At 34.3% G+C, this 55,915-nt stretch carries 71 protein-coding genes and 1 pseudogene (1 of these 72 cut by a window edge); 12 read left to right on the top strand and 60 right to left on the bottom strand.

All coding sequences use genetic code 11. From position 1 onward, the window contains the following. Positions 1–249 carry the start of an MFS transporter gene (locus tag HMPREF2580_RS03140; RefSeq protein ID WP_070830361.1) on the bottom strand. 933 nt of this gene lie to the left of the window's left edge, so 249 of the gene's 1,182 nt are visible here — the first part of the coding sequence; it begins with the start codon at positions 247–249; the stop codon falls past the left edge of the window. A 103-nt stretch (positions 250–352) separates the two neighbouring features. Between HMPREF2580_RS03140 and HMPREF2580_RS03135 the strand changes: the two genes are divergently transcribed. Further along, positions 353–2,299 carry an IucA/IucC family protein gene (locus tag HMPREF2580_RS03135; RefSeq protein WP_070830360.1) on the top strand — a complete coding sequence of 649 codons (1,947 nt, stop codon included), beginning with the start codon at positions 353–355 and terminating at the stop codon, positions 2,297–2,299. A 114-nt stretch (positions 2,300–2,413) separates the two neighbouring features. Here the strand turns inward: HMPREF2580_RS03135 and HMPREF2580_RS03130 are convergent, their stop codons facing one another. The 5 genes from HMPREF2580_RS03130 to HMPREF2580_RS03110 form a co-directional block, all read right to left on the bottom strand. Beyond that, the gene (locus HMPREF2580_RS03130; RefSeq protein ID WP_002443670.1) at positions 2,414–2,923 is read right to left on the bottom strand and encodes an Asp23/Gls24 family envelope stress response protein; all 510 of its coding nucleotides are present in this window, start codon (positions 2,921–2,923) and stop codon (positions 2,414–2,416) included. Positions 2,924–2,987: 64 nt separating this feature from the next. Next, complete coding sequence (locus HMPREF2580_RS03125; RefSeq protein ID WP_002443674.1) at positions 2,988–3,227, bottom strand: DUF2273 domain-containing protein; 240 nt, start codon at positions 3,225–3,227, stop codon at positions 2,988–2,990. Positions 3,228–3,239: 12 nt separating this feature from the next. After that, the gene (gene amaP / locus HMPREF2580_RS03120) at positions 3,240–3,776 is read right to left on the bottom strand and encodes an alkaline shock response membrane anchor protein AmaP (protein WP_002443676.1); all 537 of its coding nucleotides are present in this window, start codon (positions 3,774–3,776) and stop codon (positions 3,240–3,242) included. 454 nt (positions 3,777–4,230) lie between these two features. Beyond that, positions 4,231–5,247 carry a zinc-binding alcohol dehydrogenase family protein gene (locus tag HMPREF2580_RS03115; protein ID WP_070830359.1) on the bottom strand — a complete coding sequence of 339 codons (1,017 nt, stop codon included), beginning with the start codon at positions 5,245–5,247 and terminating at the stop codon, positions 4,231–4,233. Positions 5,248–5,334: 87 nt separating this feature from the next. Further along, positions 5,335–6,339, bottom strand: coding sequence for an NADP-dependent oxidoreductase (locus HMPREF2580_RS03110; RefSeq protein ID WP_070830358.1), 1,005 nt, complete (start codon positions 6,337–6,339; stop codon positions 5,335–5,337). 145 nt (positions 6,340–6,484) lie between these two features. On the opposite strand from HMPREF2580_RS03110, the gene HMPREF2580_RS03105 reads away from it, so the two are divergent. Continuing rightward, positions 6,485–7,627, top strand: a complete 1,143-nt coding sequence (locus tag HMPREF2580_RS03105; RefSeq protein ID WP_070830357.1) for an LLM class flavin-dependent oxidoreductase — start codon at positions 6,485–6,487, stop codon at positions 7,625–7,627. Positions 7,628–7,698: 71 nt separating this feature from the next. On the opposite strand, the gene HMPREF2580_RS03100 is transcribed toward HMPREF2580_RS03105, so the two are convergent. From HMPREF2580_RS03100 to HMPREF2580_RS03060, 9 genes are all read right to left on the bottom strand, one after another. Next, entirely contained in the window at positions 7,699–8,565 is an 867-nt protein-coding gene (locus HMPREF2580_RS03100; RefSeq protein ID WP_070830356.1) for an alpha/beta hydrolase, read from the bottom strand. 133 nt (positions 8,566–8,698) lie between these two features. Continuing rightward, positions 8,699–10,111 carry a 6-phospho-beta-galactosidase gene (gene lacG / locus HMPREF2580_RS03095; RefSeq protein ID WP_070830355.1) on the bottom strand — a complete coding sequence of 471 codons (1,413 nt, stop codon included), beginning with the start codon at positions 10,109–10,111 and terminating at the stop codon, positions 8,699–8,701. A gap of 15 nt (positions 10,112–10,126) precedes the next feature. Next, positions 10,127–11,872 (bottom strand): lactose-specific PTS transporter subunit EIIC, encoded by a 1,746-nt coding sequence (locus HMPREF2580_RS03090; RefSeq protein WP_070830354.1) that lies wholly within the window; start codon positions 11,870–11,872, stop codon positions 10,127–10,129. A gap of 5 nt (positions 11,873–11,877) precedes the next feature. Next, positions 11,878–12,192: a PTS lactose/cellobiose transporter subunit IIA gene (locus tag HMPREF2580_RS03085; RefSeq protein WP_002443690.1), complete on the bottom strand. Its 315-nt coding sequence runs from the start codon at positions 12,190–12,192 to the stop codon at positions 11,878–11,880. A 24-nt stretch (positions 12,193–12,216) separates the two neighbouring features. Continuing rightward, a complete protein-coding gene (gene lacD, locus HMPREF2580_RS03080) occupies positions 12,217–13,197 on the bottom strand; it encodes a tagatose-bisphosphate aldolase (protein WP_002443692.1) in 981 nt (326 codons plus the stop codon). A 3-nt stretch (positions 13,198–13,200) separates the two neighbouring features. Next, a complete protein-coding gene (lacC, locus tag HMPREF2580_RS03075; protein WP_070830353.1) occupies positions 13,201–14,133 on the bottom strand; it encodes a tagatose-6-phosphate kinase in 933 nt (310 codons plus the stop codon). A gap of 11 nt (positions 14,134–14,144) precedes the next feature. Continuing rightward, complete coding sequence (gene lacB, locus HMPREF2580_RS03070; RefSeq protein WP_037541583.1) at positions 14,145–14,660, bottom strand: galactose-6-phosphate isomerase subunit LacB; 516 nt, start codon at positions 14,658–14,660, stop codon at positions 14,145–14,147. Between the two features lie 14 nt (positions 14,661–14,674). Then, the gene (lacA, locus tag HMPREF2580_RS03065; protein ID WP_002443699.1) at positions 14,675–15,103 is read right to left on the bottom strand and encodes a galactose-6-phosphate isomerase subunit LacA; all 429 of its coding nucleotides are present in this window, start codon (positions 15,101–15,103) and stop codon (positions 14,675–14,677) included. A gap of 313 nt (positions 15,104–15,416) precedes the next feature. Continuing rightward, positions 15,417–16,172 carry a DeoR/GlpR family DNA-binding transcription regulator gene (locus HMPREF2580_RS03060; protein ID WP_070830352.1) on the bottom strand — a complete coding sequence of 252 codons (756 nt, stop codon included), beginning with the start codon at positions 16,170–16,172 and terminating at the stop codon, positions 15,417–15,419. A gap of 252 nt (positions 16,173–16,424) precedes the next feature. Between HMPREF2580_RS03060 and HMPREF2580_RS03055 the strand changes: the two genes are divergently transcribed. Next, entirely contained in the window at positions 16,425–17,159 is a 735-nt protein-coding gene (locus HMPREF2580_RS03055) for an NAD-dependent protein deacylase (RefSeq protein ID WP_070830351.1), read from the top strand. A gap of 103 nt (positions 17,160–17,262) precedes the next feature. Here HMPREF2580_RS03055 and rpsI read toward each other — a convergent pair whose 3' ends face one another. The 35 genes from rpsI to rpsJ all read right to left on the bottom strand — a co-directional run bounded on the left by rpsI (position 17,263) and on the right by rpsJ (position 35,929). Next, positions 17,263–17,655: a 30S ribosomal protein S9 gene (gene rpsI, locus HMPREF2580_RS03050; RefSeq protein ID WP_002443706.1), complete on the bottom strand. Its 393-nt coding sequence runs from the start codon at positions 17,653–17,655 to the stop codon at positions 17,263–17,265. A 19-nt stretch (positions 17,656–17,674) separates the two neighbouring features. Continuing rightward, positions 17,675–18,112: a 50S ribosomal protein L13 gene (gene rplM, locus HMPREF2580_RS03045; protein ID WP_002443708.1), complete on the bottom strand. Its 438-nt coding sequence runs from the start codon at positions 18,110–18,112 to the stop codon at positions 17,675–17,677. A gap of 259 nt (positions 18,113–18,371) precedes the next feature. Continuing rightward, complete coding sequence (truA, locus tag HMPREF2580_RS03040) at positions 18,372–19,175, bottom strand: tRNA pseudouridine(38-40) synthase TruA (RefSeq protein WP_070830350.1); 804 nt, start codon at positions 19,173–19,175, stop codon at positions 18,372–18,374. A 3-nt stretch (positions 19,176–19,178) separates the two neighbouring features. After that, positions 19,179–19,985, bottom strand: a complete 807-nt coding sequence (locus HMPREF2580_RS03035; RefSeq protein ID WP_070830349.1) for an energy-coupling factor transporter transmembrane component T family protein — start codon at positions 19,983–19,985, stop codon at positions 19,179–19,181. Beyond that, positions 19,975–20,835 (bottom strand): energy-coupling factor transporter ATPase, encoded by an 861-nt coding sequence (locus tag HMPREF2580_RS03030; RefSeq protein ID WP_070830348.1) that lies wholly within the window; start codon positions 20,833–20,835, stop codon positions 19,975–19,977. The genes HMPREF2580_RS03035 and HMPREF2580_RS03030 overlap by 11 nt, the downstream gene beginning before the upstream one ends. Beyond that, positions 20,832–21,641, bottom strand: a complete 810-nt coding sequence (locus HMPREF2580_RS03025) for an energy-coupling factor transporter ATPase (RefSeq protein ID WP_070830347.1) — start codon at positions 21,639–21,641, stop codon at positions 20,832–20,834. Before HMPREF2580_RS03025 ends, HMPREF2580_RS03030 begins: the two co-directional genes overlap by 4 nt. A 360-nt stretch (positions 21,642–22,001) precedes the next feature. Further along, a complete protein-coding gene (gene rplQ, locus HMPREF2580_RS03020) occupies positions 22,002–22,370 on the bottom strand; it encodes a 50S ribosomal protein L17 (protein WP_002432926.1) in 369 nt (122 codons plus the stop codon). A gap of 16 nt (positions 22,371–22,386) precedes the next feature. After that, positions 22,387–23,331 (bottom strand): DNA-directed RNA polymerase subunit alpha, encoded by a 945-nt coding sequence (locus HMPREF2580_RS03015; RefSeq protein ID WP_002443717.1) that lies wholly within the window; start codon positions 23,329–23,331, stop codon positions 22,387–22,389. Between the two features lie 76 nt (positions 23,332–23,407). Further along, positions 23,408–23,797, bottom strand: coding sequence for a 30S ribosomal protein S11 (rpsK, locus tag HMPREF2580_RS03010; protein WP_000101625.1), 390 nt, complete (start codon positions 23,795–23,797; stop codon positions 23,408–23,410). Positions 23,798–23,818: 21 nt separating this feature from the next. Then, positions 23,819–24,184 carry a 30S ribosomal protein S13 gene (gene rpsM / locus HMPREF2580_RS03005; protein WP_002432712.1) on the bottom strand — a complete coding sequence of 122 codons (366 nt, stop codon included), beginning with the start codon at positions 24,182–24,184 and terminating at the stop codon, positions 23,819–23,821. A gap of 22 nt (positions 24,185–24,206) precedes the next feature. Then, on the bottom strand, positions 24,207–24,320 hold the full coding sequence (rpmJ, locus tag HMPREF2580_RS03000; protein WP_001829709.1) for a 50S ribosomal protein L36: 114 nt from the start codon (positions 24,318–24,320) through the stop codon (positions 24,207–24,209). Between the two features lie 31 nt (positions 24,321–24,351). Further along, positions 24,352–24,570 carry a translation initiation factor IF-1 gene (gene infA, locus HMPREF2580_RS02995; RefSeq protein WP_001829792.1) on the bottom strand — a complete coding sequence of 73 codons (219 nt, stop codon included), beginning with the start codon at positions 24,568–24,570 and terminating at the stop codon, positions 24,352–24,354. A 190-nt stretch (positions 24,571–24,760) separates the two neighbouring features. Next, positions 24,761–25,408, bottom strand: coding sequence for an adenylate kinase (locus HMPREF2580_RS02990; protein ID WP_070830346.1), 648 nt, complete (start codon positions 25,406–25,408; stop codon positions 24,761–24,763). Between the two features lie 17 nt (positions 25,409–25,425). Then, complete coding sequence (secY, locus tag HMPREF2580_RS02985; RefSeq protein ID WP_002443722.1) at positions 25,426–26,718, bottom strand: preprotein translocase subunit SecY; 1,293 nt, start codon at positions 26,716–26,718, stop codon at positions 25,426–25,428. After that, positions 26,718–27,158, bottom strand: coding sequence for a 50S ribosomal protein L15 (gene rplO / locus HMPREF2580_RS02980; protein ID WP_001829796.1), 441 nt, complete (start codon positions 27,156–27,158; stop codon positions 26,718–26,720). The genes secY and rplO overlap by 1 nt, the downstream gene beginning before the upstream one ends. Before the next feature lie 16 nt (positions 27,159–27,174). Next, complete coding sequence (gene rpmD / locus HMPREF2580_RS02975) at positions 27,175–27,354, bottom strand: 50S ribosomal protein L30 (RefSeq protein ID WP_002432330.1); 180 nt, start codon at positions 27,352–27,354, stop codon at positions 27,175–27,177. Positions 27,355–27,370: 16 nt separating this feature from the next. Beyond that, a complete protein-coding gene (rpsE, locus tag HMPREF2580_RS02970) occupies positions 27,371–27,871 on the bottom strand; it encodes a 30S ribosomal protein S5 (protein WP_002443725.1) in 501 nt (166 codons plus the stop codon). Between the two features lie 20 nt (positions 27,872–27,891). Continuing rightward, complete coding sequence (gene rplR / locus HMPREF2580_RS02965; protein WP_002443727.1) at positions 27,892–28,254, bottom strand: 50S ribosomal protein L18; 363 nt, start codon at positions 28,252–28,254, stop codon at positions 27,892–27,894. Positions 28,255–28,285: 31 nt separating this feature from the next. Beyond that, entirely contained in the window at positions 28,286–28,822 is a 537-nt protein-coding gene (gene rplF / locus HMPREF2580_RS02960; RefSeq protein ID WP_002443729.1) for a 50S ribosomal protein L6, read from the bottom strand. Positions 28,823–28,846: 24 nt separating this feature from the next. Beyond that, entirely contained in the window at positions 28,847–29,245 is a 399-nt protein-coding gene (rpsH, locus tag HMPREF2580_RS02955; RefSeq protein ID WP_002432853.1) for a 30S ribosomal protein S8, read from the bottom strand. 31 nt (positions 29,246–29,276) lie between these two features. Continuing rightward, positions 29,277–29,462: a type Z 30S ribosomal protein S14 gene (locus tag HMPREF2580_RS02950; RefSeq protein WP_001829713.1), complete on the bottom strand. Its 186-nt coding sequence runs from the start codon at positions 29,460–29,462 to the stop codon at positions 29,277–29,279. Between the two features lie 23 nt (positions 29,463–29,485). Then, on the bottom strand, positions 29,486–30,025 hold the full coding sequence (rplE, locus tag HMPREF2580_RS02945; protein ID WP_037541587.1) for a 50S ribosomal protein L5: 540 nt from the start codon (positions 30,023–30,025) through the stop codon (positions 29,486–29,488). 25 nt (positions 30,026–30,050) lie between these two features. Further along, entirely contained in the window at positions 30,051–30,368 is a 318-nt protein-coding gene (gene rplX / locus HMPREF2580_RS02940) for a 50S ribosomal protein L24 (protein WP_002443733.1), read from the bottom strand. A gap of 40 nt (positions 30,369–30,408) precedes the next feature. Next, a complete protein-coding gene (gene rplN / locus HMPREF2580_RS02935; protein WP_002432661.1) occupies positions 30,409–30,777 on the bottom strand; it encodes a 50S ribosomal protein L14 in 369 nt (122 codons plus the stop codon). Between the two features lie 30 nt (positions 30,778–30,807). After that, a complete protein-coding gene (gene rpsQ, locus HMPREF2580_RS02930; protein ID WP_002432741.1) occupies positions 30,808–31,071 on the bottom strand; it encodes a 30S ribosomal protein S17 in 264 nt (87 codons plus the stop codon). Between the two features lie 24 nt (positions 31,072–31,095). Further along, positions 31,096–31,305: a 50S ribosomal protein L29 gene (rpmC, locus tag HMPREF2580_RS02925; protein ID WP_000644737.1), complete on the bottom strand. Its 210-nt coding sequence runs from the start codon at positions 31,303–31,305 to the stop codon at positions 31,096–31,098. Beyond that, on the bottom strand, positions 31,295–31,729 hold the full coding sequence (rplP, locus tag HMPREF2580_RS02920) for a 50S ribosomal protein L16 (protein WP_002432945.1): 435 nt from the start codon (positions 31,727–31,729) through the stop codon (positions 31,295–31,297). The genes rpmC and rplP overlap by 11 nt, the downstream gene beginning before the upstream one ends. Positions 31,730–31,731: 2 nt before the next feature. After that, positions 31,732–32,385, bottom strand: a complete 654-nt coding sequence (gene rpsC / locus HMPREF2580_RS02915) for a 30S ribosomal protein S3 (protein WP_002443735.1) — start codon at positions 32,383–32,385, stop codon at positions 31,732–31,734. 24 nt (positions 32,386–32,409) lie between these two features. Beyond that, on the bottom strand, positions 32,410–32,763 hold the full coding sequence (rplV, locus tag HMPREF2580_RS02910) for a 50S ribosomal protein L22 (RefSeq protein WP_000387527.1): 354 nt from the start codon (positions 32,761–32,763) through the stop codon (positions 32,410–32,412). Between the two features lie 28 nt (positions 32,764–32,791). After that, complete coding sequence (rpsS, locus tag HMPREF2580_RS02905) at positions 32,792–33,070, bottom strand: 30S ribosomal protein S19 (protein ID WP_001829710.1); 279 nt, start codon at positions 33,068–33,070, stop codon at positions 32,792–32,794. Between the two features lie 67 nt (positions 33,071–33,137). Further along, positions 33,138–33,971 (bottom strand): 50S ribosomal protein L2, encoded by an 834-nt coding sequence (rplB, locus tag HMPREF2580_RS02900; protein ID WP_002443747.1) that lies wholly within the window; start codon positions 33,969–33,971, stop codon positions 33,138–33,140. 31 nt (positions 33,972–34,002) lie between these two features. Continuing rightward, complete coding sequence (gene rplW, locus HMPREF2580_RS02895) at positions 34,003–34,278, bottom strand: 50S ribosomal protein L23 (RefSeq protein WP_002443749.1); 276 nt, start codon at positions 34,276–34,278, stop codon at positions 34,003–34,005. Continuing rightward, the gene (rplD, locus tag HMPREF2580_RS02890) at positions 34,278–34,901 is read right to left on the bottom strand and encodes a 50S ribosomal protein L4 (protein ID WP_002443752.1); all 624 of its coding nucleotides are present in this window, start codon (positions 34,899–34,901) and stop codon (positions 34,278–34,280) included. The genes rplW and rplD overlap by 1 nt, the downstream gene beginning before the upstream one ends. 29 nt (positions 34,902–34,930) lie before the next feature. Then, positions 34,931–35,593: a 50S ribosomal protein L3 gene (gene rplC / locus HMPREF2580_RS02885; RefSeq protein WP_002443755.1), complete on the bottom strand. Its 663-nt coding sequence runs from the start codon at positions 35,591–35,593 to the stop codon at positions 34,931–34,933. Between the two features lie 27 nt (positions 35,594–35,620). Further along, positions 35,621–35,929 (bottom strand): 30S ribosomal protein S10, encoded by a 309-nt coding sequence (rpsJ, locus tag HMPREF2580_RS02880; protein WP_001118667.1) that lies wholly within the window; start codon positions 35,927–35,929, stop codon positions 35,621–35,623. A gap of 354 nt (positions 35,930–36,283) precedes the next feature. On the opposite strand from rpsJ, the gene HMPREF2580_RS02875 reads away from it, so the two are divergent. Continuing rightward, positions 36,284–36,688: a hypothetical protein gene (locus HMPREF2580_RS02875; protein ID WP_070830345.1), complete on the top strand. Its 405-nt coding sequence runs from the start codon at positions 36,284–36,286 to the stop codon at positions 36,686–36,688. Positions 36,689–36,747: 59 nt separating this feature from the next. Here HMPREF2580_RS02875 and HMPREF2580_RS02870 read toward each other — a convergent pair whose 3' ends face one another. Both HMPREF2580_RS02870 and HMPREF2580_RS02865 read right to left on the bottom strand, forming a co-directional pair. Continuing rightward, positions 36,748–38,082: an NCS2 family permease gene (locus HMPREF2580_RS02870; protein ID WP_002443759.1), complete on the bottom strand. Its 1,335-nt coding sequence runs from the start codon at positions 38,080–38,082 to the stop codon at positions 36,748–36,750. A gap of 112 nt (positions 38,083–38,194) precedes the next feature. Next, complete coding sequence (locus HMPREF2580_RS02865) at positions 38,195–40,330, bottom strand: DNA topoisomerase III (protein ID WP_070830344.1); 2,136 nt, start codon at positions 40,328–40,330, stop codon at positions 38,195–38,197. A gap of 250 nt (positions 40,331–40,580) precedes the next feature. Between HMPREF2580_RS02865 and HMPREF2580_RS02860 the strand changes: the two genes are divergently transcribed. The 3 genes from HMPREF2580_RS02860 (at position 40,581) to HMPREF2580_RS02850 (ending at position 43,467) form a co-directional block, all read left to right on the top strand. Continuing rightward, the gene (locus HMPREF2580_RS02860) at positions 40,581–41,465 is read left to right on the top strand and encodes a GNAT family N-acetyltransferase (RefSeq protein WP_070830343.1); all 885 of its coding nucleotides are present in this window, start codon (positions 40,581–40,583) and stop codon (positions 41,463–41,465) included. A gap of 327 nt (positions 41,466–41,792) precedes the next feature. Next, complete coding sequence (locus HMPREF2580_RS02855) at positions 41,793–42,656, top strand: GRP family sugar transporter (RefSeq protein WP_002443767.1); 864 nt, start codon at positions 41,793–41,795, stop codon at positions 42,654–42,656. Between the two features lie 19 nt (positions 42,657–42,675). Further along, positions 42,676–43,467, top strand: a complete 792-nt coding sequence (locus HMPREF2580_RS02850; RefSeq protein ID WP_070830342.1) for a glucose 1-dehydrogenase — start codon at positions 42,676–42,678, stop codon at positions 43,465–43,467. Positions 43,468–43,782: 315 nt separating this feature from the next. Here the strand turns inward: HMPREF2580_RS02850 and HMPREF2580_RS02845 are convergent, their stop codons facing one another. Beyond that, the gene (locus HMPREF2580_RS02845; RefSeq protein ID WP_037541590.1) at positions 43,783–44,691 is read right to left on the bottom strand and encodes an AEC family transporter; all 909 of its coding nucleotides are present in this window, start codon (positions 44,689–44,691) and stop codon (positions 43,783–43,785) included. Between the two features lie 150 nt (positions 44,692–44,841). On the opposite strand from HMPREF2580_RS02845, the gene HMPREF2580_RS12305 reads away from it, so the two are divergent. Together HMPREF2580_RS12305 and mspA are read left to right on the top strand one after the other, a co-directional pair. Next, the gene (locus HMPREF2580_RS12305) at positions 44,842–45,006 is read left to right on the top strand and encodes an SE1832 family protein (RefSeq protein ID WP_002443773.1); all 165 of its coding nucleotides are present in this window, start codon (positions 44,842–44,844) and stop codon (positions 45,004–45,006) included. Positions 45,007–45,256: 250 nt separating this feature from the next. After that, positions 45,257–45,574 (top strand): membrane stabilizing protein MspA, encoded by a 318-nt coding sequence (gene mspA / locus HMPREF2580_RS02840; protein ID WP_037541591.1) that lies wholly within the window; start codon positions 45,257–45,259, stop codon positions 45,572–45,574. Between the two features lie 64 nt (positions 45,575–45,638). Here the strand turns inward: mspA and HMPREF2580_RS02835 are convergent, their stop codons facing one another. Both HMPREF2580_RS02835 and HMPREF2580_RS02830 read right to left on the bottom strand, forming a co-directional pair. Then, the gene (locus HMPREF2580_RS02835) at positions 45,639–48,806 is read right to left on the bottom strand and encodes an efflux RND transporter permease subunit (RefSeq protein WP_070830341.1); all 3,168 of its coding nucleotides are present in this window, start codon (positions 48,804–48,806) and stop codon (positions 45,639–45,641) included. A gap of 94 nt (positions 48,807–48,900) precedes the next feature. Further along, a complete protein-coding gene (locus tag HMPREF2580_RS02830; RefSeq protein WP_070830340.1) occupies positions 48,901–50,151 on the bottom strand; it encodes a lipid II:glycine glycyltransferase FemX in 1,251 nt (416 codons plus the stop codon). Between the two features lie 154 nt (positions 50,152–50,305). Between HMPREF2580_RS02830 and HMPREF2580_RS11955 the strand changes: the two genes are divergently transcribed. Further along, entirely contained in the window at positions 50,306–50,557 is a 252-nt protein-coding gene (locus HMPREF2580_RS11955; RefSeq protein ID WP_080981450.1) for a hypothetical protein, read from the top strand. Here the strand turns inward: HMPREF2580_RS11955 and HMPREF2580_RS02825 are convergent. Next, a complete protein-coding gene (locus HMPREF2580_RS02825; protein WP_070830339.1) occupies positions 50,554–51,315 on the bottom strand; it encodes a VOC family protein in 762 nt (253 codons plus the stop codon). The genes HMPREF2580_RS11955 and HMPREF2580_RS02825 overlap by 4 nt on opposite strands. A 175-nt stretch (positions 51,316–51,490) precedes the next feature. Here HMPREF2580_RS02825 and HMPREF2580_RS02820 point away from each other — a divergent pair, with 175 nt between their 5' ends. Together HMPREF2580_RS02820 and HMPREF2580_RS02815 are read left to right on the top strand one after the other, a co-directional pair. Then, a complete protein-coding gene (locus HMPREF2580_RS02820) occupies positions 51,491–51,922 on the top strand; it encodes a MarR family winged helix-turn-helix transcriptional regulator (protein WP_002443780.1) in 432 nt (143 codons plus the stop codon). Further along, entirely contained in the window at positions 51,922–53,121 is a 1,200-nt protein-coding gene (locus HMPREF2580_RS02815) for an MFS transporter (protein WP_070830338.1), read from the top strand. The genes HMPREF2580_RS02820 and HMPREF2580_RS02815 overlap by 1 nt, the downstream gene beginning before the upstream one ends. Before the next feature lie 143 nt (positions 53,122–53,264). On the opposite strand, the gene HMPREF2580_RS02810 is transcribed toward HMPREF2580_RS02815, so the two are convergent. From HMPREF2580_RS02810 to moaD, 4 genes and pseudogenes are all read right to left on the bottom strand, one after another. Then, a complete protein-coding gene (locus tag HMPREF2580_RS02810; protein ID WP_002432752.1) occupies positions 53,265–53,615 on the bottom strand; it encodes a SarA family transcriptional regulator in 351 nt (116 codons plus the stop codon). A gap of 383 nt (positions 53,616–53,998) precedes the next feature. After that, complete coding sequence (gene moaA / locus HMPREF2580_RS02805; protein WP_070830337.1) at positions 53,999–55,021, bottom strand: GTP 3',8-cyclase MoaA; 1,023 nt, start codon at positions 55,019–55,021, stop codon at positions 53,999–54,001. A 12-nt stretch (positions 55,022–55,033) separates the two neighbouring features. Beyond that, positions 55,034–55,638, bottom strand: a pseudogene (gene mobA / locus HMPREF2580_RS02800) (molybdenum cofactor guanylyltransferase MobA). Positions 55,639–55,643: 5 nt separating this feature from the next. After that, positions 55,644–55,877: a molybdopterin converting factor subunit 1 gene (gene moaD, locus HMPREF2580_RS02795; RefSeq protein ID WP_070830336.1), complete on the bottom strand. Its 234-nt coding sequence runs from the start codon at positions 55,875–55,877 to the stop codon at positions 55,644–55,646. Positions 55,878–55,915: the final 38 nt, after the last annotated feature.

The following is a 55,915-nucleotide window of genomic DNA, read 5'->3' as shown; positions in this document are numbered from 1 at the left end:
ACATAATATTGCAGTCACGACAAACGATGATGAAATTGTTATTCTGAGTAAATTTCCTTTATCATATTTGTCAGCGATTGAACCGGCCCATACACTTAATAACAAAATTGGTACGAGTCGGCAAAAATTAACCAATCCTAAATAAACTGCGTTATGATATGTGGTAAGCACAAACCAGTTTAACCCTATTTGCCCAATCCAATTCCCCAAAAACAGAAGAAATGAACTGGAAAAGAAAAATTTTGCCATTTAATTTCCACCTGTCTTTTTAATTGATAATAATTATCATTATCATTAATATGGATTATACAAATCTTATTTATTTTTGTAAAATATTTTTTAGAGGTGAATTATGAATTTCAATCAATTTATTAATAAACAAGACATCGAGATGACCAAAGATGAGCAAAATGTTTTTCAGTTTTTACAACAATATGATGAACAATGGGCATCTATTTTCCAAGATAAATTATTAAAAGGACGAGATAAAGTAACTCAACGTCTCGTAACTTCTATACATAGGGAAAATCTAGTCAATGGGACTGACAATAGTCAATTATTAAATCGCCATAAATTTGCTGGTTATGACGTGAATGTAACTGCTATCTTAGAAATTCACTTTCCTAAGTCAGATGTTTATTTATATGCACCGGTCACTGGACAGCATGCATTTAATCGTGTTGACGTGCAAGGTCCTTTCTATTACAAGCAAGGGAAACATAATGATGACTTCAACCGTATTCTACACCCGAATGTGGTCTTAGATTGGATCCTTACTGAAGCACCTGAATTAGATAATGAAGCAAGCCAGCAATTTAGAGACGACCAAACAAATAGTGCTGCGAACATGACATTCGCGTTGAGCTATCAATATTTCAAAATGTGCGATGATAGAGCGCCACTTTATGACATTATTAAAAATCATCAAGACAGTTATCTTCGATCAGAACAAGCTGTCGTTGAAGGCCACCCATTACATCCAGGTGCCAAACTTCGTAAAGGTATGGATGCATTCGAAACATTTAAATATTCTTCTGAATTTGCACAACCTATAGAATTAAAAGTCGTTCTACTCCACCATTCTGTAAGCCGTGTTCAAGCTTTAAATGCAAATTACAATGATACGATGAAACATATGTTTTCAGATATTTATTCACATTTGGAAAAGGAATTCGACAACACAATCAATTTAGATGATTACAATCTGATGATTATGCATCCATGGCAATACGATCATGTCTTACACCAAGATTATATGGGAGAACTGAATCAACAACTTGTGATAATAAGTGAATATTCCATTCCGTATTATGCCGGCTTATCATTCAGAACGTTAGTACCAGAGTTACCAAATGAAGCCCCTCACATCAAGTTATCTACCAATGTGCATATTACTGGTGAGATTCGTACATTATCTGAACAAACAACGCATAATGGCCCGTTAGTAACTCAAATTTTAAATGACATTCTGACAAAGGATACAACATTTAATCAATATGCCTCAAATGTCATTGACGAAGTTGCGGGTATCCACTTCTATAATCAAAACGATAATCCGTCAATACAAACTGATCGAAGTGAGCAATTAGGTACTTTATTTAGAAATAATTTTTATCGCTTTATCCCTGACAATGTTGTACCTGTCATTCCTTCAAGTTTAGTAGCAACCTATCCTTTCAATGATGAAAAGCCGATTGAAACGTTAATTAAAACGTATCAAGATGCTCGAGGTTACGAAACATTTGAAGATGCAGCGCAATCATGGATGCGTGAGTATAGTAAAGCGATTTTAGGATTAGTCATGCCTCTATATTCTAAATATGGTATTGCTTTAGAAGCACATTTACAAAATTCTGTCGCAACATTTAATCATGATGGCTCATTAAATACCATGTATATTAGAGATTTTGAAGGCTTACGTATTGATGCTGAACAATTGAACCAAGCAGGCTACGCAACTGATCATTTCCATGAGAAATCTCGAATTTTAACAAATTCTAAGACTTCTGTATTTAATAAAGCTTTCTATTCTACTGTACAGAATCATTTAGGTGAACTTGTACTAACGATTGCTAAGTCTTCTAATTCTACTACCCTTGAAAATGAAATCTGGCAAGAGATGGCTACAACATTAAAAGAGATATTCAATGACATCACTGACTTATCTGAAGAACGTCGCACGGCGATTGAAGATATCATCTTCGCGCCAACTATTGATTATAAATGCGTTACAACGATGCGTTTAGAAGATGAAGCACATGAGTATACGTACATTAAAGTAAATAACCCGCTTCATTAAGTAGTGATTAAATATAAAACATTAAAATAGTTTGTGCATTCACACAACAACTTCATTTATATCAAAAAAAGCACTAGAGCGATTGCCCTAGTGCTTTTTACGTTTAAAGGTTAATTATTGTAAACCTTGTCTGTCGTGGTTGTTTTCTTTGTTGTCTTTTTCATTTTTTTGTTGCCATTCTTTTTTAGTCATAACATCGTCAACTTGCATATTGACTTCTACGACTTCTAAACCAGTGATATATTTCACTTGTTCTTTAACTAAGTCAGTAACTTTACGGAAGATTTTAGGTGCTGATTCACCATATTCTAAGATTACTTTTAAGTCTACAGCAGCTTGTTTTTCGCCAACTTCTACTGATACACCAGTAGTTACATTGTTTCCGCTTGAGAAAGCGTTAGTGACACTGTCAGCGAAACCGCCTTTCATGTCTAAGATACCTTTAACTTCGCGAGCTGCGATACCAGCAATTTTTTCAACTACTTCATCTGAGAAAGTTAATTTATTTTCGAATTGTGGTTCTTGGTTTTCTTGAGCATGTTTTTGTTGTTCTTCTCTTTCTTTTTCGTTTACTCCAGTTTGATTATCATATGCTTGTTTTGCTTTATTGTTATCTACTGCCATAATTCATTCTCCTTTATTTTAAATATTTAAAATGAGTTAATTGAAAATTTCTTAATTTTTAATGCTAACTCCATCTATTCAAGAAATTCATAAAGTCTTGTGTACGGTCTTTCATATACCCGATTCCAATTCCAATTAAACACAAGACAATAATTAAAATTGTTTTCCAAAATCCAAGAGTTAGGAATAATATAGCTATAATTAAGAATGCTAGAAATCCAATAATACGCCATTTGAACGCTTTAAAGATATTAATCAATTGTTGCGTAGAGTCTTGTCCGTTTTGATTGTTATTATCAGCCATGATATCCCTCCCTTACAACACTCGTGGGCCAGATGTTTTCTGGTCACGTACATTAACTTCTAATTTTCGTACTGGAATTTCTGTAAAATGTTCAACATTATTTTTAATGTCAGAACGAATGCTTTCTGTTAACGATTTAACTTGTACATTATTTGGTACAAAGAAATCTGCTTTAATGTCGATAAATGATTTGTTTTTCTTGTTGTAAAGCTTACTTACAACATTAGGTTGTCTTACTTGATCATATTTAGTGATTGTATCGTATGCAGATTTTTCAACTGCTTTTCGTGATACATAAATATGACCATCGTCAAAGTCTTTATAAAGTCCAGGTTTGCGATACGTAGGTTTGAATATGCTTAGTACTAATATGAGACCAATCAATATTAGTAATCCAGCAAGCCCTATTAATAATGGTTGGAACCAATTGAATTGAAGGAAATAGTCTTGGTAACTTTTAATACGACTATCCTTTATGTACATAAACAATAGGAATCCAACGATTGCGACTATTAATAGGCCGAGGATGAAATTCTTAAGTCTTTTCACCTCGCATGGCACCTCCTTTAGTCATTGTTGAATTTTGTTGTCATGTGAACTAAGTACCCTATAAATATTTTTTTAAAACATAAATAAAACATTTTTATATCTAATTTAAAAAATATTCAAAGAAGTACCACTTACATTGATTTATTCCCACTTTGTTTAAGTGAAAAACGTATATTTAGAAAAATTTGATAATTTTTTTCGTTTTTAGAATATAAAAAGAAATATTGTTATCAGCACATCCGAAGGAAAACGAAGTATTAAAGTAGAGATGGCTTATGGAAAACGGATTATAGAAATAGAGATAAAAAAGACTCTAAGATGGTTTTTATAATAATACAACCGCATAAAGTTAGATCTTGTGTCCTACTTTAGTGCTTCTGTACATCATTAATAACCATCTTAGAGCTATTGATTTGGAGATTGTTATTCAGGTTTAGCTAGTTTCATTGTCATATTATTGATTGTCTACATTAATGACTAATTTACCTATCATCGTACTAGATTCTAAAATTTGATGTGCTTGGTAAAGTGTCTCAGTAGTTAAACCGTTGATAACCTTCGTAGTGGTATGACGATATTGTCCTTGTTCAACTTTTTCAGCAATATCTTTCAAATACTCATGATGTTTAATCATATCTGGCGTACGATTGACTGGTCGCGCAAACATAAATTCATGTGTAAATTTGACACTCTTTGGTTTGAGCAGATTTAAATCTTGCTTGTCATTAAATGCTACAATCGTTGCGATATGACCTAGTGGTTTGATTAATTCAATCATCTTTTCATAATATAAATCTGTATTGAATGTACAGAAAATGTAATCTACCTCATTGATGTCATGTTGTTCAAATTGAGCCTTTAAATCTTCTTTATGGTTTAACACAATATCTGCGCCCATGGACTTAGTCCATTCAATTGTTTCCGTTCTGGAAGCCGTGGTAATCACTTTCAAGCCATATTGCTTTGCGATTTGAGTCGCTATACTTCCTACGCCACCAGCCCCGTTAATGATGAGAAGAGATTTACCTTTATTCTCTTCAGGGTTATGTGAAATTTGAAAGACGTCAAATAGCGTTTCTGAAGCTGTGAGGCCTGTGAGTGGCAAACTTGCCGCTTGTTCAGGCGTAAGATTAGCTGGTGCTTTCGCTACTAATTCTTCCTCAATTAATTGATACGCTTCATTAGACCCATGTGGTGTGGGTGATCCGGAATAAAAGACATTATCTCCCGGTTCAAACATTGTGACATCTTCTCCAACTTGTTCGACGATACCTGCTGCATCAAATCCTAATATACGTGGCGGATGCTCGACTGGTAAGATACGTTGTTTCGTATCCACAGGATTGACACTCATACTTTGAATCTTGACGAGTAACTGCTTCCCTTTTGGCTCAGGAATATTAAGTTCTATTTCTTGAAATTGATTTCCATCTTCTAATTTAAATGGTGCGTTAAATCCAATTGCTTTCATGATTCCACCTCGATGTTCGTTCTATTAAATTAATTATAGCATTTTATTTAATTCACACTTTTGATTCTTTTTTTGAAAATGAAGCGCTTAAACGTCAGCAACTTTAATTACTTGTTTACCGAAATTATCGCCAGTGAGTAGATTTCTAAATGCTTGTGGTACTTTATCGAAACCTTCTTCTACAGACACTTGTGTTTTAATCTTGTCTTCTTGGACCCATTGTGCGAGTTGTTCGCTAGCATTTTTAAAGTCATCAGCGAATTCTGCAACTAAGAACCCTCTCATCATTGCTTGTTTCTTAATGAGGGTACTTTGAATACGAGGGCCAATATCGTCTTCTGGATGGTTGTATGAAGAAATGGCACCACAAACAGGAATTCTTGCATGTGTATTTAAATGTTTGAATACTTCATCGCTAATTTTGCCGCCTACATTTTCATAATAGACATCAATACCGTCTGGAACTGCGTCTCTCAATGCTTGAGAGAAGTCATCTTTCTTATAATCTACGGCTGCGTCATAATTTAATTCATCTGTAAGATAGTTCACTTTCTTATCTCCGCCAGCGATGCCGACAACTTTACAGCCCTTGATCTTAGCAATTTGACCTACAACTGAGCCTACCGCACCAGATGCGGCTGAAACAACAACGGTTTCACCTTCTTTAGGCTGACCAATGTCTAATAAACCGTGATATGCAGTTTGGCCTGGCATGCCGAGTACGCTTAAATATAAATCAAGTGGCACGTCTGTTGAAGGGACTTTGTCTATATTTTCTGTAGATACGGTGTTGATTTTCTTCCAAGGAAGCATACCTACTACAATGGCACCTTCACTGTAACCTTCAGCATTGGATTTAAGCACTTTGGATACGATGTGACCATTGAAAGGTTCACCTTTTTTGAATGGCTCTACGTATGAGTCTGCGTTTGTCATACGACCTCTCATATAAGGATCCACGGATATATATAATGTTTCTAATTGGACTTCATTATTTTCGGGTTCTGTCACATCAGTTTCTTCATATTTGAAGGTATCATCTTGTGGCATTCCATCTGGAACTTTGTTAAATACGATTTGTTCATTTTTCATGGTATCACCCTTTTATTAAAATTAATTCTGTATGTATCATACCTCGAACATGGTCATCGCAATCATAGAAAATCACTTGTATAATGAGAGCAAACGTTGAGAAATGACGTAATTCGTGAGGTAAGGGAGGTTTAATTTTCCTAAAATGAGATTGAGCATATTAGACTATGTACCGATATTTGAAGATAGAAGCGCGCACGAAGCATTTCAGCACAGTGTAGAATTGGCACAACGCGCTGAACAACTAGGTTATATGAGATATTGGGTAGCTGAACATCATCAAGTACGTTCTGTGGCATCAAGTGCGCCAGAAATGGTCATGATGTCCCTATTAGAACAGACAAAGAAGATAAGAATCGGCAGTGGTGGTGTCATGTTGCCTCATTATAGTCCTTACAAAGTGGCTGAACAATTTAAAATTATGGAGGCACGACATCCTAGACGCGTCGATATGGCAATCGGTCGTTCACCTAGTTTCAAAAATGTCAATGCAGCGTTAAATGAGAATAAAGAAGAAAAGCTAGACTTTGAGACACAATTAGATGATTTGAATAAATACTTTAGTGATAATATTGATGACGCGCACCGCTTCAAGTCGTTATTAGCTACGCCGTTAATCCCTACTGCACCTGAGAAGTATATCTTAGGTATGAGTGAACGTAGTGCTAAGTTAGCTGGCAGACGAGGTTTACCATTCGTTATTGCTCAAATGGGTCAATCCTCAAAGTCTATTGATGAAGTGATAAAAGTATATAGGGATGAATTTGAACGATGGCATGGAAGATATGGTGGAAAGTCAGATGAGGACGTTAGTGATAGTTTTGTTGGGAAGATTGGCGAAATTTTAGAGCCAGACGTTAGTGAAAGATTTGATGCGGATTCTGAAGGCCGTTCAAATGATGGAGGGGCTGAGGAAAATTTTGGTGGTGCGAAACCATATGTGATATTGGCTACGTTTGTTGTAACTGCTGGAAACGATGAGAAAGTAGAACGTCTTTTAAGTGCTTTACAACTATGGTTATTACGTATTCACTATTTGGATCAACCTCATTTTTATCCATCTATTGAAACCGCTGAAAATCGAGTTTATAGCGAACGAGAAAGTGAAAAACTTGAGAAGAACAAACGTCGAATCATATACGGAACACCTCGTGAAGTCTCACGCGAGCTATTAGAGTTGAAACATCGCTATGGTGTGGATGAACTCATGATTTTACCTCATGTATATGGAGAAGACGCACGATTAGAGTTGATTGAGTTATTAGCTCATGAATTGAATTTGGGATGATGATTTAAAATAAGCGCACTTATGTTTTAAAATTTGCGGCGGAAAACATAAGTGCGCTTCAATTGTGGGGGTTATCGGTTCCACAAGAACTGTATGATTTTGTTAGCAACGTCTTTATTTTCATGTAATTGACTATGTTGCGCCTTTTTGCCAATATATTTAACTTCTTTATAAGATTTAGGGCTATCTCCTAATAAATATTTTAATGACTTGGATGAACTATTTGATACACGTTCATCTGAATGTGTGCCATCTTGAACATCTCCGTATATATTGAGAACATCTATTCCTTTGTTTTTGTATATATCTTTCAGTGATAGTAAATTTTTGAAGTCTTCGTTCATTTTACTTGGTTTGCCATTTTGATCTACACTAATTTCGTTTACTTTTTCATTTAAATGTAATACACCATTAAATGTCCCGGCAATATTGACTTGCTTTTGAAGTCGAGGTAATTGTTTATCATCGCCATAATTCTTCATATAATAGGCAAATGACATGTTTCCCATTGAATGTGCTACAAAATTAAACTGTTTAATACCATACTGTGATTTTAGTTGAGTTAAAACATTTTTAATCCATCTCGCATTTTCATTAAAATCACCATTCTGATTATTCTCAAATTCAACTTTTACGATAGGATTTTTACTATTTTTATCTAAGTGTCCATCAAATGTAACCTCTCCATTTTGTGCTACCTTTGCAGTTATCACATCTTTAGTAACACCTTTTTTAACTGCTTGATTAACCATAAATTTTTCAGAGTTCTCACTACCTCCGTATCCATGCATAAATAAAGTTACGACCTGATTTTGAGTATATTGGCTTACTTTAGAATGATTGTTTTGCTTTGTTTCACGATTGTTTAATGCCATCACTAATATTAATGTCATTACGGCAATCATTAAAAATACTATTGCTGTTAATTTTGACTTCATCATCATCCCTCATTTTTATCTAGTTCATATATTATATATCATTCAAGTATGATTTGCTCATAATTAAAGACCCACCACTTATTAGTGATGAGCCTTTTTGATAAATTTTTGATGATTGATTCGTTTATGTTAGTTATTTAATTTCTTTTGTTTTAGCTAATTCTTTGTACCAATAAGCACTTTTCTTAGGATATCTTTCTTGTGTATCAAAATCGACGTAGAAAAGACCATATCGTTTTTCGTAACCGTTTGACCAAGAGAATACATCCATAAGTGACCAAATGAAGTAACCTTTCACATTAGCACCATCTGCAATTGCATCAGCAATTACGTTTAAATGTTGCTTCACATAATCAATACGCGCATCATCATGTACAGTTTTTTCTTTTTCGTCAAATTCATCTTTGTATCCTAAACCATTTTCAGTGACATAAATTTTATGATAGTTTGGATAATCTTTAACCACTCTCATAATTTGATCGTATAATCCTTTAGGATAGATCATCCAGTCCCAATCTGTTCTTGGTACATCTACATCAAATTCTCTTTGACCGACGCCTTTAAGTTGATATTTAGAACCGCCTTTATCACCAGTCGCATTATGTGTGATTTCAGATTCACCTTCATAACCTCTCATCCAATCACTCATATAGTAATTGATGCCTAAGAAGTCATTTAAATCTTTAGCAGCATCTAAAATTTGATAATCTTCTTCTGGAATATTTAACTTACCACCGTTCACAGATAAGATGTGTTGTACACCTTCCATTGTTTCACGAGAATATTTACCTAAGTATGTGGCATCTAAAATAAATTTATTATGAATGATATCCTCTAATTCGGCAGCTTTAACATCTTCTGGATTAGAAGGGTCGTAAGGATATTTAGTTGGTAAGGCATGTACAACGCCTATTTCACCTGAATATTGGCCATCTTTAAATAGTTTCACTGCACGTGCGTGTGCAACCATCATATTGTGATGAGATTGAAATACCTTTTCAAAGTCATATTTAATGCCTGGAGGGAATTTACCTACTAAGTATTGACCATCTCCTATTGGACCAATTTCATTAAATGTTGTCCAATAGTTAACTTCTGTGAATTCTTTAAAACAGAATTCCGCATATTCAACGAAATAATCAATCGTTTTGCGATTTAAGAAATCTCCATCTTTATGAAGTACTTCTGGTGTATCAAAATGATGCAAAGTGACAAACGGTTCTACGTGACGTTTATGACATTCTTTGAATAAGTTATGGTAGTATTCCACGCCTTTAGCGTTTACCTCGCCATAACCTTTAGGGAAAATACGTGACCAAGCAATTGAAATTCTAATACCATTAACTCCAAATTTTTCACTTAATTCTAAATCCACTGGATATTTATTATAGAAATCACTCGCTGGTTCTGCTGTGTACCAGTAATTTTCCTCTAAATACGTATCCCAAGCGACACGTCCTTTACCATCAGTTTGAGTCGCTCCTTCTGCTTGATAAGCTGCTGTTGCTCCACCAAAAATAAAATCTTCAGGTAATTTCTTAGTCATGTATAAAACTCCTATCTAATTTTCAAATTGTTTTTTTACAAACTCAAGAGCTGCTTCTCCATCTCTTGTCAATTTGATGTATTCAGCGCCTTGTGTTTTAGCTAATTTTATACCTAATCTGTCAGTGTCTTGTTTAATATCTTCATAGTTTGATGCGACTTGTGGTGCTAATATAATTAATTGATACTCTTTCATAATATCCATATGTGAACCATAACCGCCAGCTGCTGCTTTAAGTGGTACATTATAATCTTCAGCGGCTTTATTAAGTGCGTTTGCGAGAAGACCACTTGTACCTCCACCTGCGCATAATACTAAAACGTTCGTTTGTTCAGTAATCTGATGGTTAGATTGTTCTTTTGAAATTGCTGGTTGATCAACTTGAGTTTGTGTAGCTTCACCAGCTCCAGCTGTAGCTAAAATTGCGTCAGCTTTTTTTGTATCGAAGTTAGCTGAAACTTTTTCTTTTAATTCATTGTTTGCTTCTTTATTGCCTAACTCTTCTTCTAAAATTTGTTCATCATAAACTTTAACGAATGGATAGTAAATAATGACATCGACAACGATTAAGACGATGGCTAATACAAATGACCAGAATGCAAAACCAGTACCCATCACGATACCGAGAGGACCTGGTGTAGTCCAAGGTAAGAAGATACTGAAACTATTCATATTCAGTACATCTACAAAGAATTTAAATATCCAAACGTTGACGATAGGCGCTAATATAAATGGAATAAAGAACACTGGGTTTAATACTAATGGTGCTCCGAACAAGATAGGTTCATTTACACCAAAGAATGTTGGAACTACTGATGCTCGTCCAATTGCTTTATTACGTTTAGATTTAGTCAGCCACATAAACATAAAAGGTACGACCAATGTTGCACCGGTACCACCCATTGTTACTACGAACATTTGAGTACCAGGTGTAATGACTTTATCTGCATGCTCTCCTGCTTGAATCAAATGTAAGTTTGTTTCAAGGTTAGCGTAAGTAATCGCTGCAATCGCTGGTTCAACGATTGATGGTCCATGAATACCAACAAACCAGAAGAATGCAAATGCACCAAAGATTATCGTTACTCCAACCCAACCATCAGCTGCTGTAAACAATGGTTCAAATACTTTTAATACTGCATTTGCCACATTTGTATGAACAAAAGCTCTAGCAAGTAAATCTAATGCATATAGAATGATGATTACTGCTGATAAAGGGAATATATCTTTAAATACTTGTGAGATATTTGGAGGAACTTCTTTAGGCATTTTTATTGTGATATTGTGTTTAATAAAGAAACTATAAACAATCACAGTTACAAATGCTGAGATGAACGCTGTTAATAATCCTTTAGTACCCATGAAAGCACTTAGGAATCCTCCATCTTTAACAGGATCAGCGGCTAAGAATAAGAAACCACACATCGCAGCCATCATTGTCGAAATAAAGTTAATTTGATTCGTACTGTCCAACTTTCTATTGAATGAATCGGTCAGTGACTTGGCTGTTGTTCCTGCTACAATGAACCCAACAATACCCATTGTATAGTTATAAGGTTTCATCAAGATGCCTTCCATAGTTTTACTCCAAGTAAATCCAAATACGTTTGGCACATAAGCTACTAAAATAAATATACTTGAGAACAAGATAATTGGAATTGCTGCAATAAATCCATCACGAATCGCTCTTAGATAAATATTACGAGATATTTTTTCGAAGAACGGTTTTCCTTTTTCTATCCATGCTATTAACTTATTCATAAAGGTCAACTCTTTCTTTTATATAATTCGATTAAGTGCTTCATTAAATCTTTTAATAGAATTGTTGTCATTAAGTGATCTTGGCCATGCATCATTGTTACGCTATAGGCAATATCATCACCTTGTGCTTCCTTTTGAAGTAGGCTTGTTTGAGCCCGATGTGCTTCAGCGATGCATTGATTTCCTTCTTCAATTAGTGATTCTGCCTTATCATAATCTCCCTCTTGTGCAGCTGTTAGTGCTTCTAAGAATTTAGACCGCGCATCCCCAGCGAATGCAACAATCTCGAATCCTAATAATTGTACTTCTTCTCTATTCATGATGTATTCGTCCCCTTTCGAGAATTAAACTCTCTCTTTCCATGACGTTGCAGTTGTTTCCAAAACTTTGTTTAACTCATCAATATTTTTAAATCCTGTTGAACGTAACCATTCTCGAGCCGCTTCTTCACCTTGTTCGATATAAACTTGAACAGCTCCAGCCCATGTCGCTCTACCACAAAGCACACCATTAAATTTAGCTCCCGCTTCATGCGCAAATTTTAGAGTCTCTTGGAAAAGTTCAGCTGAAACGCCAGCACTTAAGTAAATATATGGTAAGTTTGTTGAAGCGTCTTGATCTTTAAAATGTTGAGCTGCTTCTTCTTTTGAATAAACAACTTCTCCTTCAGCGAACCCTTCAACATATTTCATGTTGACTGGAACTTCTACTTTTAAGACATCAACATTAAAGCGCGCTTCTGAGAATAATTTCATTGCTTCGTTTACTTTTCTTGGTTTCACTTTTGCAAATTCAACACTACTATTATCTGGAATATTATCGTCGTAAGTGAGTACCTCTAAGAAGAATGGAATGTCTTCAGCTACACATTCAGAGCCAATTCTTTCAATGTAAGCCTTCTTCTGAATATTAATTTCTTCTGCATCATCTACATCGTAGTAAAGTAAGAACTTAACTGCATTAGCACCTTGTTCTTTAAGTCTTTTAGCTGACCATTCAACTAAACAGTCAGGTAAACGACCTTTAGCGTTAACGTCGTATCCTGTTTTTTCATAAGCAAGTAGTAATCCACAATCTTTATTGCGGGCTTCAGATGCAGGTAGTCCGTATTCAGGGTCTAGGAGAATTGATGACGCGTATTGTGTTAATTCTTCTGATACCAAAACTTTTAATCGTTCAATTTGCTCAATTGTAGGTTCATCTGTTTGATGTTTTGCCATCATACGTTTTAATGCACCGCGTTGGTCAAAAGCTAATGCTGAGATGACACCTTTATCATTACTTAGATGTTCAATTGATGCCGTTTTTTGAGTTGTTTTTACCATTTTTTACACCTCTATAATTTCAATTTGGTCAAAGAGCTGAGTATAATTAGACATGTTTACATAACCAGTTTGTGCCTCTAGCGCATTTAACATCCCTAAGGTGTTTGCCTTCTTAAGGAGATGCTCATCACTTTCATGATGAACAATTGCTGAAGCTATACCTGCTACTGTTGAATCTCCGGAACCCACAGGATTAAGTACTTTAATCGAAGGTATGTTTACTTTGTAAAATCGTTGGTTATGTTTAGCGAAAGCGCCATTTGCGCCCAAAGAAACAATAATCCATTCAATTTTTGAAAATAACTGATGATTTAAAGCATTTTTCAGTTCTTCAGTAGATTCATTAAGTTCCAATGAAATCAACTGTGATAATTCTTCAATATTTGGCTTAATGACTGTCGGTTTGTGAGTGTTTTGTAGCGCTAATTTAAGTGTTTCGCCAGCACAATCCAATACGACTGGTTTAGCATTTTCGTGACATATATCAATAATTTTTGAATAGTAATTTGAATCTAGACCTTTTGGAAGGCTACCAGAAATAACTACCGCTTCAGCTTTCGGTATTAAATCATTCAAATGTTTCAAAAATCCTTTTGATTCATCCGTCGCAATGGTTGGTCCTTGTTCCAAAATCTCTGTTTGGTTGCCATTATGCAAAATAGCAATACAATTTCGTGTTTCACCTTTAATTTTGAAAAATGAATGTTCCACTTGATTGTGATTTAACTTTTCTGCAATAAATTCACCTATTTTACCACCTAAAAAGCCTGTCGCAACAACATATTCATTGAGTTGTGATAGCACCCTAGTTACATTGAGTCCCTTTCCGCCAGCCGTCTTGCTAACGTCTTGAACTCTATTCACTGTGTTAATGTGTAATTCATCTAATGGATAAGATATATCTACCGAAGGATTTAAAGTTAAAGTTAAAATCATGTTGATCTTCCTTAATCGTGATATTCGCCTTTATCCCACTTTTCTAAAAATTCATCAAAGAAATGTGGATCTTCTTGTTTAGCATTATGAGTTTCAAGATGATTTATTTTTGCGATTAATTTTTTATTTTCTTCTGTAGGTTTATACTCAGCATTGATAAATGCATCAATAATATCGCACATTAGAAGTTCGCCGATGATTTTCCCACCGAAACCAATAACATTTGCATTTAACTCTTCTTTCGCATATAAAGCTGAAGTCATATCACGTACAAGTGCGGAACGAACGCCAGCAACTTTGTTAACCGCATTATTAATACCAACACCTGTACCACAAATACATACACCTAAGTCAGCATTACCGCTTACAACTTCTTCTCCAACTTTCTTACCAAAAATTGGATAATGTGTACGTGTGAAGTCATAAGTCCCAACATCAATAACTTCATGTCCTTTTGATTTTAAAAACTGTGATACTTCCATCTTTGTATCAGTGACAATATGGTCACAACCTATAGCAATTTTCATTTGTTCTCCTCCTATTAGCACATTTTATTCAGCATATCTACACGAATTTGATGACGTCCGCCGTCATAATGTCCGTTAACAAATCCCTTAACTACATTTTTAGCTAAAGTATCTCCAACAATTTCAGAACCTAAAGTAATCATTTTGGAATTATTATGTCCTCTAGTCATGTATGCTGAACGCTCATCTGAAACTTCAGCTGCAATCATTCCTTTAATTTTTGTAGCAACAATAAAACTACCTGCACCATAGGCATCGATGGCAATTCCCAAATTGTCATCGGATTTTTGAACTTCACGTGCAACAGATACTGTCGAATCTACAAAATCTAACTCTTTACCTTCTGTTACATCTAGAACTTCGAAATCGTTCTCTTTTAAATAAACTTTAATTAAATCTTTTAGACGTTTACCGTCTACATCTGAACCGATAATAATTGTCATTTTAAGTCTCCTTTTAAAATGATTTTGAAAGCACTAAATAGATGAATGAGAGAAAAGCGCTTTCAATTAACTATGTTTAAATTATAAACACTACACAACAATAAATCAACAAATACTGTTTGTATTTTGTTTGTTTGATGTTTGATTTCAAACATTTAGTGAACTTATTGTTTAAACTACTCCTTTAAATCAACAGAAAAGGAGCGGAGAGTGAAATCTCATTCTTGTAGAATGATTTCACTTTCCGCTCCATAGAAGTTGACGAGGTATAAGAGCACTTTCTCTTAAACTATATTTTATTAAGTTTTAAGTGTTAGTCTATGACTTCAACATATTTTTCAACTTGTTCTGTCTTTTCCAAATCATTTTTATCCATTAATACTGCATTTAATTCTTTCAATTCACAGAAAGAAGAGAAATCATCTTTCCCTATTTTCGAAGAATCAATAAGTAAATATTTCTCAATTGAATGATCTAATGCTAGATGTTGGGTATAAGCTTCATCCATTGATGAAGTCATCGCAACGCCATCTTTAACTCCATTACTACTAAAAAACATCTTACTAAATCGCAAGTTATTTAATAATTGATTCGTCATCTCTCCCACAAATGCTTCAGTTAAATCTCTCATTTCTCCACCCAACAAATACACTCTAAAATGTAGACTCTGTTTTTTCATTAGAATTTTAAAAACTGGCAAACAATTTGTGATAACTGTGAGCGTATGATGATTAATTTCTTCAGCTAACTTTTGAACAGTCGTACCAGGACCTAAAAATATAGTATCTCCATCCTCAATCAACTCAACAGCTTTTTTAGCTATATATCTCTTTTCCTCAATATAGTGCGTATGTTTTTCCTGATGGGACATCTCTTTATATTGAAATGCAGAATTACTACGTGCGCCACCATGAATCTTAGTAAGCACACCTTTCTCTTCCAACTCTGCTAAATCACGACGAACTGTCATATCTGATACATTTAAATCTTCTACAATTTCATTTGTTCTAACAGTCCCTCTTTTATTAACAAGTTTTGTAATTTCGTCTAGCCTATCATATTTGTTCATATCTATATCCACTTCCTACGATAACGTCATTTACATACTTAATTTGTTTTAACTTTAATTTACTTTTCTAATGTCTTAATATAATTTTATAACACACTTTAAATACTTTAAAATGATAAAGTAATCAATTATGTAAATATGTTGCTACAAAAATCATAACATGGAAACTTGATATTCACTTATAAATTATTTGTGGTGAAAACGAACAGTTTTCGATTAGTTAAAAAGAAATTTAAAAACTGAGGTGATTCTATGGATACGGCAATTCAACGATTAAGGAAAATGATAGAAGAATCCGAAAAAATTGTATTTTTCACTGGTGCAGGCGTTTCTGTAGCAAGTGGTATTCCTGATTTCCGCTCAATGGGCGGTCTATTTGATGAGATTTCAAAAGATGGACAATCTCCAGAATATTTACTAAGTGTAGATCATTTAAATGATGACAAAGAAAGTTTTATTGATTTTTATCATAAAAGATTATTAATTGCTGATAAAAAACCAAATATTGTACACCAATGGATTGCAGAATTAGAACATGAAGGTCAATCTTTAGGTGTTATTACTCAAAATATTGATGGCTTACATACAGATGCAGGTAGTCAACATGTTGATGAATTACATGGCACTTTAAATCGTTTTTACTGTATCAATTGCTACAATGAATACTCAAAATCTCAAGTGATGGACAACCACATTCGATATTGTGAAAAGTGTGGTCAGATTATACGACCTGATATTGTATTATACGGTGAAATGTTGAATCAAAACACAGTATTCAAAGCTTTAGAAAAAATACAAAATGCTGACACGCTAGTTGTCCTTGGTTCATCGCTTGTAGTACAACCAGCAGCAGGCTTTGTTTCAGAATTTAAAGGTGACAATTTAGTAATTATCAATAGAGATCGCACACCGTATGATCAAAGTGCTGACTTAGTCATACATGATGATATGACAGAAGTTGTCGAAAACGTCATGAAAAATAGATAATATTTTGAGGTTGGGAACTTTATAGTTAGTCTCATCATCATTGTAATAACATAAAAAAAACACTTCCCAAATAATGGGAAGTGTTGATGTGTGTTCGCCAAAATTAACGTTTTGAGAATTGAGGAGAACGACGAGCTTTTTTAAGACCTGGTTTTTTACGTTCTTTCATACGTGGGTCACGAGTAAGTAATCCAGCGCGTTTTAAAGAACCTCTGTATTCAGGGTCAGCTTCTAATAATGCACGAGCAATTCCGTGACGGATAGCTTGAGCTTGTCCTGTGAAACCACCACCGTGAACGTTTACTAAAACGTCATAGTTACCTTTAGTTTCAGTAACATCGAATGGTTGGTTTAAGTCTAAGATTAATGATTCAAATGGTAAGTAGTCACGTACGTCACGGTTGTTAACTGTAATGTTACCTTCACCTGGTACTAAACGTACACGTGCTACTGAGTTTTTACGACGGCCTGTACCTTTATATTCAACTTGTGCCAATGTAATTTCCTCCTTCTAATTAACCACGTAACTCGTAGTTTTCTGGTTGTTGTGCAGCGTGTGGATGTTCAGCGCCACCATATACAAATAATTTTTTACCTTGTTTTTCACCTAAACGTGAACTTGGTAACATACCTTTAATAGAAGTTTCTAATAAACGTTCTGGGTTAGTTCTTCTTAATTCACCAGCTGTGATTGATTTTAAACCACCTGGATGATTTGAGTGGCGATAGTACATTTTATCTTGTTCTTTATTACCAGTGAATTCGATTTTAGATGCATTGATGATGATTACGTAATCACCAGTGTCAACGTGTGGTGTATAAGTTACTTTATTTTTACCGCGTAAGATAGCAGCTACTTCAGATGATAAACGACCTAATGTTTGGCCTTCAGCATCAATAACATACCATTTGCGCTCAATGTTTGATTCATTTGCCATAAATGTTTGACGCATAATAATTGTCCTCCTAAAAATAAATGCTTCATTCTTAATTGTTTTGTCAATTGATCACATTCGAACCTATGATCATTCAACGCACAATTTTAATTATTGTTACGATTTAAAAGCGTAAGTTTTCATTTATTTTGTTAACTGTTGTTCTGCTTTGCTTATATATCTAGTAACACAATAAGTTTCCGGGGCTTATCGTGGGGTGATATAAAACAATACCGTTAATAATCTTATAATTTCACAATGCTTTTGTCAATGACATTCAATCATTTTCCAACGATTTTTTAAGATGTATTTTAATATCATTTCCAAACTCTTCCTTAAGTGATTCTGGTGATAGGTAAACCTTTTCTAAATAGAGTCCTTCTGAGGATGCAGTGAAAGGTACATTGTTTCTATTTTTTTCTTCAAGTAGTTGTGGAACCTCGTCAGGTTGTCGCTTCCCTTTTCCCACCTCTATTAAAAATGCCACAAGAACACGAACCATGTTATAGAGAAATCCTGAACCAGTAACCACATAATCAAAACCTGCTTCAGTTTGAGCCACTTCACTTTGATATAGGGTTCTCACTTTGCTTTCCACTTCAGTTTTCTGAGAACAAAAACCTGTAAAATCATGGGTTCCAATAAAATGATGAGCCGCTTCATTCATTTTAGCTAAATCTAAATCATTATCTATAAATGTTTCGAGACCACTTTTAAACGGATCACGATGTGCGCCTTGATAGACTTTATAACGATATCTTTTACCTACACAGTCATATCTACAATGAAAGTTTTCATCTACTGTTTGAACGCTTTTAACGTAAATATCATTAGGTAAGAAACGATTCATCGCATATTGCCATTGTTGATTATCAATATTTAACTCAGTGTCAAAATGAAAGAATTGTTGATACGCATGCACGCCTCTGTCCGTACGACTTGTAGGATGTATTCGTACATGGCGCTTGTGCATACGTTTAAGAATCTTTTCAAATTGTTGTTGTACTGTTCTCCCCTGCTGTTGAATTTGAAAGCCAAGGAATTGATTACCCTGATATGCAATTTCTACTAAAATTCGCAATGTTTACACTCCTGAGTATTTAATAATAAATAAGATAAGTCCAATTGGTATTAATAGAATTAACGTTATCGTGTCTTTTAATCGCCATTGTAGTAATCTGTAACTAGTTCGTTTAACATTCATATCATAGCCTCTTACTTCCATAGCTATTGCTAATTCTTCCGCTCTTTGAAAGGCAGAAATAAACAATGGAACCATAAGAGGGATAAAAGCTTTAATGCGTGTCACAATACTTCCTGAACTTATTTCAGACCCTCTTGATTTTTGAGCTAAAATAATTTTTTCCAATTCATCCATTAAAGTAGGTATAAACCTTAACGCGATAGACATCATCATACTCAATTGGTGAACGGGAATCTTAACCCATTTCAATGGTGCTAATAACTTTTCAAAGGCATCAGTTAAATCTATAGGACTTGTCGAAAGCGTCATAATTGTCGCAATCATCACTATAAAGATAAGACGTAATGAAATGTAAATTCCTTCTATCACCCCATTAGACTCTATTGTAAAGAAGCCCCAATGTAAAAGTGTCTTTCCTCCATTAGTAAATAAGATATGCATTAAAAAAGTAAATATTAAGAAGAAAAAAATAGGCGTGAGCCCTTTCATTAGAAATCCGAATGGGATTTTAGCCAATTTCATAGATATAATGATAAGTAAAAATATCCAAGCGTATGTGCCAAACGAATGACAAAAGAAAATAAATATTATAAACACAAAGACAAATATGAGCTTTGCTCTAGGATCAAGATGATGTACAGTCGAATGATTTGGGAGATAGCGTCCAATGATTAATTTATTTTTCATTTTGCCACTCCTTATACATCTCAATAAACTCCTCTTCATTTAAAGCTAGTTTAGGTAAGGATATTTGATACTTGTGCTCAAAATCTATTTGTAATCTAATAATGTTTGGTAGCTTAATATGCCACTCAGCTAACTTATCAGTATTTTTAAATAGTTCTCTAGGTTCTGATTGTTCAGCTACCTTACCATTACTTAATACAACAACTTCATCAGCATATCGCGAAACATCATTCATATCATGTGAGACTAGAATAATCGTCTTATTTTCTTCCACTTGAATTCGCTTAATAAGAGTCATAATCTGTTCTTTACTTTGAGGGTCCAAGCCAGCTGTTGGTTCATCCAATATAATTACTTCTGGATCCATAGCCAAAATAGATACAATTGCAATTTTCCTCATTTGTCCACCTGACATTTGAAAAGGAGAAAGTGACATGATATCTCTTGAAAATCCTAAATCAAGTAATAATTGATAAGCCTTTTCTTTAGCTTTTTCTAAGTCCATATTAAAGTTTTTCGGTCCAAATTCTATTTCTTTTTCTACACTATCTTCGAATAGTTGAGATTCTGGGAATTGAAATACAATGCCTACTTTTTTACGGATGGGTCGTAAATATTTATCCTTAGTTTTATGCGATATTTCAATATCCTCGAATTCAATTGACCCTTTTGTTGGTTTTAATAGCGCATTAAGATGCTGTATCAAGGTAGATTTTCCACTACCTGTTTGTCCTATAATTGCGTAATACTTTCCTTTTTCCAAAATCAAAGATATATCTTCTATAGCATTATATTCATATGGCGTCCCTTTTTGATAAGTATAGCTAACATGATTTAACTGAATACTCATAATCGTTTGACCAACCCTTCGTATGTCACAAATGATGAATCAAATCCTAGTAGTTGATTCATTTTCATAGAGAAAGGTAAATCTAATCCAATAGAAGTTAGTTCATCAGTATATTTAAATATTTCTTCAGGTGAATCCTGTTTAAAAACAGTTCCTTTATTCATAACAATAACATGATCAGCTTCCATCGCTTCGTCTAAATCATGAGTTATAGAAATAATTGTTACTTCATTATCTTCTTTTACTTCTCGTACGAGCTTTAAGAGTGATACTTTCGCATCAGGATCTAACATAGTTGTTGCTTCATCTAAAATAATAACAGATGGATTTAGTGCTAATACACCAGCTATCGCAACACGTTGTTTCTGACCTCCAGAAAGTGAATGTGGCTCGTAATCAGCTTTATTAAGCATATCTACTTCTGATAAAGCTTTATCTACTTTAATATGCATCTCATCATGAGGAACTGCATGATTTTCAAGACCGAAAGCGACATCAAATTTTACAATTGAGCCGACAAATTGATTATCTGGATTTTGAAACACAATACCTATTTGTTTTCTAATTTTATGTATATTTGAATTGTCTATTTTTTCATTTTTAAATAATATTTGACCTTCGTTAGCTTCTTCTATGCCTACCATTAATTTAGCTATAGTAGACTTCCCAGAACCATTATGACCTACAATCGACGTCCATTTTCCAATAGGAACAGAAAAAGATACGTTATTTAGTGCAAACTCAGAATCACTTTGATATTGAAAAGATACATTTTTAAATTCAATGATATTCATTGGCTCATTCACACTAAACAACTCCTTCTGTTAAATATTGTCGTTACTTTAAATATTTTACAATAATTCAATTTATCTGTATATCACATACGTTCTTTTCACACAGATAATCTTATATTTTAACTATGTTAGACAAGAAAACAAAAAAGCTATAGCAATCTCTGACTATAGCTTAAATAAAAAAGCGCGCACCCCATCGTATTGTTGAGTTCACGCTTATAAGAAATATTTAGTTAGATGGGGCACTCTGAGCTAGACAATATTTGTATGTGGCAAACATTATCGTTGCACTCATTTGCTTTATATATAAGTAGTAAGTGTATTTATTAAGGTAAAGTGACTGAGACATAATTTAATGTCTCAATCCCTAAATTAAACTAATTCGATAATTACTGATTCAGCACCGTCACCACGACGAGGGCCTACTTTAAGGATACGAGTGTAACCACCTTGACGTTCATTATAACGTTCAGCGATTTCACCGAATAATTTTTGAAGAGCAGTTTGTGTTGATTCATCTTCATTTAAGATTTCAACGTTACGTAAAGTTTTAGCTGCATTACGACGAGAAGCTAAATCTCCTTTTTTACCTAAAGTGATTAATTTCTCTACTACGCTGCGTACTTCTTTAGCACGAGCTTCTGTAGTTTCAATACGTTCACTTACGATAAGAGAAGTCGCTAAGTCACGTAACATTGCTTTACGTTGATCAGAAGTACGACCTAATTTTCTGTAACCCATGAGTTAACCTCCTTTATCAATCTTCTTTTCTTAATCCTAATCCTAAATCTTCTAATTTGTATTTAACTTCTTCTAGAGATTTACGACCTAAATTACGCACTTTCATCATGTCAGCTTCAGATTTATCAGCTAACTCTTGTACAGAATTGATTCCTGCGCGTTTTAAGCAGTTGTAAGAACGTACAGATAAGTCTAATTCTTCGATAGACATTTCAAGTACTTTTTCTTTTTGATCTTCTTCTTTTTCGATCATGATTTCAGCATTTTGAGCTTCATCAGTTAGACCTACAAAGATGTTCAAGTGTTCAGTCATTATTTTAGCTGCTAATGAAACTGATTCTTGTGGAGTGATTGAACCGTTAGTCCAAACATCTAAAGTTAATTTATCGTAATCACTACTTTGACCTACACGTGTGTTTTCTACTGTGTAGTTAACACGTTCTACAGGTGAGTATAGTGAATCAACAGGAATTACACCAATTGGTAAATCACTAGTATTATTTTGTTCAGCTAATGCGTAACCTCTACCCTTATTAGCAACAAGACGCACTTTAAGATGTCCACCTTTAGACACAGTTGCGATTTTAAGTTCTGGGTTTAAAATCTCAACATCGCTGTCGTGAGTAATGTCACTTGCAGTTACTTCGCCTTCATCTTTAACATCAATTTCAAGAGTTTTATCTTCTTCAGAGTAAATTTTTAATGCTAATTTTTTAATGTTCATAATAATTGTTGAAACATCTTCTACAACATTGTCTACTGCTGAAAATTCGTGTAGAACTCCTTCGATTTCGATGTACTTAACGGCTGCACCTGGTAACGAAGATAGTAGGATACGACGTAAGGAGTTTCCTAGTGTAGTACCGTAGCCACGTTCAAGTGGTTCAACAACGAACTTACCGAATTTAGCATCTTCACTAATTTCAATTGTCTCAATTCTAGGTTTTTCAATTTCTATCATTTACAAATATCCTCCTTAAATACGTCGACTAGATTTAAACTGTTTGCTCAGTGACCTGTAACAATACAATCCTAAATTAGACGCGACGACGTTTTGGTGGACGACAACCGTTGTGAGGTACTGGAGTAACGTCTCTAATTGCAGTTACTTCTAATCCTGCAGATTGTAATGCACGGATAGCTGATTCACGGCCTGGTCCAGGTCCTTTAACTGTTACTTCTACAGTTTTTAAACCATGTTCCATAGCTGATTTAGAAGCTGTTTCTGAAGCCATTTGTGCTGCGAATGGTGTTGATTTTTTAGATCCTTTGAATCCTAATGCACCAGCTGATGACCAAGATAATGCATTACCGAATTCATCAGTGATAGTTACGATAGTATTATTGAATGTTGAACGGATATGTGCTACACCGTTTTCAATATTCTTTTTCACTCTACGTTTACGAGATACTTGTTTACGTGCCATTATTTTTGCCTCCTTTACCTATTATTTTTTCTTATTAGCTACTGTTTTAACCGGGCCTTTACGAGTACGTGCGTTGTTTTTAGTTTTTTGACCACGAACTGGTAAGCCACGACGGTGACGAATACCACGGTATGATGAAATTTCCATTAAACGTTTAATGTTTAAGTTTTGTTCACGACGTAAGTCACCTTCTACTTTGTAGCTATCTACAACTTCACGGATACGACCTAATTCGTCATCAGTTAAATCTTTAACGCGAGTATCTGCTGATACGTTTGCTTCTTCAACGATTTTGTTAGCAGTTGAAGTACCGATACCATAAACGTATGTTAATGAGATAACAATGCGCTTTTCACGTGGAATATCCACTCCTGCAATACGTGCCATATTAATTTACACCTCTCTTTTATTAACCTTGTCTTTGTTTGTGCTTAGGATTATCACAAATTACCATTACTTTACCTTTACGTTTAATGACTTTGCATTTTTCGCAAATTGGTTTTACTGATGGTCTTACTTTCATTTTTATACCTCCCTATATTATGGAGTGACGATTATTTATAACGATAAGTAATTCTACCGCGTGATAAATCATACGGAGACATCTCAACAGTTACTTTGTCGCCAGGTAGAATACGAATGTAATTCATTCTGATTTTACCACTAACATGCGCTAAAATCTCATGACCATTTTCTAATTCTACTTTAAACATTGCATTTGGTAAAGTATCTAATACAGTACCTTCTAATTCAATTACATCTTGTTTAGCCATTGATTAACTTCCCCCTTTTTGCAATAGTAAGGTAATCGTCAATAGACAACTTAACAATACGAATCTATTCGTGACTAGTTATTATAAGTTTAACAAAAATACGGGAATTACAAATCATTATTTGTCACTCACTCTATTAAATTTCACTCAAATATTCACTTAGCAAATAGATCGTAAATCGTTGATCTATCTATAAATGATCTAAAATATCAATGACATCGTTCGTTACTTCATCAATCTCTTTTGAACCATCAATGTTTTTCAAAATACCTTTTTCATCGTAATACTCTAAAATAGGTTTTGATTGTTTAACATTAACGCTCAAACGATTTGATACTGTTTCTGGATTGTCATCTTCACGTTGATATAACTTTCCACCATCGATATCACAAATACCTTCAACCTTTGGAGGATTAAATACAAGATGATAAGTTGTACCACATTTCTCACAGATACGACGACCTGTAAGACGATTCATTAACTCTTCCTCAGGAACTTCAATATTGATGACAGCATCAATTTCTCTATCAAGCTCAGACATAATGTTATTTAATGCCTCAGCTTGTTCGATTGTTCTTGGGAATCCATCTAATAAGAATCCTTTTTTCGCATCGTTTTCAGAAATACGTTCTTTAACGATACCTACAGTAACTTCATCAGGAACTAATTCTCCACGATCCATGTATGATTTAGCTTCTTTACCTAAATCAGTTTCATCTTTAATCGCTTTTCTGAACATGTCACCAGTAGAAATATGTGGTATTGGGAATTTCTTAACAATTTCACTCGCTTGAGTACCTTTACCTGCGCCAGGTAAACCCATTAAAATGATATTCATAAATGCCCTCCTACAAATTATCTACCACCAAAGCCTTTGTATTCTTTTTGACTTACTTGAGCTTCTAATGTCTTCATAGTTTCTATAGCTACACCGATAACGATTAATAAACTTGTACCACCAATTTGAATTGATTGTGGTAAGCCCATAAATTTAGTTGCTATAATCGGCAAAATTGCTATAGCTGCTAAGAATATAGAACCAACAAATGTCAATCTGTAAAGAACTTTAGTAATATATTTTTTTGTTTGTTCACCAGGTCTGATGCCTGGGACATAACTACCTTGTTTTTTAAGGTTATCAGCCATTTTTTCCGGATTAACTTGTACAAATGCATAGAAATACGCAAATGCAATAATTAATACGATATATACAATCATTCCAATATTACTTGAAGGATTGGCAGTATCAGCAATATTCTGTGCCCATTCAGCTTTAGGGAAGAATAATGTTAACGTTCTTGGTAATAAGAAAAATGCCATCGCAAAGATTACTGGAATAACACCTGCTGAGTTAACTTTTAAAGGTAGATAAGTTGCTTGTGAACCTAATCGTTGAGCAGATTGTTTCTTCGCATATTGAATAGGGATCTTACGTTTAGCTTCAAGTACAAAAATAGCACCAACTGTTAATAAAATTAATGCTACAACTAAACCTACAATTTTTAACCATGCTAATGAAGTATCATCTTGACCAACAAATAGAGATTGGCCAAATTGTTCAATACTTGATGGTAAAGTTGATAAAATCCCAGCAAAGATGATAAGAGAAATACCATTACCAACACCAAACTGAGTGATTTGGTCACCAAGCCAAATTAAGAAAGCTGTTCCTGCTGTTAAAACAACTGCAATCAATAAATAACTCATAACTGATTTATCAATAATCAGTTGTCCTTTGAGATAATTATTGAACTGAAAAGCCATACCTATTGATTGGATAAAAGCTAAAATAATAGCGAAATAACGTGTTACATTATTAATTTTTCTTCTACCCATTTCACCTTGTTTAGCCCATTCTGTAAACTTAGGCACTATATCCATTTGCAATAATTGCATAACAATGGATGCGGTGATATAGGGCATAATACCCATCGCAAATATTGAGAAACGTTTCAAGGCACCGCCACCAAAAGTATTTAATAACTCAGTGGCACCTTGAGAACCTTGTGGATGGTTAAATGCTTCAGGATTAACTCCTGGAGCAGGAATATACGTTCCTATTTTAAAAATAACTAACATTGCTAGAGTGAAGAAAATCTTGTTACGCACTTCCTTAGTTGTAAAGAAACGCACAAGCGTTTGAAACATTAGATCACCTCGTGTGCTCCACCTTTAGCATCAATAGCTTCTGCTGCTGAAGCTGAGAATTTATGAGCTTTCACTGTTAATTTTTTATCAAGTGAACCATTACCTAGTACTTTGATACCAGATTTTTCATTCTTAACAACACCAGATTCTACTAGTAAAGCTGGAGTTACTTCAGTACCATCTTCAAATTTATTAAGTTGGTCTAAGTTAACAATAGCATATTCTTTACGGTTAATGTTAGTGAAACCACGTTTTGGTAAACGACGGAATAAAGGTAATTGTCCACCTTCAAATCCTGGTCTTACTTTACCACCTGAACGTGCTTTTTGACCTTTTTGACCACGGCCACTAGTTTTACCGTTACCAGTTGCAGCACCACGACCTACACGATTACGTACACGGCGTGATCCTTCTGCTGCTTTTAACTCATGTAATTTCATTTCGGCACCTCCTTAATTATTTTTCTTCAATTGTTAATAAATGTTTAACTTTGTTGATTTGCCCACGAATAGCAGGGTTATCTTCAACAACTACTGAACTATTAGTTTTTTTAAGACCTAATGCTTCAACAGTTTTACGTTGTGTTTCAGGACGACCAATAACACTACGAGTGAGGGTAATTTGTAATTTAGCCATAACTTATTTTCCCTCCTTAATTGTATAATTCTTCTACAGATTTGCCACGTAATTTAGCAACATCTTCTGCATTTTTTAAGTTTTGTAAACCATTGATAGTTGCACGAACCATGTTAATAGGAGTGTTAGATCCTAATGATTTACTTAAGATATCAGTAATTCCTGCTAACTCTAATACGGCACGAACTGGTCCACCAGCGATTACCCCAGTACCAGGTGCAGCTGGTTTCATGAATACGCTACCTGAACCGTAGCGACCAGTGATAGTGTGAGGAGTTGTACCTTCAACACGTGGAACAACTACTAAATCTTTTTTCGCTGCTTCTACAGCTTTTTTGATTGCTTCAGGTACCTCTTGTGCTTTACCAGTACCGAAACCTACACGACCTTTTTTATCACCTACAACTACTAATGCAGTGAAACGGAAACGACGACCACCTTTTACTACTTTAGCAACACGGTTAATCGTAACAACGCGTTCTTCAAATTCTTTAGTTTCTTCTTCTCTACGAGCCATGAATGTGTCCCTCCTTTAAATTAAAATTCTAATCCGCTTTCTCTAGCTGCTTCTGCTAAAGCTTTTACACGTCCGTGATATAAATAACCTCCACGGTCGAACACGATTTCTTTAATACCTTTATCGCTTGCTTTTTTAGCAATTGCTTGACCTACTTTAGTTGATAAATCAACTTTTGATGTAGATTCACTAGCGATATCTTTATCTTGAGATGAAGCTTGAGCTAAAGTTTCGCCTTTAACGTCATCAATAATTTGAGCATAGATGTGTTTGTTTGAACGATACACATTTAAACGTGGCTTTTCAGCTGTACCTGATAATTTAGTACGAACACGAGCATGTCTTTTCAAACGTACTTTGTTTTTATCAATTTTACTGATCATTTCAATACTCCTTTCTTTAGAGTGTTATCTATTATTTACCAGTTTTACCTTCTTTACGGCGAACATATTCACCTTGGTAACGAATACCTTTACCTTTATAAGGTTCTGGAGGTCTTACTGAACGGATGTTAGATGCGATAGCACCAACTTGTTCTTTAGAAACACCAGATACTTTAACAGTTGTGTTTTTCTCAACAGCAAAAGTAATACCGTCTTCAGCTTTAATTTCTACTGGGTGAGAATAACCAACATTTAGTACTAAGTCATTACCTTGCATTTGAGCACGGTAACCAACACCAACAAGTTCAAGTGTTTTTTCGAAACCTTGAGAAACACCTAGTACCATATTATTTAATAAAGCACGAGTTGTACCATGGTCTGTTCTGTCTTCTTTAGAATCAGATGGTCTTACAACTTCAACTGTGTTTTCTTCTTGTTTGAATGTCATTCTTTCATTTAAAGTTCTTGCTAATTCACCTTTAGGACCTTTAACAGTTACATGATTACCATCAAAAGTTACTGTTACGTCACTAGGGATGTCAATAATTTTCTTACCAACACGACTCATGTTATGGCACCTCCTTATTAATTATTACCAAACGTATGCGATAATTTCTCCGCCAACGTTACGTTTTCTTGCTTCTTTATCAGTGATAACACCTTCAGAAGTTGAAACTAATGCGATACCTAAACCGTTTAATACTTTAGGTACTTCATTTGCTTTAGCATAAACACGTAAACCAGGTTTTGAGATACGTTTTAATCCTGTGATAACACGTTCATTGTTTTGACCATATTTTAAGAATAAACGAATAACACCTTGTTTATCATCTTCTACGTATTCAACGTTTTTAATGAAACCTTCGTTTTTTAAGATTTCAGCAATTTCTTTTTTAATATTAGATGCAGGTAATTCTAACTTCTCGTGACGAACCATGTTTGCATTTCTAACACGAGTAAGCATATCTGCGATTGGATCTGTCATTGTCATTGATTGTTGCCTCCTTTCAGACTCTTAATTATTACCAGCTAGCTTTACGTACGCCAGGAATTTGGCCTTTATAAGCTAATTCACGGAAACAAATACGGCATAATTTAAATTTACGATATACAGAATGTGGACGACCACAGCGTTCACAACGAGTGTATTCACGAACAGCGAATTTTTGTTTTTTTTGTTGCTTAGCAACCATTGAAGTTTTAGCCACTTAATTAGCCTCCTTTTTAGAGATTATTTACGAAATGGCATACCGAAGTTTGATAACAATTCACGAGCTTCCTCGTCAGTGTTAGCAGTAGTTACGATAACAATATCCATTCCTCTAACTTTAGTTACTTTATCATAGTCAATTTCAGGGAAAATTAATTGTTCTTTAATACCTAATGTGTAGTTACCACGTCCATCGAATGCTGTTTTTGAAACACCTTGGAAGTCACGTACACGAGGTAATGATACTGCAATAAGTTTATCTAAGAATTCATACATTCTTTCACCGCGAAGTGTAACTTTTGCACCGATTGGCATACCTTCACGTAAACGGAATGTTGCAACTGATTTTTTTGCTTTTGTTACTAATGGTTTTTGACCAGTGATTAATTCTAACTCTTCAACAGCATTATCTAATACTTTAGAGTTTTGAACTGCGTCACCTACACCCATGTTCACAACGATTTTTTCAATTTTAGGTACTTCCATTACTGAACTGTAATTGAATTTTTTAACTAAGTTCTCAGTAACTTCAGAATTGTACTTTTCTTTTAAACGGTTCAAAGTGGATCCTCCTTTCAACTAGTTATTAATTATTAGATTTGATTTCTTCGCCTGATTTTTTAGCAACGCGAACTTTTTTACCATCAACTGTTTTGTATCCTACACGTGTAGGTTCGTTAGTTTTAGGGTCTAATAATTGTACGTTAGAAACATGGATTGCTGCCTCTGTTTCTAAGATTCCACCTTCAGGATTTAATTGAGTTGGTTTTTGGTGTTTCTTAATTACGTTAACACCTTCCACAACGACACGGTCTTTTTTAGGTTCAGTAGCAACTACTTTACCTTCTTTACCTTTGTCTTTACCTGCGATAACTTTTACGTTGTCACCTTTTTTGATATGCATGTGGGCACCTCCTTAAATAGTATGATTGGTTAAATTTGTATTAAAGTACTTCTGGTGCTAATGATACGATTTTCATGAAGTTACCTTCACGTAGTTCACGAGCAACAGGACCAAAGATACGAGTACCACGTGGGCCTTTGTCATCACGGATGATAACACATGCATTTTCATCAAATTTGATATATGAACCGTCGTTACGACGAACACCTGATTTAGTACGAACTACAACAGCTTTGACAACGTCGCCTTTTTTAACAACGCCACCTGGTGTTGCATTTTTAACAGTACATACGATAATATCACCGATATTCGCTGTTTTGCGACCAGATCCACCTAATACTTTAATTGTAAGAACTTCACGAGCACCAGAGTTGTCTGCTACTTTTAAACGTGTTTCTTGTTGGATCATTCGTTAAACCTCCCTTATCTCTAATCTTGATTAAATAATTACTGACTCTTCAACAATTTCTACTAAACGAAAACGTTTTGTTGCTGATAAAGGACGAGTTTCTTGAATTTTAACAATGTCTCCTAATTTAGCTGAATTGTTTTCATCATGAGTTTTGTATTTTTTAGAGTATTTTACTCGTTTACCGTATAATTTGTGAGTTTTGTAAGTTTCTACAAGAACTGTAATCGTTTTGTCCATTTTGTCTGAAACAACTCTACCTACATACACTTTACGATCGTTTCTTTCGCTCACTTTTGTAACCTCCTCTTTCGATTATTATTGATTAGCCTTACTTTGTTCAATTTCTCTTTCACGAGCAACAGTTTTTAGACGTGCAATCGTTTTTCTTACTGTGCGAATACGTGCAGTTTCTTCTAATTGACCTGTAGCTAACTGAAAGCGTAGGTTAAAAAGCTCTTCTTTTGAAGATTTGATTTGTTCTTCGATTTCTGAAGTGGTTAAGTCTCTAATTTCCTTAGCTTTCATTTGTTTCACCACCCAATTCTTCACGTTTTACAAACTTAGTTTTTACTGGAAGTTTGTGACTTGCTAAACGTAATGCTTCACGTGCAACTTCTTCAGATACACCAGCTACTTCGAATAAGATTCTACCAGGTTTAACGACTGCAATCCAGCCTTCAACCGCACCTTTACCAGCACCCATACGTACTTCTAAAGGTTTTTTAGTATACGGTGTATGAGGGAAGATTTTAATCCAAACTTTCCCACCACGTTTCATGTAACGTGTCATTGCAATACGAGCAGATTCGATTTGACGAGAAGTGATCCAAGACGTTGTAGTAGCTTGTAAACCATACTCACCAAATGTTACATAGTTACCGCCTTTAGAACGACCAGTTGTTTTTGGACGATGTTGACGACGATATTTTACACGTTTTGGTAGTAACATTATTATTTTCCTCCTTCACTAGTGTTCTTAGTAGGAAGAACTTCTCCACGATAAATCCATACTTTAACGCCTAATTTACCATAAGTAGTATCAGCTTCAGCGTGTGCGTAATCAATGTCAGCACGTAATGTATGAAGTGGGACAGTTCCTTCTGAATATTGTTCAGCACGAGCGATGTCAGCTCCGCCTAAACGACCTGATACTTGAGTTTTAATACCTTTAGCACCAAGTTTCATAGCTCTTGTAATAGCTTGTTTTTGTACACGACGGAATGAAGCACGGTTTTCTAATTGACGTGCGATATTTTCAGCTACTAAACGAGCATCGATATCAACTTTTTTGATTTCAATTACGTTAATGTGTACTTTCTTATCAGTTAAAGCGTTTAATTTGTTACGAAGTTTTTCAATTTCTGAACCGCCTTTACCAATAACCATACCTGGTTTACCAGTATGAATTGCGATGTTGATGCGGTTAGCAGCACGTTCGATATCTACGTGAGAAACTGATGCTTCTTTTAATTCATTATCAATAAATTTACGGATTTTTAAATCTTCGTGTAATAGTGAAGCGAAGTCTTTTTCAGCATACCATTTAGCTTCCCAGTCACGGATGATTCCGACACGAAGTCCGATTGGATTAATTTTTTGACCCACAGTATTCCCTCCTTAGAAAGTTTATTAAGCTTCTTTAGCTTCTTCTTTACCGTCACTTACGACGATTGTAATGTGGCTTGTACGTTTGTTAATTGCACTTGCACGACCTTGTGCACGTGGGCGGAAACGTTTTAAAGTTGGTCCTTCATTTGCATATGCTTCTTTGACAACTAATTCATCTGTGTTCATGTCATAGTTATGCTCTGCATTTGCTAAAGCGGACATTAATACTTTTTCAATTACTGGTGATGAAGCTTTGTTAGTTAATTTTAAAATAGCAATAGCTTCAGCAGCATTTTTACCTCTGATTAAGTCAAGAACTAATCTAACTTTACGAGGTGCGATTCTTATTGTTCTAGCAACCGCTTTTGCTTCCATTAGGATTTCCTCCTCTACTTATTAAAAATTATCTTCTAGTTTTCTTGTCGTCTGCAGCATGTCCTTTGAATGTACGAGTTGGAGCAAATTCACCTAGTTTGTGACCTACCATATCTTCTGTTACATATACAGGTACATGTTTACGTCCATCGTATACTGCGAAAGTATGACCGATGAAATTAGGGAAAATTGTAGAACGACGAGACCATGTTTTAATTACTTGTTTTTTTTCACTTCCGTCTTGTGCTTCTACTTTTTTCATTAAGTGATCATCGACGAAAGGTCCTTTTTTAATACTACGAGCCATTTGGGCGCCTCCCTTCTTATTGTGTGCGTGCAGCAGTTAAGCCGCACACCCAAATAAGTTGTTATTATTATTTTCTCTTACGTCCACGAACGATAAGTTTATCTGATGATTTTTTACCACGACGTGTTTTCTTACCAAGAGTTGGTTTACCCCATGGTGACATTGGAGATGGTCTACCGATTGGAGCACGACCTTCACCACCACCGTGTGGGTGATCGTTAGGGTTCATTACAGAACCACGTACTGTTGGACGAACGCCTTTCCATCTAGAACGTCCTGCTTTACCAACATTTACAAGTTCATGTTGTAAGTTACCAACTTGACCGATAGTAGCACGGCAAGTAGATAAGATCATACGTACTTCACCAGATCTTAATCTGATTAACACATATTTACCTTCTTTACCTAAAACTTGTGAGCTTGCACCAGCTGAACGAGCAAGTTGTCCGCCTTTTCCTGGTTTCAACTCAATATTGTGGATTACAGTACCTACTGGAATGTTTTGTAATGGTAAAGCATTACCTACTTTGATATCTGCTTCAGCACCACTTTCAACAGTTTGTCCAACTTGTAATCCTTTAGGTGCGATGATATAGCGTTTTTCACCATCAGCGTATACTAATAATGCAATATTTGCTGAACGGTTAGGGTCATATTGAATTGAATCAACTTTAGCAGTGATTCCGTCTTTGTTACGTTTAAAATCGATAACACGGTATTGACGTTTATGTCCTCCACCATGATGGCGAACAGTCAATTTACCTTGGTTGTTACGTCCCGCTCTTTTCGGTAGCGGTTGTAATAATGACTTTTCAGGTGTTGTCTTTGTGATTTCTGCGAAATCCAAAGTAGTCATATTACGACGACCATTTGTTATTGGCTTATATTTTTTAAGAGCCATTGTCGCTTACCTCCTTATTGGTAATTTATTTTTAGTTAAATAAGTCGATTGAACCTTCTTTTAATTTAACAATCGCTTTTCTTCTTTTGTTTGTATAGCCTTGGTAACGGCCCATACGTTTTTTCTTAGGTTTATAATTCATGATATTTACACTATCAACTTTTACATCGAAGATTTCTTCAACAGCGATTTTAACTTGTGTTTTATTCACACGAGTATCAACATCGAAAGTGTATTTATCTTCTGCCATAGCTTCTGAAGATTTCTCAGTGATTACGGGGCGCTTAAGAATATCTCTTGCATCCATTATCCGAGCACCTCCTCAACTTTTTTAGCAGCAGCTTCAGTGATTACTACACTGTCAGCGCTAGTAATATCTAAAACGTTTAATCCTTGAGCAGTTGTAACTTGTACGCCAGGGATGTTACGTGCTGATAATTCAACATTTACATCTTCGCCTTCAGTAACAACTAATACTTTTTTAGGTTGTTCAAGTGTAGTTAACACATTTTTGAATTCTTTTGTTTTTGGAGCGTCAAAACCAAAAGTATCAACAACAGTGAATCCTTTTTCTTGAACTTTGAAAGATAATGCAGAACGTAATGCTAAACGACGCATTTTCTTAGGCATTTTATATGAATAGCTTCTTGGAGTTGGTCCGAATACGATACCACCACCACGCCATTGTGGAGCACGGATAGTACCTTGACGTGCACGACCTGTTCCTTTTTGTCTCCATGGTTTACGTCCACCACCACGTACAGCTGAACGATTCTTAACAGAATGTGTACCTTGGCGTAATGACGCACGTTGTAAATTAATAGCTTCGAAAAGAACGCTATTATTTGGTTCGATAGCGAATACTGCATCGCTTAATTCAACTGAACCTGATTTAGATCCGTCTACTTTTAAAACATCATAATTAGCCATTATGCAATTTCCTCCTTTCGCTTTTTAAATTATTTGTTACCTTTTTTGATTGAAGTAGTAATTTCTACTAAACCTTTTTTAGGTCCAGGTACATTACCTTTAACTAAAATAACGCTATTTTCAGTGTCGACTTGTACGACTTCTAAGTTTTGAACTGTAACAGTGTTTCCACCCATACGGCCTGGCATTTTTTGACCTTTAAATACTCTTGAAGCATCTGAAGCCATACCTACAGAACCTGGTGCTCTGTGGAAATGAGAACCGTGTGCCATTGGTCCGCGAGCTTGTCCGTGACGTTTAATTGCACCTTGGAAACCTTTACCTTTTGAAACGCCTGTAACATCAATGATGTCGCCAGTTTCAAAAGTATCTACTGAGACTTCTTGACCTACTTCGTATTCATCAACGTTAACGTTGCGGAATTCACGAATGAAGCGCTTAGGTGCTGTGTCAGCTTTTTTAGCGTGACCTTCAGCTGGTTTATTTGCATATTTATTAGATTTAGAACCTTTTTTGTATGCTTGTTTGTCTTCAAATCCTACTTGAATTGCGTTGTATCCATCAACTTCTTCAGTTTTCTTTTGTAATACAACGTTTTGGCTAGCTTCTACTACTGTTACTGGGATTAATTCACCGTTTTCACCGAAAACTTGTGTCATCCCGATTTTTCTTCCTAAGATTCCTTTGGTCATCGAAAGTCCACCTCCTAAATTTTTCTATTATAATTTAATTTCGATGTCTACACCTGATGGTAAGTTTAAGCCCATTAGAGCATCAACTGTTTTAGGTGTTGGGTTAACAATATCGATTAAACGTTTATGAGTACGTTGTTCGAATTGTTCACGAGAATCTTTATACTTATGCACGGCACGAATAATTGTATAAACTGATTTTTCAGTTGGTAACGGAATTGGTCCAGACACGTCTGCACCAGAACGTTTTGCAGTTTCAACAATTTTCTCTGCTGATTGATCGATAACACGATGATCATAAGCTTTTAATCTGATTCTGATTTTTTGTTTTGCCATAATTTTCCCTCCTTATTCGTCTACATTTAAGTGATAGACTTCTCCACGAAAACTATCTCACACAACGCCATGGCAAAGCGGCCGGGTGTGTCAGTAACCTTTCGCTTCATCGCTTTTCTTAAAGTCCAACATTAGATATATTACATGAAAAACACTGATAAATCAAGGTTTTCCAGTAACTTTCTATATATCTGTCTAACACATACTTGATTATTGTACTTGAAATAGAGTGGTTGTTCAACCGTTTTATTGAAATTTTTTACTTTTAATTTATCTCTCTGTCGAATTTGAAAACATATTAATATATTTATAATGGTAGGTTTTATATAATAGGAAGAGAATAGGAGTGATTTAATGAAAAATGGAGTTAAAATAACTTTAGCGATTTTGAGTGTATTTCTTATCATTTGTGAATTTTTCTATGGCATTCCATTTTTAGGTGGCAGTGTCATCATGAGTTTTGGCTGGCAACCTTTATTATTTAATGCCTTACTTTATTTCATCATTACAATCATTTTACTTGTAGATAGTCAAAACGCCATAAAACCTATGGTTATTATACCAATCGTTGGTCTTGTAGGTTCATTTATAGCATTTATACCTTTTGTGGGCATGATTATTCATTGGATTTTATTCTTCTTAATGATTTTCTTTGTCTTTATCGTATTATCTGCTCCAACCTATCTACCAAATAAAGATGCTAAAGTGATATATACACAATATAAAAATCAGCACAAAGACGAATATGATAATAAATAATTCTATTTCTATAGTATAAAATGGTCGGAACCTACAGAAGGAACCGACCATTTTCTTTATTATTTATGAACAAATACAAAGTAAAGAATAAATAAAGCCATTAATACGTACATAATTGGATGTACTTCTTTGTGTCTTTTTGAAATGAGCATTGTAAGTGGATAGAATATAAACCCACATGCAATACCGGTAGCTATCGAATAAGATAATGGCATCATAATAATAGTAATAAACGCTGGAACTGCAACCTCAAAACGTTTCCAATTAATTTCAGCAAAATTAGATGCCATGAGTACACCTACTACTACAAGTGCTGGTGTCGTTACGGCACTTGTCACAACCTCAATGAGTGGACTAAAGAATAAAGCGAGTAAGAAACAAATACCAGTTACAATACTTGCAAATCCTGTTCGTGCCCCCACTGCCACACCAGAAGTAGATTCTATGTATGACGTTGTAGTTGTTGTACCAAAGATAGCTCCGACAATCGTTGCTAATGAATCAGAGAATAAAGCTCTACCCGCTCTTGGCAACTTATTATCTTTCATCATACCTGCTTGAGTTGCTACTGCTACTAAAGTTCCAGCAGTATCAAAGAAATCAATAAATAAGAACGTAAGAATGACAATTAAAAATTGTACCGTAAATAATTGTCCTGGATCTTTAAATGATTCAAATGCAGCACCAAAAGTAGGTTTAATACTTGGTATATCTCCAATAACTCCAGATGGTGCATGAATTTGACCAGTTAACATACCAGCGATAGCTGTAATAATCATACCTATAAAAATAGAACCTGGAACTTTTTTAGTGTATAAAATCACAGTTACTATAATACCAAAAATCGCTAGAAGCACTGGTGCTTTAGTTAAATGTCCTAGTGTAACTAATGTAGAATCATTTTTAATGATGATTCCAGAACTTTGAAGTCCAACAAAGGTAATGAATAATCCGATACCTGCTGAAACAGCCATTTTCATTTGATAAGGTATGGCATTAATGATGATTTCCCTTAATCCGGTTACAGTGAGGATGGCAAAGAATATTCCTGAGAAGAGAACGCCAGTTAAACCAACTTTCCACGGAATACCCATTGTGAGTACGACTGTAAATGCGAAGAAGGCATTTAAACCCATCCCCGGCGCCAAAGCTATTGGATACTTAGCGATGAGTCCCATAAATAACGAACCAACAAATGCTGCTAATGCAGTTGCTACAAATATCGCACCTTGGTCCATCTTCATATCGCTCGAAATACCTTTAACTCCTGCTAAGCTTAAAACTTGAGGGTTTACAGCAAGAATATAAGCCATTGACAAGAATGTTGTAATGCCGCCTAAAATTTCATTTTTGTAATTTGTTCCATACTTATCGAACTGAAAGTATTTTTTCACGGTAAATGCTCCTTTATTTGAAATACTTTAATATTTTAATACCTATATTCGTAAAAAACAATACTAAACGCGAACTTTTAATTTTAATATCATGATTTTGTTCGCTATTTATCTACAATTTCAAATTTTTTAAAGCGTCTTTGAAAGGATTATTATCTATTTCTTCCTGATTTCCCATATATTTTTTCATCTCTTTACGGGAAACTTTACCGCTAGATTTTTCTTTCATACGTTTATCCATTTGAGCTTGAGTTTCAGAATGCCCACATACACATCGATATACTGCTTCTTTCCCTCTACCAAATAACGTCATTTTTTTCTTACAATTTGGACAGCGTGCATTAGTCTTACGCTGAACATTTTTCTTCGTTTTGCGTGAAGGATCCTGACAAACTAACATTTGTCCATTTTTAGTTTTTACTTTAATCATAAATTTACCGCATGTAGGACACTCGGTTGTAGTTAAGTTATCATGTTTATATTTTTGTTCACTGCTTTTAATTTTCTGCACTATATCTTTAGTAAAATGCTTCATTTCATCCATAAATTTCTTTGAATTATATCGGCCCTTTTCAATTTGTGTAAGTTTTTCTTCCCATTGGGCCGTTAGCAATGGTGAAGTTAATTCACTTGGTGCTAATTCTAATATCTGTTTCCCTTTGGATGTTACTTTAATTTTACCGTCACGTACTTCAAGTGCATTCATATTAAACAGTTTATCGATGATGTCAGCGCGTGTTGCGACAGTACCAATTCCACCTGTTTGTTTGAGAGTTTGAGCATATTTTTTATTATCCAACTGAATATAGTTTTGAGGATTTTCCATTGCTTTCAATAATGAACCTTCATTAAAGTATTCAGGCGGTTTCGTTTCATGCTCATGTATATCAACTTTTTGAACTTTAAACTGTTGTCCAATCACAAATTGATGTGATTTTGATGGCTGTAATGTATCTTCTTTTAAGGCTTTGAAACCTAATTGTTTAGGAATATTCTCTTTTAAACTGAACATCAAATCGCCCACTTCAAAGTTAACCGTTACGCCTTCATACTCGTATGGTTTCATTAAAGATTCTAGAAATCTTTCAACAATAAGCATATAGATTTTAAATTCTCTTTGGCTCAATTGTTCGAAAGATGGTCTCACTTCAGTTGGTATAATCGCATGGTGGTCTGATACCTTACTATCATTAAATATAGACATTTTAGGTGAAAATGATTGACCAATAAGTTCACGCACATGAGATTTATAATTTGTTGCTAGCAATGCTTGTAAACGTTCTTTAATTGTACTTACCATATCATGTGTTAAATAATTAGAATCTGTACGTGGATACGTTACAATCTTATGTCGTTCATATAAATGTTGTAATGTGTTCAATGTTTCTTTAGGTCCCATTTTGAAACGACGATACGCATCTTGTTGTAAATCTGTTAAATTGTATAGCTGTTGAGGATACAACTTCTTGTGCTTGGATTTTACATCTATTACTTTCCCCTCTTGATTCTTCACTTGTTGTTCAATCGTTTCTAGGTCTTTTTTATTTTTAAAATGCTTTTGCGTATTAAACGTGAACTCATATCCATCTACTTTAATTGAGAGCGTATAATATTTTTCAGGTTGAAAATGATTAATGTCATCTTGTCTGGACTGAACGAGTTGAATAGTTGGTGTTTGTACACGACCTAAAGATAATTGTGCATCGTATTTCGTCGTTAATGCACGTGTCGCATTAATCCCTACTATCCAATCCGCTTCACTACGAGCTAATGTCGCATGATACAGGTTATTATATGCTCGACCATCTTTTAAATGTTTAAATCCTTCTTGTATTGCCTTTTTCGTTACAGAACTAATCCATAAGCGCTGAATAGGCTTTTTATTTCCAACTTTATCTAGAATAAGTCTCGCTACAAGTTCACCTTCGCGTCCTGCATCCGTCGCAATAATAATATCTTTTACTTTTTTATCTAATATTAATGACTTAACAATTTTAAATTGTTTACTTGTTTTACCAATAACTATCGTTTTCATATATTTAGGAATCATCGGTAAATCTTCAAGTTTCCACTCTTTATATGACGCATCATATTGTTCTGGTGTCGCATTTGTGACCAAGTGTCCTAGAGCCCAAGTCACTATATATTTTTCGTTCTCGATATAGCCATTCTTTTTATTTTTAATATGAAGTGCATCGGCTATGTCTCGCGCTACCGATGGCTTTTCAGCTAATATTAAGGATTTCATCATAACTTCCCTTTCTGAAAATGAATTACATCAATAGTTTATATTAAATAAGTAATGATTTAATTCTTATGTTCATTCTATTTAACACTTTTCATAAATAAACTATCTGATCGATTGATTAGTATTAGTCATATTGTAACATGTGAGTATATCGATAAACTTTTATTTCTCTAGAAATATAATATAATTAAGGAAGAACTTATCGGCAAAATACATTTAAATTAAAGACGTGAGAGACGGAGGTAGATTAATGGATATCATTCAATTGAGTGAGCCACAAGAAATAAAAGCATTTATTGAATCATCTCTATACCTATCAACATCTTATTTATATAAACTTCCACAACAATATGAAGACTTTGATACTTTATTAAATGAAGCAATTAGCAATTCTGGAGTTGTTGCGTTAACAGAAGATGGAACAATTTTAGCTTTAATGCTCGCTTTCTCATATGATCATCATCGATATAAAGTGATAGGACCTTTTATAGCACAAGATTTCCAACTCGATGACGACCATTTCCAATTACTTTTCGACAAGTTAACTGAACATCAACCCGAAGAGACTATTTTTAATTTTTCATTTGAAGAAGGTGTGCAAGAATACAAACCTTTCATGAAGCAAATACATGCAAGCTATAATTTTACAGATTATTATTTAGAAGCTCACCAAGATCTAGGAGAGACTTTTAATAGTCAGAATATCATTGAATATCAAAGAGGTTTTTATCGTGCATTCAGTAAGTTACATTTAATGACTTTCAAACATGATGCGATGACACCGGAGGAGATTATAGAATCACTAGATGAACATCACCGATTGTTCTTATTTGTTAGCGAAGGGTTACTTAAAGGTTATTTATATTTACGAGCAGATGCTGAACGACATAGTGCTGAAATTAAATATTTTAGTTCTCATATTGATTATCGACTTAAAGGGATTGCCTTTGATTTATTAGAATATGCGTTGAAATTTGCTTTTGAACATTATTCTATTCATAAGGTTTATTTCAAAATCCGTAATAAAAACAGCAAACTTGTGGAACGCTTTAATGAACTAGGATTTCAAATTAATTACGAATATAAAAAATATAAATTCGAACCTCAACATCTGCACCAAGATTTCACTCAATAACTGAATATCATATTTTTAAATAAATATAACAATAAACCTTGACTGTGAATCAATATTGTTTTTAGAGCTTTAACCTATAGTTCTAAAACTAACGTGTGATTTACAGTCTTTTTAATTTCTATACCATTTGTCTTCTTATTTCGAAAACACAAACACTAACCTTTCCTAATGTTTTAACATTCAAATTGTTTCACTTAAATACAATGATTAGTAATTACAATTATTGCAACTTCAAGTTTTTGTTTTTTACTTATTAATTTTTATGCTTTAAAATGATTTCAAGTGTTAAGGGGACACTTAATCATGTTTTAGGAGAGTGAGTAATAAGTGCAAATTTTAGACTTTCTTATCGCACTATTACCGGCCCTTTTTTGGGGTAGTGTTGTAATTATAAATGTATTTGTAGGTGGTGGCCCCTACAATCAAATCCGAGGCACGACATTAGGAACATTAATTGTCGGTATCGGTTTACTATTAACTGGTAATGCTGCTTTTGATAATTTTACTGTCATTATTGTAGGTCTGATTTCTGGTGCGCTTTGGGCATTTGGTCAAGGCAATCAATTGAAATCAGTCAATTTAATCGGTGTATCAAAAACTATGCCAATCTCTACAGGTATGCAACTTGTTGGCACAACCTTGTTTAGTGCTATTTTCTTAGGAGAATGGAGCACAATGGTTCAAGTTGTCATGGGCTTAATTGCAATGGTATTACTTGTAGTCGGTATTGCTTTAACCTCACTTAAAGCTAAGAATGAAGGTACATCTAACAATCCAGAATTTAAAAAAGCAATGGGGATTTTACTTATATCCACAGTTGGCTATGTAGGTTATGTCGTACTTGGCGATATTTTCGGAGTAAGTGGTACAGATGCCCTATTCTTCCAATCAATTGGTATGGCAATCGGAGGATTTATTCTATCAATGAATCATCAAACCTCTGTTAAATCTACTGCGCTCAATCTCATACCTGGCGTCGTATGGGGTATTGGTAACTTATTTATGTTCTACTCACAACCTAAAGTGGGTGTAGCAACAAGTTTCTCATTATCACAATTACTTGTTATCGTATCTACATTAGGTGGGATTTTTATTTTAGGAGAGAAAAAAGATCGCCGCCAAATGATTGGTATATGGTCAGGTATTGTTGTTATTATTATCGCATCAATTATTCTAGGTAACTTAAAATAGTAGTCTAGGGGGAGTCAAAATGTTTCAAGAATTAGAAAACAAAGTAGTCGTTATTACCGGATCAGGCAGTGGTATAGGTAAATCATTTGCTGAAAACTTTGGTAAAGCGAAAGCAAAAGTTGTATTAAATTATCGTTCTGATCGTCATTTAGATGAATTAGAAGAACTTAAAAATACGATTCAAAGCGCTGGCGGACAAGCTATCGCAGTTCAAGGCGATGTATCTGTAGAAGAAGATGTGAAGCATCTTGTTCAATCTGCAGTGGAAACGTTCGGCACCATTGATATTATGATTAATAATGCTGGTTTTGAAAAGCCAATCCCAACGCACGAAATGTCATTAGATGAATGGCAAAAAGTGATCGATATTAACTTAACTGGCGCATTTATCGGTTCACGAGAAGCCATTAATCAATTCCTTAAAGAAGATAAAAAAGGCGTGATCATTAATACTTCGAGTGTTCATGATACAATTCCATGGCCAAATTACGTCAACTATGCTGCAAGCAAAGGCGGAATGAAGTTAATGATGGAAACGATGTCTATGGAATATGCGCAATATGGTATTCGAATTAACAATATTTCTCCAGGTGCCATTGTCACTGAACATACGAAAGAGAAATTCTCTGATCCTAAAACACGTGAAGAAACTTTAGAAATGATTCCAGCACGTGAAATTGGAGAAGCTCAAGATGTAGCCAATGTTGCTTTATTCTTAGCATCTGACTTAGCCAGCTATATCCATGGCACAACTTTATATGTTGATGGTGGTATGACAAATTATCCTGCATTTATGGGTGGTAAAGGGTAATTTGAAGTGACATCCTTGGACATAATTATCCAAAATTAATAGAGGTCGGGATAAAAGTGTTTAGGATTTGAGCAGAACCGAACGATGAGCAAAATTGTTTCTCAAATTTTGTCGAATTGTGAGTGTTACTGCCGAAAATCCTACTTTCTGGGACACCGTTAATCGGTTTCCCAGAACACAATTCCCAACCTCTATTTTTATATACAATATTTCGTTTATTTTTAATGAATGAGAATTTAGTTCCCTTCTCAAGTGATTCATCCCACGTTAAAGGTATCCGCACTTAATTTTAATTTTCAAAAGGAGCAAATACAATTATACAAAAAGTGCTTGATAAATATAGAGTATGACAATACTGATCACAATCGTTAAGTTGGTGACCATACCTATAAAGGGCAATGTCTTATATTTAAATTGAATAGAATAAGGAATGATAGCTACGCCTACAGGTAACAACCATGTAATTAGCAATGTTGTTTTAATCATTTGATCTGAAACCGGTAAAAAGAAATGAACGAGTGTCCCAGCTACAATCGCTAAGCCGTAATGTAGACATAAATATTTAATTGTCACAGGCAAGTATTCTCTATCAATGCTAAAACTTAACATGACACCTAGTAAAATCATAGATAAAGGCATATTGGCTTTAGAAAGAATACTAAAGAAATCTATCGCCGGTTTCCAAATATGAATATTAGACATATTCAGTATAAACATCACAATATATGTCACGAGTGGTACAGATTGAATCAATTTTTTCCCTAAGAATTTAAAATTGAATTGGTCTGCACCTTCACTAAAATAACTCCCTACAAAGTAAGTTACTCCGAACATAATGACTGCGCCACCGATATCCGCCATACCGAAATATACCATACCCTTTTCAGGCCAAATTGCATTAACTAATGGATATGCGAAAAGTCCGATGTTCATTGACCCTGTCATCATACCCACTGAGCCACGCATGTGATTGTCATACTTTCTGAAAAACCATACAACAATGATTTTAGCAATCACACCATACACAATCATCATGATTGGTAATATAGAGAATGACATATTTAAATCGGCACTGTTTAAGTTAACGATAACGAGAGAAGGTAATGTGACATTTAATACGAGTGTTGAAAGAACTTGGCTATCTGTAGCTTTTAAATAATTGATACGCTTTAGGAAATAACCAAGTGCAATGAGTAATATAATCATGACAAATTGTTCAGTCACATGTATTCCCTCTTTCCCAAAAATTTCACTTTTTACAGTTGATAACTTTAACATATCTCTTTCAATTTTTAGAAGTGTCTTGTTTCATGATATAATCTTATTTAAATATAGTTAATAATCAATTTCAATTATAAAAGGAGATTTGTTTCTATGGATTTAGAATCTAAATTAACAGAACTTAAGTATGATTACGTACGTTTACAGAATGATTTAGATAAACGTGAATCGCTCAATCAAAATATTGACCCACTACTTAATCAATTAGAAGAAATTGAAAAAGAAATAGCAGATGTCCGCGCTAAAATGAATAGCTAATTGAGTTGAATTTAATAAAAAGATTGCGCGCGTCGACAAAGTAATGTGCATGGCATTAATAAAGCAAGTTGTTATCACAGGTTGCATCGGACAAGCTCGATCATACAAACACATCATCACATTCTAATTTGAACATTCAATGGCTATTTTTATAATTAGTTCAGGATTTACATATACCGTTGACTAGACATCCTAGTCAGCTACTTTTTATCGTGCTAATATAATATTCGTAAAGGAAAGGATGTCTCAGATGCTACTGTATCTTATCTTATTGCCCATTTTATATTTAATTGTCGCTTATATTAGTATTTTTAAAATGCGTTCAATTTTTACTAGAATTTTAAGAATTATCATGGGTGTTTTATTATTATTTGTAGTTGCTATCACTACTTTGCAATTCCCTAAAGAAAACTGGTGGGTATTTATCGTCTTATTATTGCTTGTAGGTAATATTGAAGTCACTGGCTTTAAAAAACTGAAAGACGACGAAAAAGGCGTTAACATTTTAAATATTATATCAATTATTTTGATAGTGATTTATGTGATATTGGCGCTATTCTTATATTAATAATGGAAAATCGACTTAGGCTACCATGGTGAGCGGCCTAAGTCGATTTTTTCGTTTTGTGAGTCTATTTTCTAAAAAGTTTGTTTTTAAGCGTGAATAGTATTTCGTAAATGACTGGCACGACGATGAGTGTCAGAATAGTTGATGACACAAGACCACCTATCACAGTAGCGGCCATCCCTTTTGAAATAAGAATTGAACTATCTTGACCAAATAATAGTGGTATTAAGGCACCAATTGTCGCAATGGCAGTCATTAATATCGGTCTAATACGTGTACCACCCGCTTCAATTAATGCTTCTTTCATTGCCATACCTTGCTTTTCATTATTAATGACACGATCTATTAATACAACCGCATTGGTAACAACAATACCTATCAACATTAACATACCTATAAGACTTGGTACGGAAATTGTCTCTCCGGTAATCACGAGTGCTAGCACAACCCCTATCACTGTGAATGGTAGTGAAAAGAGTATCGTAAATGGCGCAAGTCCACCCTTAAATGTAATCACAAGTATTAAGTAAACGATAATAATTGCTGCGATCATCGCTATAATAAGTTGAGAAATAGCTGTATTGATATCATCTGTCGCACCACCCACATTCAATTTAACGTTATGTGGTTTATCAATATCGTTTAATTTAGACATAACCTCTCGGGATTTTCCGCCTACGTCTTTATCAGTGACTTTGCCTGAGACAGTCGTAGCATAGTCTCCATCTTCTTGAGTTAACTTACTTGGCGTTGTAGTCTTTTGCAATGTAGCAATTTCACTTAATTTAATCGTTCCGCCTGTCGGTTTCTTCAATTCTATGTTATTCAATTTCTTCGCTGACCAATCAGTTTGTTTATTTTGCTTCACTTTAACATCGATTTTCTTACCTTTTTCTTTCACTGTTGTAATCGTCTTTTCAGGTAAGTTTTCATTTAGATTCATAGCTAATTGACTCGCAGAGATGCCGTTATCTGCTGCTTTATTTTGGTCAACTTTAATTTCATATTGATCATAAGTTTGTGTTAAATCGGATTTAACATTCGCAATACCATCAATATCTTTCATCGTTTTCTCAACTTTTTCTACAGTGCCTTTGATATCATCGGTAGAAGGACCTTTCACAGTTACTTCAACAGAATCATTTCCTGCTCCTGTACCTAGATCTTGGTTTTTCCATTCTCCTGGTTGTTTGAATTGATCAATATGTTTTAAAACTTTATCCGGTTCTTCATCGAAATTAGGTGTATCCGATTTATATTTAACCATGATAGCCATACTATTTGTACTTCCAGTTGGATCTTGTGGTGTCGGGCCTCCAACAGAATATTGCACAGTTTGAACCTTATCTTTACTATCCAAATATTTTTCAACTTCTTCAGCATGATTGAGTACTGCTTTTTCAGTTTCCCCAGGTTTAGGTGTATAAGTAAGCGCTAAGAACTTGTCATCGCCAGATGAAATGTAACTTGTTCCTAAACTTGTTGCCCCTAACCCGATGCTGCCTATGAGAATCACGATACTTACGATAATGACTATCCATTTGTGATTTAACGACCATTTAAGTATTTGACGATATCCTTGACTGATGGCGCCTAAACCTTCATATTGACGCTTTGTTTTCACACCTTTTCTGAAAAGGGTCGCACCTAAAGAAGGCACAACTGTAATAGATACAAGTAACGATGCGAGAAGACTAAACGTAATAGCCAAAGCAAATGGTCTAAACATTTCACCCACTGATCCTGATACAAATACAAGTGGTAAGAACACGACAATAGTTACTAACGTAGACGACATAATGGGTTTAAACACTTCAGTCGTAGCATTGATTATTAAATTTTCGCCTTTCAACTTTTCATTTGGATGGGATAATCTTCGGTAGATATTTTCCACTACTACAATAGAGTCATCAATCACACGACCGATGGCTACTGTTAAGGCACCCAACGTCAAAATATTTAATGATACATTACTCAATTTTAAAGTTACGAGCGCAATTAAAATAGACAATGGGATAGATACTACGGAAATCGCAGTTGTTCGAATATTTCTTAAGAATAATAGGATAACGATAATAGCCACAATTGTTCCTAATGCTGCTTTTTCAACCATTGTATAAAGAGAGTCTTGAATAGGTTTAGCCGTATCCATTGTCTTAGTTGAAGTCATGCCATGATTATTCTTAACAAATTCGTCCACTTTTTTCTGAACATCTCTTGCGACTTGAACCGTATTCGCATTTTGAGCTTTTATAATTTGTAAGTTCACTGCATCTTTACCATTCGTTTTAGAAATGGAGGTACGTTCATCTCCTACAGAGACTTGTGCAACATCTTTTAGAGGAACAGATGGCATTTTACCATCGCTACTAGATGCCTTCGAATTAGAATTTGAAGTATTTGTATTATCTTTCGGCATTAAGCTACTGTTCTCATTTTCACTATCACTACTAGAATTATCATTACTTTGACTACCTTGGCCTGCAGCAGACATTGGTATTTTAAGATTTTTCAAAGCGTCAACCGAATTGAATTCGCCATCTACAACTATAGATTTATCTGTTTTGTCGAATTGGAATAATCCTAGCGGTGTCTCACGTGTTGCAGTTTTTATGTAGTTTTCAACATCATCTGCTGTTAAACCTTTTTCATCTAATGCTTTTTGTTTAAATTTTAATGTCACTTCACGATTGGTTTGCCCATTTAATTGTGCATTTTGTACACCGTCAATCGTTTGAAGTTTTGGAATGAGTTGTTGATTTAAATCTTTGGTCACATCTTTTAAATCGTGTTGGTTGCTGGTGAATGAATAGGCGACCATAGGAAAGGCATCCATCGAATTACGTGTTAATTCTGGATCTCCTACACCATCTTTGAATTTAATTTTATCGATTTCTTTTTTAAGTTGCTCTTCTGCTTTATCCATGTCTGTGCCATTGTCATATTCAACAGTTACGATAGACGCATTTTGAATTGACTCTGTTTTGACACTTTTTACATATGCTAAGGAACGCACTTGGCTATCAATTTTACTACTAATTTCATCTTGTGTAGATTGAGGTGTCGCACCTGGCATCGTTGTTTGAACTGAAATCATTGGATTTTCTACATCTGGTAACAATTCAAGTTTTAATTTCGCGCTCGAATACACGCCCCCTAGAACGACTAATACAACCATGAGAAATATAGCAAATTTATTACCTAGTGAGAATTGTAATAATTTTTTTATCATCCTATTATTCCCTTCCACTTATAAATTCATTTATAGTAAAAAATCTGAACGTTCTAGTAATATCATAGACGCGTTCAGATTCTCATTATGTTAATTATTTACCTTTTAGTTTACGTGATAATTTAATTTTAGCTTTAGTTAGTCGTGGTTTTACTTGCTCAATAAGTTGATACAATGGTTGATTAAGTACATAATCAAACTCACCTATTTTTTCACTTAAATATGTGCCCCATACACGTTTGAATGACCACAATCCATAATGTTCTGAATCTTTGTCTGGATCGTTATCCGTACCACCGAAATCATACGTTGTTGCACCATGTTCTCGCGCATATTGCATCATAGTAAATTGCATATGATGGTTAGGTAAGAAATCACGATAATCATTCGAAGATGCACCATATAAATAATAAGATTTATTACCAGCGAACATTAACAATGCACCGGATAAGTAAATACCATCTGGATGTACTTTTTCAAGTTCGAGCATATCATTTTTAAGTTCATCCGTCTTTTTAATTTTATTATCTGTATCGTTGATTTTATTTAGTGTTTTTTTGTCTTGTTTTTTAGCTTGTAGCTTTTCTTTTTCGTTATTAAGCTCTTCCAAGTCTTTGTTAATTTTTTCTAAAACAGGCTTTGGCTCTAACTTAACTAAGAAAAGTTCGGCATCTCCATCTTCATGAAGTGCATCATAAATATTTTCAAAGTAACTAATATCGCGCGTTAAGAAGCCATCACGTTCTCCTGTAATCTTCATTAAGTTCGCAAAAGTTTGAAGTCCTTCTCGTCCTACGCGTTCTACTTTAGTGCCTCGTTTAAGAGCTAAACGTACCTTAGAACGATTACGACGTTCAAAACTTTGAATAAGTTCATCATCAGATTTATCAATTGGCGTAATCATTGTCATTCGTGGTTGGATATAATCCTTAGATAAACCTTCTTTGAAGCCTTTATGTTTAAATCCTAAATCACGTAGATTTTTTAATGCATCAGTCCCTTTATCGACTTCTACATCTGGATCAATTTTGATTGCATAGGCTTTTTCTTCTTTTGCAATTACTTTTGTATATTTTAATAATGCTTCTAGGGCCTCTTTATCACTATAATCTGTGACAAACCCTCTTGATACGTAACATAACGTATAAGGAAGTTTTGGTATTTTTTTAAATAATAATTGCCCTACACCTTTGATTTCACCATTTTCACCAACCGCAATTCTTCTAGAATACCATCCAGTCAATTTCTTAGTATCTGCCCATTTAGATAATTGCAGTAAATCGCCATTTGGATGAGATTTTACAAATGCGTCATGTTCTTGATTAGTGATATTCATCTTTTCCATGGTTTATAATATCTCCTTTATTTTACAGTAATTTTAATTATACATCCTATCTTAATCGCTGTCGATTAAGTATGCTATAAACCTTTTTAGTTCTTACATCCTGTTAATTCTTGATATAATATTTATTATTATGGGATAGAAAGAGGTTTTCTTAATGAGAAAGATTATACTATCTGTATTTATATTATTAAACATAATTGCAATAATAGTGACATTAAGCCATCCGCTTACCGTATCTTATTTTAGTCTTAGAGTGATATGTGTTGCATTAACTTTCGTTCTGTCTCTTTTCTTCTCACTTATAAGAACATCTCGTTTTGACACGATTTTAAGTATCATTTCTATTTTTATTGCGCTCATCCATATCGGCATTATCGCACAAAGTACCTACCAATATTTATACTAATTAATAGGTTCAAATCTGTATTTGGCACCTCTAATAAATATTGAATATGGCGCTGTCGCATTAGCATCTTTAATAATTAGTGTGCGGTAGCCTGATTCTTTTCCATCTTCAATTCTGAAAAGGATATCATCATCTTTCAAGATTAGATCTGTATAAGTATCATATTCATGTAAGATTTGCATATCATACCATTGCTTCCAATCCTCAACAGTTTTGTGTCGTTGACTACTACTAATTACTACTGCTTCAATTGAAAACTGCTTTTGATAAAAATCTTTCAGATGTGCTTCTCTAGACGCTTCGCTTTCGTCCCATTGTATGAAAAACGGCGGTTTAACCCTATAGTCAGGATTAGCAATATACAATAATTGCCAACCTACTTTATCGCCTTTTTTATTATCTCTTTCCATTCTTAAAGGCCCTATCGTATCAATACCTCTATCAGTTAAAGTTTGTTTTACTTGCTCAATATCATTCGTTCGCAAACTGATAGTTTTAAAACCTTGAATAAAGTTATCTTGTGCAATCTTAGTGGCAAATGATACGCGTCCCTCTTCAGACTTTGCTAACTTCTTCAATTTTTCTTTATCCTCAACGTCTAACATTTCAATATAATTCCCATTAATATAAGACAATTGGTTAAAAGTTCCAAATTTATGATGCTTACCACCGCTATGTAATTTCAATAATTTCCCAGGAAATTGAAATCGCTCGAGTTGATCGATGTAATGGATGATATGATCAAATTTGAGCTCCATCTATCTTCCCCCTCTACCTCTTATTAATGCTTATTTTAACAAAAAGCCGACCATTTTACTTTTAATATCAAAAAGAATAAAAAAGTATTGCAAAATTCATATTTCAGTCATATAATACTTTTTGTGCCAAAAAGGTTAGCTAAGCTAACTATAATGACAAAATGAGGTGTCGGCCATGTTAAACAATGATTTCTTTAATAGTTTCATCGGAGTTTATAGACCTTATATAAAATTAACACAACCTATTCTAGATAAGCATGATATCCATACAGGTCAGTGGCTTGTGCTGAGAGATATAGCTAATTTCCAACCAACTACATTGGTTAAAATTTCTCATCGTCGTTCAATTGAAAAACCTACAACTCGTAAAATTGTTAAGGTCCTACTTGAAAATAATTGGATTGTTGCTACTCAAGGTAATGACAAAAGAGAAAAATTATTAAGTTTAACGCCTGTAGGTAAAGCATTGTTCGATGCAATTAATGAAGAAGTAACGGTTGTTCAAGAAAACATTATTAAAAAAGTAGGTTTAACAGAAGCAAAGCTCTCAGAAATTATAGAGATTATGTCTCAAATTCACGAGACATTAATTAAGGAGGATAAATAATGAACGAAGCGATACCTACTAAGGATCCTATTTTCACCAAAAGTTTTAATCTTAATTTTGCGATTAATTTTTTCGTATACTTATGTATGTATTTATTAATCGTTGTCATCGCTGGATACAGTAAAACTGAATTCCATGCTTCCGATTCACTTGCAGGTCTTGTAGTAGGACTATTCATTGTAGGATCTCTAATCGGCCGTTTTATTACTGGTAAATATGTGAATCAGTTTGGTCCGAAAAAGATACTTATATTTGGATTAATTTGTTTAATCATCACACAATTACTTTATTTCATACCAGGTTCAGTTTGGTTCTTAATGATTGTGAGATTACTCAATGGTATTGCCACAGCAATCGCTACAACTGCTACAGGTACCATAGCCGCCTACGTCACACCACCTACACGAAAAAGTGAAGGTATTAGCTTATTTTCATTAAGTTTAGTATTAGGTACCGCCATTGGACCATTCTTTGGTATGTTATTAATGAATTCATTTTCAATTAAGATACTATTTATTATCTGTGTTGTTCTTGGTGTAATCAGTGGTTTGTTATCATTATTTATTAGAATTCAATTTCAAACTGTTAAAGCTAAAAATGATTCAGTAAATCAAAAAGGTTCGATTATGAGTCACTTTATTGCAAAAGAAGCGATACCAGTTGCGATTGTTATGATGCTCATTGGTGTGACTTATGCAGCAATTTTAACTTATTTACAAGCATTTGCCGTAGAAAGAAACTTAGTCACAGCGGCAAGTTACTTCTTTATCTTTTATGCGGTAGCATCTCTATTTACGCGTCCGATTGCCGGTCGTTTAATGGATGATAAAAATGAAAACGTAGTAGTATACCCAGCTTTTATCTTTTTAGTCATTAGTTTCGCAATGCTAATGTTTAGTTTCAACGGTTGGATGTTATTAATTGCTGGTATTGCCCTAGGTATTGGATACGGTAATCTATCATCATCTATGCAAGCCATTGCAATCAAAGTATCTCCATCTACAAAATATGGATTAGCTACATCTACGTATTTCATAGGCTTGGATATTGGCATAGGATTCGGACCATCATTCTTAGGTTTATTTACACATATGATTACTTATAGTCAATTGTTTGGAATTATGGGTATTCTAGGAGTAGTTACTTTGATTATTTATTTACTTGTTCACGGACGAAAAGTAAAACATCAAAGTATTTAATAACTTAACTTGATTAAGCAAAAGTAAAAATAGAAATTTCTATCATAATATATATAAGCGCCTCTAAAATGAATTTTTGAATCAATTCATTTTAGAGGCGCTTTTTATATCAATACTTCATTTATTTAGTTCTTTATTTTTACTTAGTTCGCAATACTAATGGTTTCAATTTCACCAGTCATTTTATCTAATAATTTCTTTTGTTTAGCGTCAAAGAAATAGAATACTTGTCTTTCATCTGTTTCTGAACGTAATTTTGAAATGAGTTCTTTTTTATAGATTTTTCGAATAATCACATCAATTTTACTTGTGTCCCATAACATTTCGAAATGTAAAGTATCGCGTAATTCTTTCCCACTAATCTTTGTATCTGCATATACTTTATATAAAACCACAAACTCTTCAATCGAAATACGATAAGTTGTCTTAAGCCAATGCTTTAATTGGCTCAACTCTCTTTCAGATGCAATAAAACGTTGTACTTTGTTACTCATAATAAAATGCCTCCTATGTTGATTCTTAGATGTAATGTTTGCATTATAAAATTCAATTGCTTAACTTTATTATATAACAAAGTTTGCATTTATTCTATTACAAATATTAAAATAGCGTCTAAATCTTGTTAAGAATTTAAACAATTTAAACAATCAGTTATATATTGAAAGGCATATAAAATATCTAAATAGATTTTGCCACAGCAAAGTTATCTAACGAATTGCTTTTAAATATATACATTTAAAATTCAAACAATACACAAAGCAATATTTTGAGGTTTTTAAAGGGGATTCTCATTGCTGAGAATCTTTATGTCGGGAACCCTAACCCCAGCTTGCATTGTCTGTCGATTCTCTTTTCGAGAATCTCTTTGCTGGGGCCCCTACCCCCCAATATAGTTCATGTTGATTTTTTTGTGTTTGCGGTTGGCTACGGTTTGTTCTGTTCGTTCGTCTGAGTAGCGGTCGTCTCGGATGTTCCATAGTGCTTTGAATTGGTCTTTTAATTCTTGGTCTGTAACGCCTGATCGCATAAATGATTTAACGTTGAAGCCGTCTACGGTTGCAAATAAGCAACCATAAAATTTCCCGTCTGATGATAGTCTTGCGCGTGTACATGTAGAGCAAAATGATTGAGAGACACTTGTGATTAATCCAAATTTTGCACCGTTTTCTTTGTGTCGATAATATTTAGCAACTTCCCCATAATATTTTGGCTCTACTGGTTCTATATCAAAGTGTTGTTCAACCATATTTAACATTTCGTCTTTAGTTACTACCTTACTAAAATCCCATCCATTATCATTACCAACATCCATAAATTCTATAAAGCGTATTTCAATATCTTTATCTTTAAAATAATCAATCATTGGAATAATCTGATCATCATTTACGCCTTTCTGAATCACAACATTGACTTTGACGTGAAAACCTATTGATACCGCATAGTCAATTTGTTCTAAAATGGTTGAAGCTTTGATATTTCGATTATTAATTGCTTGAAAGACTTGATCATCAATAGCATCTAAACTCACATTGATACGACGAAGGCCTGCGTCATATAACTTTTGTCCATGTTTCTTTAAGAGCAATCCATTTGTTGTTAAACCAATATCTTCTATACCTTCAATTTCATTCAATTGCTCAATCAATTGATATAAATTACGACGTAATAAAGGTTCTCCTCCAGTAATTCTGATCTTTTTCACACCTAATTCAGCATAAATACGAGAAATACGAGTCATTTCATCAAACGTAAGTAATTCATCTTTAGGTAAAAAGACAAAGTCATCACCGAATACTTCTTTAGGCATGCAATAATCACATCTGAAGTTACATCTATCCGTAACAGATAACCTTAAATCACGAATGGGTCGGCCTAACTTATCTTTAATTTGCTCTACCATAATTGGACCTCCCTATTTTTTTATTTCTAGTTTTAAAGAGTCCAAATCTTGCTGATAGTTAATATTGTTATACCAGTAATGAGGTGAATTGATTTCTGAAACGTCTAACCAATCAGTGGATAATTGTTTATAAACATTCTTCATACTATAATCACTAGATTGTAGTGCTTGTTCTATAACCTCTTTTGCGTGCGGTCCATAAAATGCAATCGTGGGTATCTTCATGTCTCCATCTTTAAAAGCTGCAATGTCTAAATGATCTTCAATTAAATGAGATATCATAAATTGATATAACCCACTGACAGCCTTACTCGTAATCATGGGTGTGTCTACAGAAACAACGAAGAACAGTTCCTCATCTGAGTACTGCTTCATTACTGAATAAATTCCTGCTAAAGGGCCCTTATCTTTATTTTCTTTATCATCAACAACTACATGTGCATACTTAAATTGTGATGCTAATTGTTGATTTGTACTAATTATAATTTCATTAAACATATTTGTTGTTGTTAAGGTTTCTATGATTTTCTGATAAAAGGTTGGCCATCAATTTCGGCGAATGCTTTTGGTTGACCAAAGCGTTCTGAATGACCACCTGCCAGTATAATTGCTTTCATTAAATTTATCCTCCACTAACTGGTGGAATAAGTGCGACAGTATCTTGTGGTTGTATGATATCGTCTTTTCTTACAAATTCCTCATTTACTGCAATTTGAAATTTTTTAGCATCAATTTCTGGATGTTGATTAAAAAGGTGAGCTTCAAACTCTTGAACCGTCATCTCTTTTTTTATATCTATTTCTTCTGATGATTGATTTAAAATCTCTTTCAATTCTGCGAAGTAAAGTACTCTCACATTATTCACCTCTCTTCGCTTCTTGATGTGTGCCTTTT

Source organism: Staphylococcus sp. HMSC036D05 (assembly GCF_001836225.1).
GTDB lineage: Bacteria > Bacillota > Bacilli > Staphylococcales > Staphylococcaceae > Staphylococcus > Staphylococcus caprae.
Note: the sequence above shows the minus strand (reverse complement) of the source record. Positions and strands in the feature narration are given on the sequence as shown.

Coding starts and splice junctions, on each gene's coding strand:
- HMPREF2580_RS11955 (WP_080981450.1), top strand. CDS start 50,306: ATGAGAAAGATTATACTATCTGTATTTATATTATTAAACATAATTGCA.
- secY (WP_002443722.1), bottom strand. CDS start 26,718: ATGTTTCAAACGCTTGTGCGTTTCTTTACAACTAAGGAAGTGCGTAAC.
- rpsJ (WP_001118667.1), bottom strand. CDS start 35,929: ATGGCAAAACAAAAAATCAGAATCAGATTAAAAGCTTATGATCATCGT.
- rpsH (WP_002432853.1), bottom strand. CDS start 29,245: ATGACAATGACAGATCCAATCGCAGATATGCTTACTCGTGTTAGAAAT.
- HMPREF2580_RS02835 (WP_070830341.1), bottom strand. CDS start 48,806: ATGATAAAAAAATTATTACAATTCTCACTAGGTAATAAATTTGCTATA.
- lacG (WP_070830355.1), bottom strand. CDS start 10,111: ATGACTAAGAAATTACCTGAAGATTTTATTTTTGGTGGAGCAACAGCA.
- HMPREF2580_RS02860 (WP_070830343.1), top strand. CDS start 40,581: ATGGATATCATTCAATTGAGTGAGCCACAAGAAATAAAAGCATTTATT.
- HMPREF2580_RS02815 (WP_070830338.1), top strand. CDS start 51,922: ATGAACGAAGCGATACCTACTAAGGATCCTATTTTCACCAAAAGTTTT.
- rpsM (WP_002432712.1), bottom strand. CDS start 24,184: ATGGCACGTATTGCAGGAGTGGATATTCCACGTGAAAAGCGCATTGTT.
- rpmJ (WP_001829709.1), bottom strand. CDS start 24,320: ATGAAAGTAAGACCATCAGTAAAACCAATTTGCGAAAAATGCAAAGTC.
- rplQ (WP_002432926.1), bottom strand. CDS start 22,370: ATGGGTTACAGAAAATTAGGTCGTACTTCTGATCAACGTAAAGCAATG.
- rpsE (WP_002443725.1), bottom strand. CDS start 27,871: ATGGCTCGTAGAGAAGAAGAAACTAAAGAATTTGAAGAACGCGTTGTT.
- HMPREF2580_RS03055 (WP_070830351.1), top strand. CDS start 16,425: ATGGATACGGCAATTCAACGATTAAGGAAAATGATAGAAGAATCCGAA.
- rplX (WP_002443733.1), bottom strand. CDS start 30,368: ATGCATATCAAAAAAGGTGACAACGTAAAAGTTATCGCAGGTAAAGAC.
- rplM (WP_002443708.1), bottom strand. CDS start 18,112: ATGCGTCAAACATTTATGGCAAATGAATCAAACATTGAGCGCAAATGG.
- mspA (WP_037541591.1), top strand. CDS start 45,257: ATGCTACTGTATCTTATCTTATTGCCCATTTTATATTTAATTGTCGCT.
- HMPREF2580_RS02820 (WP_002443780.1), top strand. CDS start 51,491: ATGTTAAACAATGATTTCTTTAATAGTTTCATCGGAGTTTATAGACCT.
- rplD (WP_002443752.1), bottom strand. CDS start 34,901: ATGGCTAATTATGATGTTTTAAAAGTAGACGGATCTAAATCAGGTTCA.
- HMPREF2580_RS03130 (WP_002443670.1), bottom strand. CDS start 2,923: ATGGCAGTAGATAACAATAAAGCAAAACAAGCATATGATAATCAAACT.
- HMPREF2580_RS02990 (WP_070830346.1), bottom strand. CDS start 25,408: ATGAATATCATTTTAATGGGTTTACCTGGCGCAGGTAAAGGTACTCAA.
- rplC (WP_002443755.1), bottom strand. CDS start 35,593: ATGACCAAAGGAATCTTAGGAAGAAAAATCGGGATGACACAAGTTTTC.
- HMPREF2580_RS02865 (WP_070830344.1), bottom strand. CDS start 40,330: ATGAAATCCTTAATATTAGCTGAAAAGCCATCGGTAGCGCGAGACATA.
- HMPREF2580_RS03035 (WP_070830349.1), bottom strand. CDS start 19,985: ATGAAAAATAAATTAATCATTGGACGCTATCTCCCAAATCATTCGACT.
- rpsK (WP_000101625.1), bottom strand. CDS start 23,797: ATGGCACGTAAACAAGTATCTCGTAAACGTAGAGTGAAAAAGAATATT.
- rplF (WP_002443729.1), bottom strand. CDS start 28,822: ATGAGTCGTGTTGGTAAGAAAATTATTGACATCCCTAGTGACGTAACA.
- rplO (WP_001829796.1), bottom strand. CDS start 27,158: ATGAAATTACATGAGTTAAAAGCAGCAGAAGGATCACGCCGTGTACGT.
- HMPREF2580_RS03100 (WP_070830356.1), bottom strand. CDS start 8,565: ATGAAGTCAAAATTAACAGCAATAGTATTTTTAATGATTGCCGTAATG.
- HMPREF2580_RS03135 (WP_070830360.1), top strand. CDS start 353: ATGAATTTCAATCAATTTATTAATAAACAAGACATCGAGATGACCAAA.
- rpmC (WP_000644737.1), bottom strand. CDS start 31,305: ATGAAAGCTAAGGAAATTAGAGACTTAACCACTTCAGAAATCGAAGAA.
- rpsS (WP_001829710.1), bottom strand. CDS start 33,070: ATGGCTCGTAGTATTAAAAAAGGACCTTTCGTCGATGATCACTTAATG.
- rpmD (WP_002432330.1), bottom strand. CDS start 27,354: ATGGCTAAATTACAAATTACCCTCACTCGTAGTGTTATTGGTCGTCCT.
- rplV (WP_000387527.1), bottom strand. CDS start 32,763: ATGGAAGCAAAAGCGGTTGCTAGAACAATAAGAATCGCACCTCGTAAA.
- HMPREF2580_RS03030 (WP_070830348.1), bottom strand. CDS start 20,835: ATGAGTATTCAGTTAAATCATGTTAGCTATACTTATCAAAAAGGGACG.
- rplP (WP_002432945.1), bottom strand. CDS start 31,729: ATGTTACTACCAAAACGTGTAAAATATCGTCGTCAACATCGTCCAAAA.
- HMPREF2580_RS02825 (WP_070830339.1), bottom strand. CDS start 51,315: ATGGAGCTCAAATTTGATCATATCATCCATTACATCGATCAACTCGAG.
- HMPREF2580_RS03110 (WP_070830358.1), bottom strand. CDS start 6,339: ATGAAAAATGAACAAATCGTATTTAACAAAGTTCCAGATGGAATGCCA.
- lacA (WP_002443699.1), bottom strand. CDS start 15,103: ATGACAATTATTATCGGTTCAGATGTAGACGGTAAACGTCTAAAAGAT.
- HMPREF2580_RS02810 (WP_002432752.1), bottom strand. CDS start 53,615: ATGAGTAACAAAGTACAACGTTTTATTGCATCTGAAAGAGAGTTGAGC.
- rplR (WP_002443727.1), bottom strand. CDS start 28,254: ATGATCAGTAAAATTGATAAAAACAAAGTACGTTTGAAAAGACATGCT.
- rplN (WP_002432661.1), bottom strand. CDS start 30,777: ATGATCCAACAAGAAACACGTTTAAAAGTAGCAGACAACTCTGGTGCT.
- HMPREF2580_RS03125 (WP_002443674.1), bottom strand. CDS start 3,227: ATGGCTGATAATAACAATCAAAACGGACAAGACTCTACGCAACAATTG.
- HMPREF2580_RS02875 (WP_070830345.1), top strand. CDS start 36,284: ATGAAAAATGGAGTTAAAATAACTTTAGCGATTTTGAGTGTATTTCTT.
- lacC (WP_070830353.1), bottom strand. CDS start 14,133: ATGATTTTAACTTTAACTTTAAATCCTTCGGTAGATATATCTTATCCA.
- rplW (WP_002443749.1), bottom strand. CDS start 34,278: ATGGATGCAAGAGATATTCTTAAGCGCCCCGTAATCACTGAGAAATCT.
- HMPREF2580_RS02830 (WP_070830340.1), bottom strand. CDS start 50,151: ATGGAAAAGATGAATATCACTAATCAAGAACATGACGCATTTGTAAAA.
- HMPREF2580_RS12305 (WP_002443773.1), top strand. CDS start 44,842: ATGGATTTAGAATCTAAATTAACAGAACTTAAGTATGATTACGTACGT.
- lacB (WP_037541583.1), bottom strand. CDS start 14,660: ATGAAAATTGCTATAGGTTGTGACCATATTGTCACTGATACAAAGATG.
- HMPREF2580_RS03060 (WP_070830352.1), bottom strand. CDS start 16,172: ATGAACAAATATGATAGGCTAGACGAAATTACAAAACTTGTTAATAAA.
- HMPREF2580_RS02850 (WP_070830342.1), top strand. CDS start 42,676: ATGTTTCAAGAATTAGAAAACAAAGTAGTCGTTATTACCGGATCAGGC.
- rplB (WP_002443747.1), bottom strand. CDS start 33,971: ATGGCTCTTAAAAAATATAAGCCAATAACAAATGGTCGTCGTAATATG.
- moaA (WP_070830337.1), bottom strand. CDS start 55,021: ATGGTAGAGCAAATTAAAGATAAGTTAGGCCGACCCATTCGTGATTTA.
- HMPREF2580_RS03105 (WP_070830357.1), top strand. CDS start 6,485: ATGAGATTGAGCATATTAGACTATGTACCGATATTTGAAGATAGAAGC.
- infA (WP_001829792.1), bottom strand. CDS start 24,570: ATGGCTAAACAAGATGTAATTGAATTAGAAGGTACTGTATTAGATACT.
- HMPREF2580_RS03090 (WP_070830354.1), bottom strand. CDS start 11,872: ATGAATAAGTTAATAGCATGGATAGAAAAAGGAAAACCGTTCTTCGAA.
- HMPREF2580_RS03115 (WP_070830359.1), bottom strand. CDS start 5,247: ATGAAAGCAATTGGATTTAACGCACCATTTAAATTAGAAGATGGAAAT.
- HMPREF2580_RS03085 (WP_002443690.1), bottom strand. CDS start 12,192: ATGAATAGAGAAGAAGTACAATTATTAGGATTCGAGATTGTTGCATTC.
- lacD (WP_002443692.1), bottom strand. CDS start 13,197: ATGGTAAAAACAACTCAAAAAACGGCATCAATTGAACATCTAAGTAAT.
- HMPREF2580_RS03015 (WP_002443717.1), bottom strand. CDS start 23,331: ATGATAGAAATTGAAAAACCTAGAATTGAGACAATTGAAATTAGTGAA.